A 57,671-nucleotide genomic window follows, 5' to 3' on the forward strand; every position below is an offset into this window, starting at 1 on the left:
GCCGCCAGCCCCCGCTGCGAGACATCCAGGATCCGCCTGACCCGACGCACCAGCCCCGGCACCTGCCCGGCGAACGGCCCCATCCACCACCACTCCCGCTCCGCCTCGGACCAGTTCACCATCGCATACCGCACCGGCCCACCCACCGGCCCACCCACCGGCCCACCCACCGGCCCACCCACCAGCCCATCCACCGGCCCATCCACCGGCTCGTCCCCGTTCGTGTCGCTCACGCCCACTCGCCCTCTCGATCCCCGGCCCCCGCCCGTCGCGGCGCCTCGTACCCCCATCCCACGCCCCACGACCGACACCCCGCACCCGCTCATCCACAACCACCCCATACACGCCCCCACCCCGGCACCTGTGGACACTTCACGGCCCACGCCACCCGCCCACACGCCCACACCCCCACACGCGCGCACGCCGACCCACCGCCACCCTTGCCCGTGAGTCCCCCACAGACTCACCGGCAAGCGCACACGACCCCAGACACGCGCAGCCCCTGAGTCCCCCAGGGACTCACGGGCAAGGGAGCGTCACGGGCAAGGGAGCGTCACGGGCGCCGGCCAGCCGACCGCTCGGCCTCCTGCTTGAGCGCAGCGAGTCCCTTGTCGAAGTCGGCACCGATCGCCTTGTCGAAGAAGAGCCTGCCTGCGAGGGACATGATCGCGCTGCGTGAGCCGGCCATCGTCCAGGTCACCTCGGTGTCGTCCCCGACCGTGGCGAGGGTGAAGGTCGTGACGTTGGTGGCCTTGAAGGGCTTCAGGAACTCGAGGTCGACCACGACGGCGGCGGGTGTCGAGGCGGTGATCCGCATCTCGCCCTCGCCGGCCTTCCTGTTGCCCGACCAGCGGTACGTCGACCCGACACCGTGGTCGGGGCCTGAGTACTCACGTCGGAGGTCGGGGTCCAGGCCCTCCCACGGCGACCACTTCTGCCACTCCCGGAAGTCGTCGATGAGCCCGTGCACCGCTGCTGCGTCCGCGTGGACGCGGGTGCTGCGCGAGAGCGAGAAGTCGGCCATGTGCGCGACGCTAGACCTTGGCCGCCCGGACGACGAGCACGTCGGGAAGGTCCTTGTGGATCTCACGCCAGGTCGCCCCCTCGTCCGGGGATGCCCAGACGCCGCCGTTGCGGCCACCGAAGTACAGGCCGGCCTCGTCGTGGTCGTCGGCGCACATCGCGTCGCGCATGACCGCGGTGTAGTAGCCGTCCGGGAGGACCCCCTCGCCCAGCGGCTCCCAGGAGGACCCCGCGTCGGTCGTGCGGTACACCCGGGCCTTGCCGTCCACGGGCCACCGGGCCTCGGCGCCGGTGATGGGGAAGTTGTACGCCGTGTCGGCGCGGTGCGGGTGGGCCACCATGGCGAACCCGAACTCCGTCGGGAGGCCGGGGGCGATGTCCTGCCACGATGCGCCGCCGTCGTCGGAGCGGTAGACCCCGCCGTGGTTCTGCAGGTAGAGGCGCTCGGGATCGACGGCGTCACGGGCGACCTTGTGCACGCACTGGCCGAACTCGGGGTAGTTGCGCTCCCCGGGGAAGAACTCGGCCTTCACGCCGGTGTTCGACGGCGACCAGCTCTCGCCGCCGTCGCTCGTGACGTAGACACCGCCGGTCGAGAGCGCAGCGAGCACCCGCGAGGGGTCTGACGGATGGGGCAGGATCGTGTGGAACGCCTGGCCGCCGAAGCCCTCGTTCCACTCCGGGCGGTGCGGGTGGTCCCAGAGCCCTCGCACGAGCGAGAAGGTCTCGCCCCTGTCGGTCGAGCGGAAGACCGCGCCGGGCTCGGTCCCGGCCCACACGACGTCGCTGCCGCCGTCGTCGGAGAGCCCGGGCTGGAGCTGCCAGACCCGGGCGAGCGTGGCGCCGGTGTCCTCGGGGAAGCGGAGGGCTCCGTTGGGCGTCTCGTCCCACGAGGCGCCGAGGTCGTCGGAGCGCCAGACCTGCGGACCGAGCCAGCTCGACGACGCGCCGGCGAGCAGGCGAGGAGTCGAACCCCGGGTGTCGATCATGACGGAGTAGACCTCCTCCATCGGGAAGTGCGGCCCCGTCCACTCCCACGACGACCGGGCCTCGTCGGAGGTCCCGAGCCACATGCCCTTGCGGGTTCCGACCATGAGCAGAGTGCGCGACATCGGGCCTCCCGGCGCTGGAGAGCGAGACTATTCCGATTAGGAACACTACTCTCGGTCCGAGATGAGTCAAGACATCCCGGTCACCGGCTACGCGATCCTCGGCCTCCTCACCTTCGGCGACGAGCTGACGGGGTACGAGATCAAGCAGCGCGCCGACGTCACGCTCCGCTTCTACTGGGTGTCGCCCGCGATGAGCCAGATCTACACCGAGCTGCGCCGCCTCGCCGACCACGGGCTGGTGCGTGCCGACTCCCGCGCCGACGGCGGACGGGACGTCACGACGTACGCCATCACCGCGGCCGGCGAGGACGCCCTGCGGAGCTGGATGGACGAGACCCCGGCGGGCTTCCCGGTCCTCAAGCACACCGTCCTGCTCCGCCTGCTGGTCGGACACGCGACCGAGCCGCAGCAGTCACGGCGGATGCTGCACGACTACCTCATCGAGCTCGACCAGGCCCTCCACGACCTCAGCGAGGTCCGCGAGTCGCTGCGCGGCGCGGACGGGCACGGCCAGCCGTTCCGGTTCCCCTCGCTGGTCGCGGACTGGGGGTTGGACCACTTCGCCGCCGAAGCACGGCACGCCCGCCGCGCACTGGAGAGCCTCGCCGAAACCGACAGCGAGACCGACAGCGAGACCGACAGCGAGACCGGCGGCGGGGGCGGACGCGCGGCTGAATAGGCTGAGGCGGTGACCACGCGAGCCAACCGGGACGTGCTCGGACCCGTCGGCCTGGTCCTCGTCGGCATCCTCTCGGTCCAGGTCGGTGCCGCGATCGCCAAGGGGCTCTTCGGCGAGATCTCGCCCACCGCGATGGTCTGGCTGCGACTGGCCACCAGTGCCCTCGTGCTGGCTGCCGTCGTCCGGCCGCGCCTGCGGGGCCGGACCCGTCACGACTGGCTGGTCGTCCTCGGCTTCGGAGCCAGTCTGGCCACGATGAACTGGGCCATCTACCAGTCCTTCTCCCGCATCCCGCTCGGCATCGCGGTCACCATCGAGTTCATCGGCCCCCTCGCGCTGGCCGTCCTGGGCTCGCGACGCGCCCGCGACCTGGTCTGGGTGGTGCTGGCGGGCGTCGGCGTCGCGCTCCTCGGTCTCCAGCGCACCGGTCTCGATCCCGTCGGCGTCCTGTACGCCCTGCTGGCCGGTGCGGCCTGGGCGGCGTACATCCTGCTCAGCGCGAGCACCGGGCGCCGCTGGGAGGGGTTCGACGGGCTCGCGGTGGCGAGCATCGTCGCCGCGTTCGCGATGACGACGCCGGCACTGCTGAGCGCGGGTACGTCGCTGTGGGACGGCCGCATCCTCCTCATCGGTGCACTCGTCGGCCTGCTCAGCTCGGTCATCCCCTACAGCTGCGAGCTCGTCGCACTGCGCAGTCTGCGGCCCGCTGTCTTCGGGATCCTGATGAGCCTCGAGCCCGCCGCGGCGGCGCTGGCCGCCATCGTCGTGCTGCAGGAACACCTCTCACCGGTGCAGTGGCTGGCCATCGCGTGCGTGGTCGCGGCCTCGATCGGAGCGACCCGGTCCGGCTCCGCCCCCGGCGAGCCGCCCGGCCGTCACGACGAGGACCGTTCGGCCGCACCCGGCACACTGGCGACATGACCGACGGGGAGACGAGCAGGGTCGACGTGAGATCGCGCCTGGTCCTCGGGTCGCTGGCCCTGGCGCTCGCCGTCTCCGGCTGCGCGGGCGACACCGCCGAGCCGATCCCGCGCGTGACCCAGCCGACCGACGTGCCCAGCCAGCCCACGCCCAGCGAGCCCACGAGCGAGCCGACCGACACCGGCGACGCGAACGGCGGCAACCGCGACCCGGAGGCGGTCGGCACGCTGGTCGAGGGCCTCGAGGTGCCGTGGGGCGTCGACTTCCTCCCCGACGGCTCCGCCGTGGTCACCGAACGCATCTCCGGGCGCGTCCTGAACATCACCGCGGACGGCCGGGTGGGCCGCCTCGGCACGGTCGACACCGCGGTCGCGCAGGGCGAGGCGGGCCTGCTCGGCGTCGCCGTGTCCCCTGACTTCGAGACGGACCGGACGGTGTTCCTCTACCTCACCACCGACACCGACAACCGCGTCGTGAGGGCCCGGCTCGAGGGCTCATCGCTCGGCTCGACCAGCGTCGTCCTCGACGGCATCCCGGCGGGCTTCATCCACGACGGCGGGCGCATCGCGTTCGGGCCGGACGGCCACCTGTACGTGACCACGGGCGAGACGGGCGACCCCGAGCTGGCCCAGGACCCCGACAGCCTGGCCGGGAAGATCCTCCGGATCACCGCGGACGGGGAGCCCGCTCCCGGCAACCCCGACCCCGACTCGCCCGTCTGGTCGCTCGGCCACCGCAACGTCCAGGGCCTCGCCTGGGACGACGAGGACCGGCTCTGGGCCTCCGAGTTCGGCGCCTCCGAGTGGGACGAGCTCAACCTCATCGAGAAGGGCGGCAACTACGGATGGCCCCGCGTCGAGGGCACGGGCGGCGGACAGGGGCTCATCGACCCCCAGGTGGTCTGGCCGGTGGAGCAGGCCTCGCCGAGCGGGCTGGCGTACGTCGACGGGCACCTCTGGATGGCGGGGCTCCGCGGCCAGCGGCTGTGGCGGATCCGGGTGTCGGCCGCCGGCAAGGCGTCCCAGCCGAAGGCGTACTTCACCGAGGACTACGGCCGGTTGCGCACCGTGGCCACGGCCCCCGACGGGCTGCTCTGGCTCACCACCTCGAACCGCGACGGCCGCGGCACCCCCGCTCCCGCGGACGACCGGATCATCCAGGTCCGACCGTGACCGGTGAGCCGGGGCGTACGACCGCGCGCCGGGCCGCACGGCGCAGGGTCGTGAGGATCGCCGGGCCGAGGACCACGATCGCGACGGCGGTCGTGATCGCGCGGCCGGTGTCCCAGCCACCGGTCGAGGTCAGCAGGGTGTAGACGAGGAAGCGGTGCGCGTTCTCGAGCACCGGCGCACCAGCGACGTACGCCAGCGAGCCCTCGTGCCCGGGCACCACGATGCCGAGGGCGAACGGCCAGGAGCTGAGGTTCATCAGCAGGCCGTAGAGGTAGGAGGCGACGACCGCGTACGCGGCCAGTATCGCGATCTCGGCACGGCCGCCGACCCGGCGAGGAAGCAGGCCCGCACCCATCCCCACCCACGCCGCGCAGATCATCTGGAAGGGCAGCCACGGTCCGACCCCCGCCGTGAGCAGGGCCGAGGCGAACAGAGACGTGCAGCCCAGCACGAAGCCGAACCCTGCCCCGAAGACGCGGCCCCCGAGGATCAGCAGGAAGAACACCAGCTCGATGCCGGCCGTGCCCGCGCCGAGGCCGCGCATCACCGCATTGATCGCGGAAAGCACACCGAGGACCGCCAGGACCCGGGAGTCCATGCCCCCCTCCCCCATCTCGGCGAGGACGACGACCATCACGAGCGGCAGCAGGGCGAGGAAGACGAAGGGGGGCTCCACGCGCTGGCCCGGCTGCGCCTCGAGCAGCAGCGGCCAGCACAGCATCATCAGCCCGGCCAGCGAGGCCAGGGCGAGCACCGCGGCGGTGCGCGGCCCGACGGGGAGGGCGGGGTTCACCGGGCGACCCCTCCCATGGCCGCAGCGACTTCCTCGACGACCAGCCAGGGCGCGCCGAGGACCTTGGTGACCTGCGGCGCGAAGGACGGCGACTCGGCGAGCACGCGACGCGGAGGTCCACTGGAGACGACCTCTCCCTCGGCCATCACCACGACCTCGTCCGCGACGTGCGCGGCGAACTCCACGTCGTGCGTGGCGAGCAGGACCGCGTGGTCGTCCGCCGCGAGGTCGGCGACGATCCGGGCGAGCTCGGCCTTGCCGGCGTAGTCCAGTCCGCGGGTCGGCTCGTCGAGGAGCACCACGGGGGGCCGCGCCGTGAGCACGACGGAGAGCGCGAGCGCCAGGCGCTGGCCCTCGGAGAGGTCGCGCGGGTGGACCGCGTCCTCGATGCCCGGAGCGAGCCGGTCGAGGAGGTCCCGGCAGGTGCCGGGTGCCGCCTCCGCGCCGAGGTCGGCCGCGGCGCACTCGTCGGCGACCGTCTCGAGGTAGAGCAGGTCCGCGGCGGTCTGCGGGACCAGCCCGACGTGCGTACGCCGCTGGGCGGGCGCGAGCTCCGCGGGGTCGCTCCCCGCGACGTCGATCGAGCCGGAGCGTCGCCGCCCGGATCCCTGGAGCGCCCAGATCAGGCTGGACTTGCCCGAACCGTTGCGGCCCATCAGCACGGTGGTGCGACCGGACGACAGGGTCAGGTCGACGTCCCGGACGGCGACGTGGCGACCATGCACGACGGTGACGCCGCGGGCCACGACCAGCGGTTCCGCCGCGGGCGCCGCAACCCGATCGTGGACAGCGGGGTCGCGGGCGGACAGCTCCGGGAGCGTACGCGCGTGCCGGCGGGCGTCGCGCACCGTGAGCGGGAGGGGCTGCCACCCGGCGAGCCGCCCGAGCTCGACCAGCGGCGGCGCGACGGGTGAGTCGGTAAGGACCGCGCGCGGATCGCCGACGCGGACACCGCCGTCGCCCGTGACGAGGCAGATCCGGTCGGCGAAGGGCACGACCCGCTCGAGCCGGTGCTCGGCCAGCAGGACGGTCAGGCCCAGGTCGTGCACGAGGCGCGTGATCGTCGCGAGGACGTCCTCCGCGGCCGTCGGGTCGAGCGCGGAGGTCGGCTCGTCGAGGACGAGCACCCGCGGGTGGGTGGTGAGCACCGCCCCGATCGCCACCCGCTGCTGCTGGCCGCCGGAGAGCGTACGCAGGTCCCGCGCACGCAGGTCGGCGATGCCGAGCAGGTCGAGGGTCTCCTCCACGCGGCGGCGCATCGTCTCGGGGGCGGTGCCGAGCTGCTCCATCCCGTAGGCGAGCTCCTCCTCGACGGTGTCGGCGACGAACCCCGCCAGTGGGTCCTGGCCGACGAAGCCGACGAGGTGGGCGCGCTCGCGAGGCGGCTGCTCCACGATGCTCTGCCCCTCGAGCAGCACGTCACCGGTCAGCACGCCGCCGGTGAAGCGGGGCACCAGCCCGGTCACCACGCCGAGGAGGGTCGACTTGCCCACGCCCGTACGGCCGGACACGAGCACCAGCTCGCCCTCGTCGAGGGTGAGGTCGACCCCGCTGAGCACGACCTCCTGGTCGTAGTGGAAGCCGATCCCGCGCAGCTCGATCATGCGACCGCCTCCCGTCGGACCGGGGCGCTCGCCGGGACCGGCGTCGCCACCGCGGGAAGGATGCCGATCACGCCGACCAGCAGTGCCAGCGGCGAGAGGTAGGGAGCCACGTCCACGCCCGGGTAGGCGACGACGACCTGCGCGTGGGCGACGTACCAGCCCAGCACCGCCACGACCAGGCCGGTGCCTGCGGTGACCAGCTCGGGTGCGCGCCACGGGTCGGGTCGGTAGCGGGTGCGCTGCACGCGACGTCCAGCGCTGACGAGGCCGAGCACCGCGACCACCACGCCCGCGCCCAGCATGGGCACGGCCAGCACCCGGGGCGCGGTGGGGTCGAGCCAGGCGTACGTGCCGACGCAGATGCCGGTGAGGGCCAGGAGGAGCAGCGACCCGGTCACCCAGCGCTCTCGAGGGGACGCGCCGCCGGAGCGGCCGTAGCCGCGGGTGTCCATGCCTGCGGCGAGCGCCAGGGACCGCTCGAGCGCGTCCTCGAGGACCGGCACGAGGAACCGTCGGAGCCGACCGACGCCCGTCGTGCTCCCGCCCCTGAGCGCCTGTGCGGCCCGTACGCGGCGGGCGCTGTCGGCCAGCTGCGGGAAGATCGTCACGGCCACCACCAGCGCGGTGCCGATCTCGTAGAGCGCCGGCGGGACCGAGGCGAGCAGTCGCTTGGGGTTGGCGAGGGAGTTGGCGGCACCGACGCACAGGATGACCGCCGCGAGCCGCAGCCCGTCGTACAGGCCGGCCAGCAGCGCCTCGCTGGTGACCGGGCCGAGCAGCCGGACCCCGGCCGCCCACGTGGGCAGGGGGATCTCGGGGAGGTCGAGGAGCACGTGGCCGACCTCCTGCCCGCCGAAGAGGATGCGGAACACCACCCGCAGCACGACGGTGAGCGCAGCGAGCAGGGCGTACAGGCGGAACGAGCGGCCGAACGGGTGACCGGACCGGCGAGCCATGACGACCAGCGTCACCGACCCCATCACCAGCACGAGCAGCAGCGGGTTGGTGGTCAGCGACGCAGCCGTGGCCAGGCCGACCGCCCAGGCCCACCAGGCCAGGGGGTGCAGGTCACGTGCCAGCCCGGGACGGGTCAGCGTCGAAGCCGTCACGGCGCGCCGGGCTCCCGCCGACGACGGGCCACGAGAGCGCTCGCCGCGACGGCGGCGCCCAAGGCGCCGACCGCTCCCCAGGTCACGGCCGCCGGGACCTTCGTCGGCCCGTCGGCGTCCGGCGAGCCCGCGGTCGGCGCGTCGCTTGCCCTTGAGTCTGCTGGAGACTCAAGGGGCTCGGCGGTGGGGTCGCCCCCGTCGCTGGGCCGTGAGTCTCCAGGAGACTCACGGTCGCCGGACCGCTTCTTCTCGCGCTCGCCCGAGCCCGCGGGTGACCTTGAGTCTCCTGGAGACTCACTGGCAAGGGGCGACTCGGACGGGGTGCCGGACGCCGACGCCGAGGGACTCGACGACGGGGACGCCCCGGGGCTGCTGCCGCTCGACGGCGACGGGCTCGGCTGGGAGCCGGCACCCGACCCGCTGCCCGAACCGCTGCCCGAGCCACCGCCGGACCCTCCGCTGCCCGAGGGCGAGGAGGAGGGCGAAGAGGTGGGTGAGGAGGACGGTGAGGCGGTCGGCGCGGAGGACGGCGACGACGTCGGCGACTGGGAGGCCGAGTTCACCGGCGGGGCGACGGAGGGAGGTGCGGCGTTGCCGCTGCCCTGCTTCCACGCCCAGCCGACCGAGCCGCCGGCCGGGACGGTCAGGGAGCCCGAGCTGTACGACGAGTAGGTCCACGATCCCGAGGTGCCGTCGGACCACCACAGTCCCCAGTACGCGTCGGCAGGCGAGGTGGTGACGCAGGGGTCGACCTCGGCCGTGGGCTGCCCGTTGACCCGGCAGACGAACCCGGGCTGGCGCTGGGCGTACGTGAGGCTCACGCCGACGGACCCGACGATCGCCGTGGCGGTCTTGCCGCCGCCGTCCGCGGCACAAGCCGTCGTCACTCCCCCGCCGAGCTCGCGGTAGTCCACGACGACGCTGACGCCACCGGCCGAGGTGCAGGTGGCCGCGGCAGCCGCGGGCACGACAGCGGTCGGTCCGAGGCCGAGCACCACGCCGCCGCCGACCAGGCTCACGGCCAGGGCGGCGAAGGTGGCGGCGAACGTGGCGGCGAACGAGGCGGCGACACGCCGGGTCCGGGCTCCCATGGAGGTCACCTCCGACGCAGCCAGAACTTCGTGGCGACGGGCTCGGCACCGCGGGCGGTCTGGGTGGCCACCACGCGGATCCGCTTCTTCCCGAGGACGGCACGCGCCGGCTTGGTGAGGGTCAGCGTGACGCGGGAGGTCCGGCCGGGCTGGACCGTGTACGCCGACTTCGCCACGACCAGCCTGGCCGAGGTGTCGTCGGCGCGCTCGACCTTGCCGACCGTGCGGACCTTGAGCTTCCCCGTGCAGGCCACGGCTGCGTCACAGGCGACCGCGACCTTGAAGCGGTTGTTCCTGCCGACCTTCTCGACCTTCGCCACCGCCAGGTCTCCGACGACGGGCGCCGGCGCCGGCGGGCCCGCGACGGTCGAGGTGGCCGACTGCGCACCGGACAGGGTGGTGACCGTGAAGGTGTGCGCGGCGGGCACGGTGGCGGGCAGGTCGAAGGACACCGCGAGGTCGCTGCCGGTGCCCGTGACCAGGCGCTTGGCGGTCCCGAAGGTCACGCAGCCGTGCTCCCCGGCGGCGAGACCGCGCACGAGCACGTCGACCTTGCTGCCCGCCGCGGCGGAGGTCGGAGCCGTGAGGCCGAGCGGGCCCGAGGCCGGAGGGGCCCAGCGCAGGACGGGCGCCGCCTGGAAGGTGGCACGGCGCCACACGCCGGTCTTCGCGCCCAGGCCGCTGGTGCGGGCGCTCGCGAGGTCCTCGGCGTTGTACGCGATCGCTCCCGTCGGCGCCTGGGTGGCGCAGGCGCCCGGATCGGCGGCCTGGACCCCGCGGGTCCAGGCGGCGGCCCTCGTGGCGGCGGCCGTACGGCCGGCCTCGCCGAGCGCCCAGCCCGCGAGGCCGGTGCTGTTGGCGTTCTTGCCAGGGGCGGAGGCGTCGCCGGCGAAGGAGCCGTCGGACAGCTGGACGGACTCGAGCCACTGCGTCGCGAGGCTGACGGCGCCGGCCACGCGGGCGGAACCGATCCCCGACTCACGCAGGGCGATGACCGCCAGCGCGGTGGTGTCGGCGCTGGGCACGTCGGCGCACGCGGTGGAGCCGAGGGTGAAGAGGAAGTACCCGGCAGGGCACTGCTGGGCCAGGAGCGCACCGGTGGCGGCCGCCGCCTCGTCCGACCCCGCCCGGGCGAGGGCCTCGACGGCGAAGGCCTGGCCGATGGTGTTGGCGTAGTTCCCGAAGCTGGACTCGTCGGCGATGACGCCGGTGGTGTCGTCGGTCAGGTCCTCGAGCTGCGCGACGAGGTCGATGCTGTCGTACGCCGTGCTGGCGTCGCGCCCGATGCGCCCGGCGAACGCCGCCGCCTTGGCCGTGGCGTTGGCGTAGCGGCCCGTGGTGCCGCCCTCGTCGGAGGCGGCATAGCCGTAGGGGAAGTCCGCGGAGGTGACGAGGGTGTCCGCGATGCTGTCGCCGACGAGGTCGGCCCGGGCGGTGTCACCCATCGCCTCGAAGGCGAGGCCCGCGTCGATGGTCAGGCCGATGTCGGCGAAGTCGCCGACGGCGATCCCGTCGGTGAGCTGCGTGGCGATCCAGTCCCCCGCGAGCCGGGTGGGGGGTGCAGGCGTGGCCGCAGCGGCCGGCTGGACGGCGAGGGTGGCGGCGACGAGGCCGGCGGTGAGCGTGACGGCGGCCAGCCCTGAGGTGAGCTTCATGATTTCCTCCCTCGCTGCGACAGCGAGGGAATCGGCAGGTGCCGGTCCGCCCCGCTGCATTCCTCGACAGCGATGGTGATCAAGACGCGTCGAGGCGGGTGTTCCGGCTCGCACGGGATGGCTCCCGTGCCCACGGTTGCGGGTCAGCGCCGGTTTCGGACCGGCTTTCCCCAGCTCGGGCGTGTGTGGTGCCGACCCGGGCGGGTGCGGCCTGCGAAGCGTAACCCTCGTACGCCCCCGGACGCACTCCGGCCCGGCGTCTCGGGACGCCGGGCCGGAGCGGTGGGACTGGTGGAGCTGATGGGTCAGTTGCGCACCCGCAGCGACGTACGCGCCTCGTCGTCCGAGGTCTTCACCAGGCCGACGCGGCGCTGGTTGCCCGCCGGCAGCTGGAGCTTGCGCACGATCTTGTCGCCGGTCTTCTTGCCCTTCACGCGCACGAAGTCGCCCTTGACCTGCATGCAGGCGCTCTCGCTCGGCGCGAGACCGAAGACACGGAACTGGACGCGGTCACCCGCGCGGGCCTCCTTGCGCACCGACACGATCCGCAGCTCGTCCTTGCTCGCCGGGGCGAACTGGAGGCCGAGGATCGCCTGCGCGGTGGCGCGGCGCCACTCGTCGCGGGCGGAGGCGGGGATGCCGCTGGTCTTGGCACCGGTGGCCCGGTCCTTGCGGAAGGCCACGGCTCCGGTGTCCTTGGTCAGCGCGGTGCGGCACTTGTACTTGTCGACCGGCTGGTTCTTGCGCACCCACAGCGCCGCCTTGAGCGCCGCGTCACGGTTCTTGAGCAGACCCATGGCGTAGCCGCCGAGGGCGGTCGTGTTGGTGTTGATCTGCGCTCCCTGGCCCGCGCTGCGGATCGCGCCGCTGTTGCGCTGGCGCGCGTCGAGCCACGTGTTGGCCTTGGCCAGCGCGGTCGTCACCGCCGCGCTCTTGTCGCCCGACTCGACCAGGTTGATCACCGCGAGCGCGGTGGCGTCCGGGTCGGCCTCGCTGCCGGCGGCACCGTCGGTGCACGCCTGGGCGGGCACGTCGGCCTTGGCGAAGTTGAGCCGGAACGCGCCCGACGCGCACTGCTGCTTGAGCAGGAAGTCGCGGGCCGCACCCGCCTCGGCGGACTTGGCGAGCGACAGGGCGCGCACGGCGTAGGACTGGCCCACCACGTTGGCGTAGTTGCCGAACTCGGACTTGTCGAAGATCCGTCCCGCGATGGCCGCGGCCTGCGGCTGGGCGGCCGGGTCGGCCGGCACGTCGGCGGTGCGCTCCTCGAGGCGGGTGATCAGGTTGATCCCGCCGTAGCTGGTCGGGTTCTTCTTCGCCGTGCGGGCGAAGGCGGCCGCCTTGGCCAGCGGACCGGCGTAGCTCTCCTTGGTCCCGTCGCCGACGTACTCGGCGATACGCGGCTCGAGGGCGTTGTTGATCGCCGTCACGGTCGCGCCCTGACGCGCGACGGTCGACACGGCCATGCCGGTGTCGATGGTGAGGCCGAAGTCCGGCCCGGAGGTGCCCATGATCAGGCCGTTGGTGAGCTCGTCGGCGATCCACTCCGCCGCGATCGTCGAGGGAGTGCTGTCCGTGGTGGCGGCTGCCTTGGCCGCGCGCAGCGCGGGCGACGGCTCCGCCGAGGCGGGCGGAGCGGCGAGGACGCCGACCCCCAGCGCCGCGGTCGACAGGGCGACGGCGGCCGTGCGGATGGGTCGAATGCGATGGTGCATGACTTCCTTCCCAGCTCGCCGGGGCGGTCATGACCGCATGCCGCGGCCGACCCCTTCCCCCGATGGTGCGAGCGTTGGTTGGTGATGTGACCAATGTGACGCGCTTGCACCCTAACAAGTTGTCTAGACAACCAGGTTTCTAGGCCAGCTTCTCCAGGATCAACTCCCGGACGCGACCGGCGTCGGCCTGCCCGCGCATCTCCTTCATCACCGCACCGATGAGCGCTCCGGCGGCGGCGTGCTTGCCGTCGCGGATCTTGTCGGCGACGTCGGGGTTCGCGGCGATCGCGTTGTCGACGGCCGCGCCGAGCGCGCCGTCGTCGGAGACGACCGCGAGGCCGCGCTTCTCCACGACCTCGTCGGGCGTGCCCTCACCGGCGAGGACGCCCTCGAAGACCTGGCGGGCCAGCTTGTCGTTGACGACCTTCTCGTCGACCAGCGCCTGGATGCGGGCGACGTCGGCGGGCGTGATCGGCAGGTCGACGAGGTCGACCCCGTCCTCGTTGCTGCGTCGCGCCAGCTCGCCGAGCCACCACTTGCGGGCGGCCTGCGGGGCGGCGCCCTCGGCGATCGTCTCCTCGACCAGCCCGAGCGCCCCGGCACCGACGGTGTCGCGCATCTCGAGGTCGCTGAAGCCCCACTCGGCCTGCAGCCGCGACCGGCGTACGGTCGGGTTCTCCGGCAGCGTGCCGCGCAGCTCCTCGACCCACTCGCGGCTCGGCGCCACGGGCACCAGGTCGGGCTCGGGGAAGTAGCGGTAGTCCTCCGCGTCGGACTTCACCCGGCCGCTCGTGGTGATCCCGGTGTCCTCGTGCCAGTGGCGGGTCTCCTGCAGGATCGTGCCGCCGCCGCTCAGGATGGCTGCGTGCCGCTGCATCTCGTAGCGCACCGCCCGCTCGACGGAGCGGAACGAGTTGACGTTCTTGGTCTCGGTGCGGGTGCCGAGGGTGCCGCTGCCCTTGGGCGAGAGCGACAGGTTGACGTCGGCGCGCAGGTTGCCCTGGTCCATCCGGGCCTCGGAGACGCCGAGCGCGACGATCAGCTCGCGCAGCTGGGCGACGTACGCCTTCGCGACCTCGGGCGCCTTCTCCCCCGCACCGAGGATCGGGCGGGTGACGATCTCGATGAGCGGGATGCCGGCGCGGTTGTAGTCGACCAGCGAGTGGTCCGCGCCGTGGATGCGACCGGTGGAGCCGCCGACGTGGAGCGACTTGCCGGTGTCCTCCTCCATGTGGGCCCGCTCGATCTCGACCCGGTAGGTCGTGCCCTCGACCTCGACGTCCATGAAGCCGTCGAAGCAGATCGGCTCGTCGTACTGCGACGTCTGGAAGTTCTTCGGCATGTCCGGGTAGAAGTAGTTCTTCCGGGCGAACCGGCACCACTCCGCGATCTCGCAGTTGAGCGCGAGGCCGATGCGGATGGCCGACTCGACGGCCTTGCCGTTGACGACCGGCATCGCGCCGGGCAGCCCCAGGCACGTCGGGCAGACCCCGGCGTTGGGCTCGCCGCCGAACACGGCCGGGCAGCCGCAGAACATCTTCGAGGCGGTGTTGAGCTCGACGTGGACCTCGAGGCCGAGGGCGGGGTCGTACGCCGCCAGCACGTCGTCGAACGGCATCAGGGCGGTGTCGGTCGTGGGGGCGGTCATCACTCGGTCTCCAGTCCGGGGGCGCGGTCGAGCAGCAGGCCACCCCACTGCTCGGCGTACATGGCCTCGAGGGCGGCGCCGACGCGGTAGACGCGGTCGTCGGCGAGCGCGGGCGCGAGCACCTGGAAGCCGCTGGGCAGCCCGTCCTCGTCGGCGAGGCCGTTGGGGACCGAGATCCCGGGCACGCCGGCGAGGTTGGCGGGGATGGTGGCGAGGTCGTTGAGGTACATCGCCATCGGGTCGTCGAGCTTCTCCCCGAGCCTGAACGCCGTGGTCGGGGCGGTCGGCGACACGAGGACGTCGACGGAGCCGAAGGCGGCGTCGAAGTCGCGGCTGATCAGCGTGCGGATCTTCTGGGCCTGGCCGTAGTAGGCGTCGTAGTAGCCGCTGGAGAGCGCGTAGGTGCCGAGGATGATGCGGCGCTTGACCTCGTCGCCGAAGCCGGCGTCGCGGGTGGCCCGCATCACCTCCTCCGCACTGGGGTCGCCGTCCGGCACCACGCGGAGGCCGAAGCGCATCGCGTCGAACTTCGCGAGGTTGCTGGACGCCTCGGCCGGGAGGATCAGGTAGTAGGCGGCGAGCGCGTGCACGAAGGACGGGCACGAGACCTCGACGACCTCGGCGCCGGCCTTGACCAGCAGGTCCACCGACTCCTGGAAGCGGGCCATCACGCCGGGCTGCCAGCCCTCTCCCGCGAGCTCGGTGATGACGCCGACCTTGACGCCGGTCATGTCGCCGGTCGAGCCGGCCCGGGCGGCCTCGGTGAACGAGGGCCACTCCTGGGCGATGGACGTGGAGTCGCGCGGGTCGTGCCCGCCGATGACGTCGTGCAGCATCGCCGCGTCGAGCACCGTGCGGGTGACCGGGCCGGCCTGGTCGAGGCTGTTGGCGAGGGCGACGAGGCCGTAGCGGGACACGCCGCCGTAGGTCGGCTTGACGCCGACCGTGCCGGTGACGGCGCCGGGCTGGCGGATGGAGCCGCCGGTGTCGGTGCCGATCGCGAGCGGGGCCTCGAAGGCAGCCACCGCGGCCGCGGAACCGCCGCCGGACCCGCCGGGGATCCGGTCGAGGTCCCACGGGTTGCGGGTCGGGCCGTAGGCGGAGTGCTCGGTGGAGGAGCCCATCGCGAACTCGTCCATGTTGGTCTTGCCGAGGATCGGCAGGCCGGCCTCGCGCAGGCGGGTCACGACGGTCGCGTCGTAGGGCGGGATCCAGCCCTCGAGGATCCTCGAGCCGCAGGTGGTCGGCAGCCCGCGCGTGGTGAGCACGTCCTTGACCGCGATCGGTACGCCGTCGAGCGGGCCGCGGGCCTCGCCCCGGGCGCGACGGGCGTCGGACTCGGCCGCGTCGGCGAGCGCGCCGTCGCGGTCGACGTGGAGGAAGGCGTGCACCGCGCCGTCGACCGCGTCGATGCGGTCGAGGTGGGCCTCGGTGAGCTCGGTGGAGGTGACCTCGCCGGCGGCGAGGCGCTCGGCGAGCGCAGCGGCGGTGCTGCGGACGATCTCGGTCATCAGGCCCCCTCGCCCAGGATCCGCGGGACGGAGAAGCGCTGCTCCTCCACCTCGGGGGCGCCAGCGAGCGCCTCCTCGGCCGTCAGGCCGGGCACCACGACGTCCTCGCGGAAGACGTTGGTCAACGGGATCGCGTGCGACGTGGGCGGCACGTCGTCGCCGGCGACGCCGGTGATGGAGGCGACGGAGTCGAGGATGACGCTCAGCTGGGGGGCCAGGTGGTCGAGCTCGGCGTCGGAGAGGTCGATGCGGGCGAGGGTGGCCAGGTGGGCCACCTCGTCGCGGGTGATCTCGGGCATGCGGGCAATCCTAGGTCCACACCACGCCAGGTCCCGACGCCGGTCGGGAGGCGGTCGGGAGCCAGTCGGGATCGGCGTCCGGATCCTCCCGGGCGGCCGGGATCGCCGCCTCGTGTGCCGGGACCAGGACCGGCCGGATCGTCGTCGTCATGGAGATCAAGGGGGCCGGGGCGGCCATCGTCGGGGTGCTGATGGCGCTGGGGGTCGCGAGCTGCGGGGCGCCCGCGGATCCCACCGTGCCGGCCGTGGGCACGAGCGCTGCGATCCCGCCGGTGGCAGCCTCCGAGGCCGACGATCCCGAGGAGGGGGAGGCGGCGGTGCCCGCTCCGCGAGGGTCGGAGGGCTGGCGCTCGCGCAGACCTGCGCTGGACGGCCGGCTGGCGGCGTACGCGACCCACGCCAGCGGGGTCCCGGGGACCCGGGTGGGGCTGAAGGTCTCCACGACCGAGGGCGGGTGGGAGGCGTCGGCCTTCCGCATCGGCGCCTACGCAGGGGGCAGCGGCGCGTTCGTCTGGGAGTCCGGCTTCCGGCTCGGGCGCGCCCAGCCCGCCCCTCGCCTGGAGCCGTACGCCACCCGCACGGTCGTCGCCGCCTGGACGCGCGACCTCACCGTCGACACGTCCGGGTGGGAGCCGGGGTTCTACGTCTTCCTGCTGCGCACCGACACCGGCTGGGACGTCCAGGTGCCCTACGTGGTGACGTCGCCGTCGGCGGAGGGGACCGTGGCACTGGTCGCGCCGGTGACGACCTGGCAGGCCTACAACCGGTGGGGCGGCTACAGCCTGTACGCCGGCCCGCCCGGCGACTCCCGCAGCCACGCCGTCAGCTTCGACCGCCCGTACGCCGCGACCACCGGCGCCAACGACTACCGCACCGCGGCGATCCCGATCGTGCTGCGCGCCGAGCGGTCCGGCGTCGCCCTGTCCTACTTCACCAACCTCGACCTCCACACGAGCGCCGGCGCGCTCGACGGTGCGCACGGCTACGTCTCGATGGGTCACGACGAGTACTGGACCAACACCATGCGCGACGCGGTGCTCGCTGCGCGGGACGCCGGCACGAACCTCGCGTTCCTGGGTGCCAACACCATGTACTGGCGGGTGCGCCTCGAGGACACCGCCGGCGGCCGCGCCCGCCGGATGGTCGGCTACCGCCACGACGCCCACCTCGACCCCCTGTACGCCGAGGGCTCGGTCGACGCCACCGCGTTGTTCCGGCAGTCGCCGGCGCCGCGGCCCGAGCACGACCTGCTGGGGATGCAGTACGAGTGCTACCCCGTCGACACCGACTACGTCATCGCGAGCCCGCGCTGGTGGGGGTTCCGCGGCACCGGCGTCCGCCACGGGCACCGGGTCCTCGGCCTGGTGGGGCCCGAGGCCGACCGGGTCTACCCGGACGCGCGCCTGCCACGCCCCCTCCAGGTGCTGGCCCACTCGCCGTACTCGTGCCGCGGGGTCATGACCTCCTCGCAGTCGGTCTACTACACGACGGGCTCGGGCGCCGGGGTGTTCAACGCCGGCACGCTGCGCTGGGGCTGCGCGATGGCCGAACGGTGCGAGCGCCCGCTGGGTGCCGGCACGGCGGCCTTCGTCCGGACCGTCACCACGACGCTCCTCACGGAGTTCGTCCGCGGGCCGGTCGGCGAGCGCCACCCGGCCATCGACAACGTCGACGACTTCGACCTCTCCACCACCAACAGCGTGTCGGCGAGTTGAAGCACAGTGAGCCGGGTTCGGCCATGATGAAGCGCATGGGCCACTGTCGAGACCTCGCGGCACTCGTCGCGACGGTCACCGTGCTGGCGGCGGCCGGGTGCTCGGGGGGCGGCCCGCCCGACGAGCCGGACCCGCCGCAGGCGCAGCAGGTCGCCCTGCGCGTGGAGTCCGTGACCGGCGCCGATCGCCTCGACGAGGACACCCGCACCGAGGTGGAGGGTGCGGTCGGCAAGGTGCTGTCGGCCTACGTCGTCGACGCCTTCCTCGGCACCTTCCCACGCGAGGAGTTCGTCCGCTCCTTCGAGTCCTTCACCAGCGACGCGGCCCGCGATGCCGCTCGCGACATCGACCGGCTCACGGCGGCGGGCGTCCCGGACGCCACTGCGATGCGGGCGACCGAGCTCGACGTGGGACTGTCGTTCCTCACCACGGGTCGCACCGTCCACGGCGCCACCGCGAAGGTCCACTTCACCTTCGAGGCGACCACGGAGGACGGCAGCACCCAGCCGCTCACCCTCGACGGGCGCTTCCTGCTGGTGGCCGAACCGGACGGGTGGTCGGTCTTCGGCTACGACGTCCGCTTCGACAACGGCGACGGCGTCCCCGTGGAGGCGGAGTCATGAGGGCCGCGCTGCGGACCGCACACCGGGTCGTCGTGCGGGCCGCCCTGCTCGGCGCCCTCGTCCTGGCCGTGCCCGACGGCGCGGTCCACCCGACCACGATCAGCCTGTCCACGATCGGCACCGCCAAGGCCGTCGACGCCGGCGGCGACGTGCTGTGGGTCCTCGCCCTCGGCTCGGAGGCCGCACCCGGGACCGACGTGCTGCAGGGTCGCACCGACGCCATCCAGCTCATCGGGGTGCACTGGGCCGGGCGACGCGCGGTGGCGATCGGCCTGCCCCGCGACCTCTACGTCGACCTGCCCGGGGGCCGCGGCCGGATCAGCCAGGCCCTCGAGCTCGGCGGCCCCGAGGGCGCGGCGCGGGAGGTCGAGGACCTGCTCGGCATCACGCCCGACCTCGTCCTGGTCGCCGGCTTCGACGGCTTCCTGTCGACGATGGGTGCCGTCGGCGACGTCGTGGTGGAGTCGCCGCTGGCCTTCACCACCGACGACGGCGGCGTCGAGGTCAGGAGGGGGCGCAACACGCTCGACGCCGAGCAGGCCCTGTCCTACGTCACCACCCGCGACACGCTGCCGCTGTCGAGCGACTACGAGCGGGTCGCCAACCACCAGCGCCTCCTGATCGGCCTGCTCCACCGGCTGAGGTCGGAGGAGGACGACGAGGGCTTCATGGAGGCGACCACGCTCGCCGCCCTGGCCGGGCTGGAGACCGACCTCTCCCCCGCCGCGGCCTACCGCATCATCCAGGCCCTCACGACCATCGCCCCGGAGCGCACCACCGGGTGCATCATCCGCGGCGAGCCCAGCGTCGAGTTCGGGGCCGACGTGCTGATCCCCGACGAGGCACAGGCCGCGGCCGTGGGCGCGGACGCGGCTGACGACGTACGCCTCCAGGGCGGGTGCCGCGACGGGAGCGGCTGAGGCCTATCCCAGTCCGGCCTCGCGGGCCTTGACGATCGCCTGGGCACGGTGGGCGACCTGCAGCTTGGTGAAGATGTTGCTGGCGTGGTTGCGCACGGTCTTGACCGACAGCCCGAGCTGCCGCGCGATCTCGCCGTTCTCCCGGCCCTCGGCGATGAGCCCCAGCACGACCCGCTCGCGCTCGGTGAGGTCCGGGAAGGCGTCGGCCACGGGCCTGCTGCGGACACCGGAGAAGTAGGCCATCACCCGGTCGGCGATCCCGGGCCCGAAGATCACCTCGCCGGCCCCGACGGCCTGCACGGCGCGGGTGATCTCGGCGCGTCGCGCCCCCTTGAGCAGGAACCCGCGGGCGCCCGCCCGCACGGCCGCGAACACCGACTCCTCGTCCTCCATCATGGTCAGCACCAGGATCCCGATGTGCGGCGAGGACGCCACGATCTGCGCCGTGGCGTCGATGCCGTTGACCCGGGGCATGTGCAGGTCCATCAGGACGACGTCGGGCTGCAGGTCCAGCGCGAGCGCGACCGCCATCGCGCCGTCGGCCGCGGAGCCCACGACCTCGACGGACGGCGTGGCCGCGAGGAGCGCGGCGAGCCCCTTGCGGAAGTCCTCGTGGTCGTCGGCGATCAGCACGCGGTGCGTGTCCATGCCCTCCCCCTCTCCCGTGCCGGCTTCGTGCCGGCCCTCCGCTCGGAGCCCGCATCAGTCGTCCGACGGTCCCGTGACCGGCAACCGTGCCCGGACGACGGTCCCACCGCCCGGACGGTCCACCGCCTCGAAGGAACCGCCGAGCTCCTCCGCGCGCTCACGCATCGAGGACAGGCCTACACCCGGTGACCGGTCCGCGGCCAGCCCCGACCCCGTGTCGGACACCTCGATCTCGAGGTCGTCGCCGGTGCGGCGCAGTCGTACGGCACAGCGGGACGCACCGCTGTGGCGGCGCGCGTTGGTCACGGCCTCGACGACGATGCGGTACGCCGCGACCTCCACCGCGGCGGGCAGCGGCTCCAGCCCGTCCTCGGCCTCCAGCGTCCACCGCATCCCGGCCGGCGCCGATCCGTGGGCGTGGTCCGCGGCCAGGTGCCGCAGCGCGGAGACCAGGCCGAGCTGGTCGAGCGCGGGCGGCCGCAGCCCCTCGACGAGGCGCCGCACCTCGCCGATGTCCCCCCGCGCCCGCTCGGCGAGGCGGGCGACGAGGTCGGCAGCCCGGTCGGGGTCGTCGCGGATCAGGTCCGTCGCGGCCTCCAGCCCCATGGCGAAGGTCGCCAGCGACGGTCCCAGTCCGTCGTGCAGGTCGCGTCGCAGGCGCCGTCGCTCCTCCTCGCGGGCGGCGACGAGCCGGCGGCGGGACAGCTGGAGCTCGCGGTTCGCGGTGACGGCCTGGACGAGGGCTCCGACCTGCGCGCCGACGTCCTCCAGCAGTCGCCGGTCGCCGGGACCGAAGGGGTCGTGCCCGGCGTCGACCTCGACGCGCAGGCGCCCGAGCGTCGTCCCGCCGACCGCCAGGTCAACGGTCGACGCGACCCCGACGGGGTCCCCGATGGAGGCGGCGATCGGCCCGGAGGTCGGGGTGGCGAACACGTCGACCGCGGCGAAGGACAGGTGCAGCCGCCGGGCGAGCAGCTCGAGCGCCTCCCGCAGCGCGTCCTCCGGGGCCGTGAGCGCGTCGAGCCGCCGCAGCTCGGAGACGACCCGGTCCGGGAACTCGCGGTCGCCGTAGACCCACCGCCGCACGACCCGTTGCACGGCGACACCGACGGGGAGGAGCAGCAGCGCGAGCAGCCCGCCCGCGAGCATCGACTCGACGGCGACGTCCGTCGCCAGGTCCACCGCACGGACCACGACGGCGAAGGCGGCGCCGACGACCACCAGGACCAGTGCCTGGACGAGGCTCCGTCGCACCCGCGGCTCGATCTCCTCCAGCCGGAAGCGGGCCGCCGCCGCGGCCACGCAGGCCAGGACCAGTCCACCGGCGAGCAGGACCAGCAGGTCCGCCCGCACGAGCGCGCGACCGGTCAGGAGCACGGGCGAGGGTCCGAGGACGAACCAGGCGCCGACGCCGGCGCCGCTGCCGAGCAGCGCCAGCCGGGTGGCGAGCACGTCGTCGCGGCGGCTGGCGCGCAGGTGGGCGAGCGTCGCTGCGACGAGCAGGACGGGGATCGCGGCCCACAGGGTCGGCGCAGCGATGCTCGACAGCACCTGGAGGCGGGCGGCGGGCGAGCCGGCCGCGTCGAGGCGCGGGTCCAGGATCGCGGCGTACGCCAGGAGCGGGGTCGCGACCAGCGCGGCCGTCACCCAGCGCTCGCGTCCCGACGGGCGGGTCGCCAGGGAGACGGCGAGCACCAGTGCCACGACCCCGAGCGCGGACATCGCCTCGCCGGCCGCCTGGGGCCAGGCCCCACTCCCGAGGTCGATGACGTCCGGCCCCCACGGGGTCGAGGTCACGGCCGCCGGCAGGAGCACCGCGGCGACCAGGAACGCGCGTGCCGAGCCGGCCGCGGGCCGCGACCAGAACACCGCCGAGCCGACGAGCAGCACGAGCACGGCGAGGAGGGGGACGAGTGGTGCCGCCCGCACCGCACCCAGCACCGGGTACGTGCCGAGCCTGACGTCGACCTGCTGGATCAGGTCCAGCCCGTCGCCGGCGCGGCGCACCTCGTAGCGCACCACGTCCCCGGTCTCGAGCGTCACCGCCCCGCGGCCCTCCACCCAGTCGGACAGCGACCGGCCGTCGACCGCCTGCACCTCGTCGCCGGGTCGCAGCGGCGTGTCACCGTACGTCGCGGCGACGCGGACCGTCTCGCCCCAGTGCACGCCGCCCGACGGCACCAGCCGCGAGGACAGGCTGGTGCCGTCGGAGGGGGTCGCCAGGAGCGCGAGGAGGGTCCAGCAGACCGGCACCGCCCACGCGGCCGCCAGCACGAGCAGCCTGCCTCCGCGCGACATGCAGGCATCGTGCCCCTCGCGCCGGGTGCGGGGGAAGCGGCGCGCGGAAGGGGGGTTCGCAGCCGCGAGCGAGGCACTACTGTCCCACCCACATCTGCGACGGGGGTTTGATGATGGGTGTGGTCCACGAGACCGCGATCGACGACGTACGCACGTTCTGGGTCGACTCAGGACGTCCGACCTTGGCCGCGACGCTGATGTTCCGCGTCGGCCTGGCCGACGAGACACTGGCGACGTCGGGGTGGCTGCACCTCCTGGAGCACCTCGCCCTCCACGGGTTGCCGCGCGGGACGCTCGCCGTCAACGGCTCGGTGGGGCCGATGCTCACCACCTTCTCGATGCACGGGCCGCCCGACCAGGTGGCGGCCGCGCTGTCCGAGGTCACCCGTCGGCTCGCGGACCCCGACCTGTCGGAGCTCGCTCGCGAGCGCCGGGTGCTGGCCGCCGAGGCTGCGACCCGGGGCGGACCGGTCCAGCGGGCGTTCGGCATGCGCTACGGAGGGCGCGGTCCGGGCCTCGCGTCGTACGACGACCTCGGCCTGGGCCGAGCGACACCCGAGCGTCTGGTCGACCTGTCCCGGCGGGCGTTCCCAGCCGCCAACGCGTCCCTCGCCCTCGACGGGCCACCCCCGGAGGCGATGGACCTGCGGCTCGGCGACGGCAGCCCGTGGGCGGTCACGCCCGCGACCCCGGTCGAGCGACCGCGTGCGGTCTACCCCGACGGAGCCGGTCTCGTCCTCTCCGGGGTCGTCGGCCGCTCGCTGCCGGGCACGCTGGTCGCCCCGGTCCTCGAGGACGCACTCCGCAAGCGGCTACGTGACCAGGAGGGCGCGGCCTACTCGCCGTACTCCGTCTACGAGGCCGTGGACGCCGAGCACGCACTGGTGATCGCGGGGTCGGACGTCAGCCCGACGACCGCGCCCGCCCTGCTGGGCCACGTGGTCGACCTGGTGGCCGGGCTGGCCGCGAACGGGCCCGACCCGGAATCGCTCGCCGACATCCTGGCCGCGATGCGGCAGGGCTTCACCGACCCCTACAGCGTCGGCTACCTGTCCCACCGGGCCGCCGCGCAGTCGCTGCGCGGGGGGCCCGTCGAGCAGCTCGACGACATCCTCGACGAGCTCGACACCGTGGACAGCGCTCGCGTCGGGACGGCGATCGTCGAGTTCGGCGAGAGCCTCATCGTGGGTGCGCCGCCAGGCACGACACCCCACCCGCGCCTGCGCGTCATCGAGCAACCCGAGTCCGGCGGCTCCGTGCGCGGCACCCGGAGCGTCAACTGGCCGGCCGAGTCGGTGCGCCTCGCGGTCCGCGACGACGCCCTCACCCTGGGCGATGCTCGCGGACACCTGCGCTATCCCGTCGACGAGGTGGCCGGCTACCTGGTCTGGGACTCGGGTGCCCGCGGGGTCATCCTGACCGACGGGTGGTCGCTCGTCGTACGCCCCGACAGCTGGACCGGCGGGGGCAAGGTCGTCGAGCGGCTCGACGCGCTCGTCAGCCCGGAGCTCCACCTGCCCCAGCCGAAGGAGACGGGCCCCGAGCCGATTGCCCGGGAACCGTTCGTACGGCGGTGGTGGCAGGGGCTGAACCGGTGGTTCGGCGGCCCCGTCGCATCCGTCATCGTGGTGCTCGTGGTGCTGTGGTGCCTCTACGGGTTCGGCCAGGGAGTCGCCGCCGGCGAGCTCCTGCTCGCCTGCGTGTTCCCCCTGATCGCGTTCGCGGCCATCTGGTTCTTCCACGTCCCGAGGAAGGCCTAGCTCCGCGAGTCAGCAGCTCGAGCGCTTCTCTGCGTTCTTGCAGGTGTCGTTGCCGCCGCGACCGCGCGCGATGTCGAACCCGTTGCCGCCGTCGAGGCGGTCGGGCTGGCGGGAGCCGGTCATCACGTCGGCGCCGCCGCGGCCGTAGATCATCGCGCGGTGGTCGGGGTGCGCGGTGATCACCTCGGAGTCGTTGCTGCCCTTGAAGATCGACAGGGCCCGCGCCGGCAGCACGATGTCGCTGAACCCGTTGATCTTGCCCTCGAGCGTGTAGGGCTGCAGGTCGCGGATCGTGGACTTCTTCAGCTGGTCGATGCGCACGGTCGGCTTCGCCAGGGGGTTGGCGTTGGGCAGCAGGCGGAGCTTGTCCTGCCCGCCGTGGCCCTTGGCCACGAAGCCGGACTCGAGCGGGATCGGGAAGGTGATCGTGTCGACGCCGCTGCCGCCGCGGAAGCTCTGGTGGCTCTCCGAGGTGGAGGTGAGCACGTCGCTGCCGCTCCCGCCGACGAAGGTGTCGATGCCGACCGAGCCGGTGACGGCGTCGTCGCCCGCGTCGCCGTAGAGGCGGTCGTTGCCGGCGACGCCGTCGCTGTCGCCGACGATGGTGTCGTCACCGCCCTGGCCGTAGAGGAGGTCGTCACCGCCGCGGCCGTGGATCACGTCGTCGGAGTTGGTGCCCTTGATCATGTCGCCCTGGGGCGAGCCGATGACCCGGATGCCCTCGCCGTAGCCGCTGATCGTGTCGGTGCCGTCGGCCGTGATCACCGACGTCGCGGCCGCGCGGAAGTCCACGACGACTGCGGCGGGTGCGTCGGCGTAGGACAGCCCGTCGATGACGACCCTGGTGCCCGCAGTGGCCGGACGGGGATCGAGGCCGAGGTCGATCGTGTCGTCGCCGGCCCCACCGGAGATGGTGTCGCCCTTCTTCACCACCCGCCCGAACTGGTCGATCCGCACCAGGTCCTCGTCGCCCCAGATCCGGTCGTTGCCGTCACCGCCGAGGATCGTGTCGGCGCCGTCGCCGCCGCAGATCACGTCGTTGCCGCCGATGCCGCGGATGGTGTCGTTGCCACCGCGCGCCGCGATGACGTCGCGCTGCGGGGTGCCGGTGATGGTGTTGGCCTTGTTGTTGCCGACGATCGTGGCCTTGAGCCCTCCGCAGGTCGGCGCGGCGGCGTGGGCCGTCGGCGCGAGCACGACGGGGGCGGCGAGGCCGGCGGTCGCGACGAGTGCGGGGACGAGTGAACGGGCGAGACGCATGCTGACTCCCAGGGATCGGTCTGTCCCGGTCTCCTAACCGGATCGTCCGCCTCCCAAACCCAGGAGCACACCCGGAGGTGCACGCCCTCAGCCGTCCAGCCCGGCCGGCCCCTTCTCGAGCAGGACGGTGAACTGCTCCTCGTCGAGCACCGGGACGCCGAGCTGCTCGGCCTTGTCTGCCTTGGAGCCGGCGTTCTCGCCGACGACGACGTAGTCGGTCTTCTTCGACACCGAGCCGGAGGCCTTGCCGCCGCGGCTGATGATGGCCTCCTTGACCGAGTCGCGGGTGTAGCCCTGCAGCGAGCCGGTGGCGACGATCGTGAGGCCCTCCAGGGTCCGCGGGACGGACTCGTCGCGCACGTCGGCCATCCTCACGCCCGCCGCCGCCCACTTGTCGAGGATCGCGGTGTGCCATCCCGACTCCTCGCCGTCGAGCCACTCGCGGACCGACGCCGCGATCGTGGGCCCGACCCCCTCGGTCGCCGCGAGCTCCTCCTCTGAGGCGGCACGGATCGCCTCGACCGAGCCGAACTCGGTGGCCAGCGCCCGGGCCGCCGTCGGGCCGACGTGGCGGATCGACAGCGCGACGAGCACCCGCCACAGCGGCACGTCGAGGCGCGTGGCGAGGTTGGCCAGCAGCCGCTCGCCGTTGGCGGACAGGACGCGGCCCTCGCCCTCGTCCTTCTTCGCGGCGCGGGTGAAGAGCTCGGTGCGCAGCAGCTTGTCGGCGTCGAGGTCGAACAGGTCGCCCTCGTTGTCGATCACGCCGGCGTCGAGCAGGGCGACGGCCGCCTCGGTGCCCAGCCCCTCGATGTCGAAGGCACCGCGGCCCGCCACGTGGAAGACACGGTCGAGCACCTGCAGGCGGCACTTCTCGTGGTTGGGGCAGCGCAGGTCCTTGTCGCCCTCCTTCTGCTGGACCAGCTCGGTGCCGCAGCCGCCGATCTCGGTCGGACACACCGTCGGCATCACCCACTCGGGCAGGCCCTCGGGACGCAGCGCCAGCACCGGCCCGAGGATCTCGGGGATGACGTCGCCCGCCTTGCGCAGGATCACCGTGTCGCCGGGACGCACGTCCTTGCGGCGCACCTCGTGGGCGTTGTGCAGCGTGGCGCGCTCGACCGTCGACCCGGCCACCTTGGTCGGGCGCATCACGCCGTAGGGAGTGACCCGGCCGGTGCGGCCGACGTTGACCCGGATGTCGAGGAGCTCGGTGTTGACCTCCTCGGGCGGGTACTTGAAGGCGATCGCCCAGCGGGGCGCGCGCGAGGTCGACCCGAGCTGGCGCTGCTCGGCGACCGAGTCGACCTTGACCACGACCCCGTCGATCTCGTAGGGGACGATCGAGTGCCGGTGCTCGCCGACGTGGGCGATCCACTCCTCGACCTCCGTCAGCGTGGGCACGACCCGCACCTGCTCGGAGACCGGCAGGCCCCACGCGCGGAGGGCGTCGTACGCCGCGCTCTGGGCGGTCGGCTCGAAGCCCTCGCGCGCCCCGATGCCGTGGCAGACCATCCCGAGGTCGCGCGTCGCGGTCACGCGGGGGTCCTTCTGCCGCAGGGAGCCCGCGGCGGCGTTGCGGGGGTTGGCGAACATCGGCTTGCCCGCCTCGACCATCGAGGCGTTGAGCCGCTCGAACGCGTCGCTGGGGAGGAACACCTCGCCGCGGACCTCGACCAGCGTGGGCACCGGGTGCTCGCTCGTGCCGGTGAGACGGTGCGGGACGGAGGCGATCGTCTTGACGTTGGGCGTGACGTCCTCGCCCGTGCGGCCGTCACCCCGGGTCAGCGCGCGCACCAGGCGCCCGTCCTCGTAGAGCAGGTTGATGGCGAGGCCGTCGACCTTGAGCTCGCAGAGCAGGGCGGGCGCCGCGACGCCCTCCCGCACGAGGCGGGCGTGCCACGCCTCGAGCTCGTGGAGGTCGAAGGCGTTGTCGAGGCTCTCCATGCGCTGGAGGTGGTCGACCGCGGTGAAGTCGGTCGAGACGGCGCCGCCCACCTTCTGCGTCGGCGAGTCCGGGGTGCGCAGCTCGGGGAACTGCTCCTCGAGCGCCTCGAGCTCGCGCAGCCGGGTGTCGAAGTCGGCGTCGGACAGCGTGGGGTCGTCGAGGACGTAGTAGCGCCAGCGGGCGTCCTCGACCTGCTCGCTCAGTTCCTGGTGGCGCTCGCGCGCCTCGGGCGTGGCGGTCGCGACGGCGGTCGCGACGGGCTCGGCGGCGGTCCGGTCGGGCGTGCTCATGGGCACAGTCTGCCGGTCGCCACCGACACGGTCGGCGAGCACCGGTCTGGACCGGATGGAACAGATCTGTTCCATCGGAATGAACCGGACCGGTCCCGCGTTGGTCGAAACGAAACCGTTCCGTTCCATTTCATCCGACCACCCCCCAGGAAGGACACCGTGACCCCGACCGAGACCGGCACCCGCCCCCGCGTGGAGGGCGAGCGCGAGCTGCAGATCCTCGAGGCGACCCTCGAGGTCCTCGACGAGGTCGGCTACGACCTGCTCACCATGGACGCCGTGGCGAGCCGCGCCAAGGCCTCGAAGGCCACGCTCTACCGCCGGTGGAAGGGCAAGCCGGAGCTCGTCGTGGCCGCGATCATGGCCCACAAGGGCGAGTCCGTCGTCCCCGACACCGGCACCCTGCGCGGCGACCTGATCGCGGCGTACTGCGGCCACGGCGGGCTGAACGACCCGATGACGCGGTCCGTGCTCAGCGCGGTCGTCACGGCCATGGGTCGCGACCCGGAGTTCGCCGAGGTCTACCGGCGCGACTTCATCGGCCCCAAGATCGCCTCCTCGCGGGCCATCTACGAGCGCGCCCGCGCTCGCGGCGAGGTCCACCCCGACGCCGACCTGGAGATGCTCGCGCCCTCGCTCGCCGGCATCGTCCTGCACCGCGCGTTCCTGCTCGGCGAGGCCGTCACGCCCGACCTCGTCGCGCGCGTCCTCGACGAGGTCGTCCTCCCGGCAGCAATGCACGGCCCGACCCATGAACACCGACCCACCACGACCGAAGGAACCCCATGACCGACCTCGCTCCGGCCGCCGCAGAGGTGACCCCCGAGCAACACAAGCGCCTGCGCTGGGCGCTGGTGCTCATCTCCCTCGCGCAGCTGATGGTGGTGCTCGACAGCACCATCGCCAACATCGCCCTCCCCTACATCGGCACCGACCTCGACATCGACCAGGCCAACCTGTCCTGGATCGTCACCGGCTACGCCCTCACCTTCGGCGGCTTCCTGCTGCTGGGAGGTCGGCTGGCCGACCTCTACGGCCGGCGGCTCGTCTTCATCATCGGCGTCCTCGTGTTCGCCGTCGCCTCGCTGGTGGGCGGCTTCGCCCAGAACGAGTTCATGCTCCTGTCCGCCCGCGCCCTGCAGGGGCTCGGCGCCGCGATGGCCTCCCCCGCCGCGCTCGCGCTGATCACGACCACCTTCCCGGCCGGGCGGGAGCGCAACCGCGCGTTCGCGGTGTACGCCGCGATGGCGGGCGTGGGTGCGGCCGTGGGCCTGATCCTCGGCGGCTGGCTCACCGGCCTCGACCCGATCCTGGGCCTGGAGGGCTGGCGCTACACCTTCCTCATCGTCGTGCCGATCGGCCTCGCGGCGGCCTTCTTCGCCCCGCGCTTCTTCGACGAGTCCGAGCGCCACACCGGCTGGCTCGACGTCCCGGGCGCCATCACGGGCACGGGCGGCCTGCTCGCCATCGTCTACGGGCTGTCCCGGGCCGGCGACGAGCGCTACGGCTGGAGCGACACGACCACCGTCGCCGGCCTCGTCATCGGCGTCGCGCTCCTCGGCCTCTTCCTGCTCGTGGAGTCCCGCGTCGAGCACCCGCTCATGCCGTTCCGGATCTTCCGCAGCAAGAACCGCGCCGCCGCGTTCGCCGTGATGATGATCGTCCCGGCCGCGATGTTCGCGATGTTCTTCTTCCTCTCGCTGCTCATCCAGCTGGTCGTCGGCTACAGCCCGCTGCAGACCGGCGTGGCCTTCCTGCCGTTCTCGATCGCGATGATCATCTCGGCCACCGCGGCGTCCCGGCTGATCAGCCACGTCGACCCGCGTCTCCTCTCCGGCATCGGCACCCTGCTCTCGGCCGTCGCGCTGTACGGCTTCAGCCGGATCACGGTCCCCGAGGACCCGTCCTCGATCCTGGCGACGCTGCCCGAGGCGCTCGGCGGCCAGGGCGTCGCCCTCGGCGCGGGAGTTAGCTACTGGACCGAGATCATGCCGTTCGTCGTGCTCATGGCGTTCGGGATGGGGCTCAACTTCGTGCCGCTGACCCTCGTCGCGGTGCACCACCTGCGCGCCCAGGACACCGGCATCGGGTCCGGCGTCCTCAACACCATGCAGCAGGTCGGCGGCGCGCTCGGCCTGGCCACCCTCAGCACGGTCTCGCTCCACTTCGCGCAGACGCGTGCCGACGAGATCGCGCCGGCGATCGCGTCCGCCGCCCCCGGCCTCGACGAGGCGGCGCTCGGCCAGCTCGCCTCGTTGGGGGCGTTCACCGAGGGCGCCACGATGGCGTTCTTCGTGGGCTCGCTGATGATGATCGCGGCGTCCGCCATCGTGTGGCTGTTCCTCGACGTCAAGCACGAGGAGCTCGCCACCGAGTCGGCCCCCGAGGGCGCGGGGGTCCACTGACACCCGACCTGACACCCGACCTGACGCCCGATCCGTTCCAGCCGCCGCTCCGAAGGAGAGTCGTGACCGACCCGCACCTCACCCGCCACGACACCGTCGACGGATCCGCCCGCGCGATCATCCTCGTGCTCCACGGCGGCAAGCCGCGTTCCACACAGTCCGTCGACGGGCGCAGCGCCTCGTGGCGTCGGGTCCTGTGGCTGCAGCGCGAGATCACCGACCGGGCCCACGCGGCGGGCGTGGGCGTGTGGTCGGCGCGCTACCGCACCCGCGGCTGGAACGGCGGGCGCGCGCCCCAGGCCGACGCCCGCTGGGCGCTCGAGCAGGTACGCGCCGAGCTGGGCGAGGCGCCCGTCGTGCTGCTGGGGCACTCGATGGGCGCGCGGGTGGCGGTGCACGTCGCCGACGACCCGTCGGTGGTCGGCGTGGTCGGGCTGGCACCGTGGTGGTCGGCCGAGGACCCGGTCGACACCCTGGCTGGTCGCAGCCTGGTGGCTGCCCACGGGCGCCGCGACCGGATCACCTCGTTCCGCGAGACCGCCCGCTACGTCGAGCGCGCCCGCACCGTCGCCGAGGATGCCGAGCTGCACGACATGGGGCCGCTCGGCCACTACATGCTCACGGGATCGCGGCGCTGGCACGACCTCGCCGTCGCCGCCTCGCTCGACGTGCTCGACGCGCACGTGCCGCACCCCGAGCGCTGAGTCGGCTCGGAGCAGGCGCTCCCAGCGGGCCGGGTCTGCGCGGGATGATCATCCGGACAGGGACGGCGCAGCGGATCCAGCAGCGCTCGGCTCACAGGCTGCGCGCGACGGTCGCCGACAGACGTACGGCGCGGGCGGCCCGCCACCCGGCTCAGCGGATGACGCGGAGCCGGGCTGTACGCGCCGCTCTCTCGCCCGCAGCGTTGGTCGCGACGGCGATGACCTTGTAGGCGCCCGGCTTCAGCCGTGCCGTCCTGGTCAGGCGGGTCGTCAGCCTGACGCGGGTGGTGCCGGCGTCGAGGCGGAGGGTCTTGCGCTGGGCGCGGGTGCCTGGCTTCTTGAAGCTCAGGACGACCTTGGCGGGCGCGGTGAGGGAGATGACGGCCCTGGTCGCGCGGGGGTGGTGGGTGGCGTAGATGGTGGTTCTCGTCAGCTTGAGACGAGTGATCTCGGGTGCCCGTGGTGCGGCGGTGATGGTCACGGCGCCTGCGGTGATGGTCACGGTGCCGGCGGTCGTGGAGATGGTGTTGCCGACGGCGTCGGTAGCCATGACCTTGACCGAGTAGGTGCCCACTGAGGCGTAGGCGTGGGTCACCGATCCTCCGGTGAGCGTGGCGCCGTCCCCGAAGTCCCAGGTGATGGTGGTCGGGTTGGACGAGGCGTCCACAGCGTCCGCTTCGAAGAGCAACGACTGGCCGACCGTTCCTGTGGCGGGGATGCTGATCGCACCGAGGAGTGGAGCATCGTGGTCGACGTCCCGGGCTTGGACGACCCAGTGAGCTCCGTCGAATCTAGACCAGACCGCGGTCGTGGTGCCGTCAGCGGCGGCGACGACCTGCGGTTCGAAGATGCTCTGGCCGGGAGCGGACAGGTTGGTGAGTGTCGTCCAGACGCCACCTGGTGAACGCGTGGCGGCCGCGAGGACGTAGTTGGCGCCGTCCCAGTGCATCCAGACGGCGGTGGTCGTGTCGGCGGCGGTGACGTCTGGGAAGTCGACGGGCAGGCCCGGACCGGACAGTGGGTCGGAAAGGATCGGGCCCACGGTCCAAGTGCCATCCTGGTTGCGGGTGGCGGCGCGGACGATCATGTTGGTTCGATCAGGGCCCTGCGTGCCCTGCCAGACGGCGGTGGTGGTGCCGTCGCTAGCGGCGGCTACATGGGGGTGCCAGGCGGAAGGCTGGGGCGCGGACAGGGCGACGGGCGCGGTCCACGCGCCTCCGGGGCCTCGCGTCGCGGTTTGGACCGTGCTCCCATAACCGTCCCGCCAAACCCAGACTGCGGTGGGGGCGCCGTCAGCGGCAACGGCGAGCTCAGGGGAGTGGACCTGCCGCCCGGGCTCGGAGATGTCGGCCGGGGGGGTCCACGTGCCGGCCGGGCTCCGGGTGGCTGCTTGGAGCTGTCCCACGGTTCCGTCGGAACGCACCCAGACGGCCGTGGTCGTGCCGTCGGGCGCGGCGGCGACCTGTGGGTCGTAGCCGTCCTGGCCGAGGGCGGACAAGTCAGTGGCTGCGGGCCAGGTGCCGTCCGGCGCGCGGGTGGTGGCCTGGACGATGGTGCTGGTCCCGTGGAGCACCCAGACGGCGGTCGTCGTGCCATCGCGGGCAGCGGCGACCTGCGGGGACAACGCGTGCTGCCCGGGGCCGGATAGGTCGGTGGGTGCGGTCCACGTGCCGCCGGGAAGACGCGTGGTCGCATAGACGGTGTTGTTGGTGGTCAGGAACTGGGAACTCTCCCAGACGACGGTGACGGTGCCATCGGCGGCTGCGGCCACCTGGGGGTGCCAAGCGTCCTGGCCGGGAGCGGACAAGTCGGTGGGCGTGGACCAGGGGCTGTCGGGCTTGCGAGTGCTCGCTTGGACCATCTGATTGGTTCCGTCAGAGCGTTGCCAGACGACGGTGACCGCCCCATTGGCGTCGACGGCCGCTCTCGCGTACGAGGCGTCCTGGCCGGGGGTCGACAGGTCACTGACGCCGGGCACCCAGGTCGGCACCCCCTGCGCGGACAGCCCCACGGGGACCACGGCCAGGGCAGCGGCCAGGACTGCCGCGAGGCAGAGGGCCACCAACGTGCCGAGCCGTCGTGCACCGGCCCGTCGTCCGCCGCGGTTCCCCCGCCGAGAGGTGGACAGGTCGTTCGTCGTCATCTCGGTTCACTCCATCCCAGGCAGGCTCACCGTGGGCCACAGCCCTCACTCCGAGCATCGCCAGCGCCCGGCAGACCCACCAGAGTCTTTGGGCCCTCGGCGGTCGCGCGGTGCATGCAGCCGAGCGGGGCGGTCGATCTCCCCGCGTTGGGGCCGCGCTGGGGCGACTGGTCAGAGGTGGCCGGCGACGGCAGAGCCGAGCCTGAGTGCGTCGCGACTCCAGCCCGGCGTCGCGCCCGCGAGCCCGCAGGTCGGCGTGATGACCAGTGAGTCGCCCACCGAGCCGGGGTCGAGCCCGAGCATGTCGAGCCAGCGCAGCACCCGCTCGGTCAGCCGGGCGTCGGTGGGCGCGGCTTCGGGGTCGGTCGACGGCACGATGCCGAGCGCCGCCGTACGCCCGGACTCGAGCACCTCCGCGAAGGTGTCGAGGTCCTCCGGGCCGAGCATCGACAGGTCCGCCGACAGCCCGGCGACCCCGGTGTCGACGATCAGCGACCACGGCGTCCGGGGCGCGCACGAGTGCACCCACGCCTCTCCCCCGGCCTCGGTGATCGCGGTGACCACCCACTCCAGGTGGGCCGAGGCCTCGGGGAGGTCGACGCTGCGGTGCCGGCCGTAGCCGCTCGCGGTGGGCACCTGACCGTCGACGACCGCAGCGAGGGCGGGCTCGTCGACCTGGACGATCCAGCGGTCGACCCCGCGGAGCCGGCGCTGCAGGTCGGCGAGGTGGAGCCGTACGCCCTCGGCCAGGGCCTGCGCCAGCTCCCGGCGGGCACCGTGGTCGCTGAGGAGCTTGTCGCCGCGGGGCTTCTCCACCGTGGCGGCCAGGGTCCACGGCCCGGCGACCTGCGTCTTGAACGCACCCGCGTAGTCCTGGGCCAGCTCCTCCACCGTGTCGAGGTCCTGGGCGAGCAGGGACCGTGCCCTGCGGTGGTCGACGCCGCTGACGTCGGTGAGCCGCCAGCCGGCCGGCTGCAGGTCCGCTGCCAGCCCGTCGAGCACCGCGAGGCCGCGTCCGGTCATCGACGCCCAGACCCCACGCCCCGGCACCTCCGGCACGTGCGGCAGGTCGGGAAGCTCGCCGAGGACGAGCCGGACCGCCTCGGCGTAGGACGCCTCGGTCGTGCCGGGCATCGAGCCCACGCCGGTCGCGGCGCTCACGTGCGATCACCCGCCTCGGCCAGCAGGCGCGCGGCGGCTCCGTCGACGGACCGGGTGGAGGCGCTGACCAGAGCCACCCCGACGCCGTGGTCACGGTCGATCCCGACGAACGAGCGGAAGCCGCCGGTGCCGCCGTTGTGCCACGTGACCGTGCGGCGCAGCAGCGGACCGGTCAGCCAGCCGGCGCCGATGCGCATCTTCCCGGCGAACGGTGCGACCGGCTCGAGCGCCTCGGCACCCGGGACCGTGCGGTCGAGCATGGCACGCAGCAGCACGGCCAGGTCGGCCGCCGAGGACCGCACTCCCCCGGCGGGGGCGATCGCGACGTTGGCCCACGGCTCGACCACGCGTCCGCGGCGGTTGCGTGGAGCGACCGCTCCCGGCCGCAGCTCGTCGGCGCCGGTGGGGACGTAGGTGTCGACCAGCCCGAGGGGCCCGGCGATGCGCGTCGAGACCAGGTCGGCGTACGGCGTCGCCGCGGCGGCGGCCACCGCGTGCCCGAGCAGCTGGAAGCCGAGGTTGGAGTAGGAGGGGTTGGTCCTGCCGGGCGTGACGCCCTCCAGCCGCGACAGGAGGCCCGGCAGGTCCTCGCGATAGGGGTTGCGGCCCGAGCGCCACAGCTGCCAGGTCCGGGTCAGCACGTCGGCGCCGCCGGCGAGCCGGGGCAGGCCGGAGGTGTGGGTGGCCAGGGCGGACAGCCGGATGCCGCCGAGGGCCGCAGGGAGCTCCAGGTGGTCGCCGAGGACCGCGTCCTCGGCCACCTCGCCGCGAGCGATCGCGTCGCGCCACAGCATCCCGGTGACGCCCTTGCTCACCGAGCCCAGCTCGACGTCGGCGTGCACCCCGGCCTCCCCCGCACCGACCGCATCGACCTCCTCGCCCGCCGGCGCCGCCAGAGCCACGACGTACGTCGCGTGCTGGGGCCCGAGGAGCTCGCCCACCTGCGTGGACAGGGTGCGCGCGGCGCTCACGCGGGCACCACCGCGCGGGTGGCCGAGATCGTGGCCGAGCCGACGACGCGGGTGCCGTCGTAGATCACGGCCGCCTGACCGGGCGCGATGCCTTCGGCGGGGTCGAGCAGGTCGATCTCGACGCGGTCGCCGGAGACCTCCACGACCGCGCGGTGCTCGGCACCGTGGGCGCGCAGCTGCACGGTGCCCTCAACCCGCTCGGGCACCGTGCCGCACCAGCGCGGCCGGATGCCCGACACGTGGTCGACCGCGAGCCGTTCGCGCGGACCGACGGTGACGGTGCCGCTGACCGGCTCGATGTCGAGGACGAAGCGCGGCTTGCCGTCGGCGGCCGGGACGCCGAGCCGGAGACCGCGGCGCTGGCCGATCGTGAAGCCGTAGGTGCCGGCGTGGCTGCCGACAGTCTCCCCCGTCGTGACGTCGACGATGTCGCCCGCGAGCTGTCGCGCCCGGTCGCTCCCCAGTCTCTCCGGGAGCTTCTCGCGCAGCCAGCCCGCGTTGTCGCCGTCGGCGACGAAGCAGATGTCGTGCGAGTCGGGCTTGTCGGCCACCAGCAGCCCGCGGGCCTCGGCCTCGCGGCGCACCGCCGGCTTGTCGGTGTCGCCCAGCGGGAACAGCGAGTGGCGCAGCTGCTGCTGGTCGAGCACCCCGAGGACGTAGGACTGGTCCTTGGCGTGGTCGGTCGCCCGGTGCATCTCGATCAGGCCGTCGGCCCCTGTGCGCAGCTGGGCGTAGTGGCCCGTCGCGACGGCGTCGAAGCCCAGCGCCAGCGCGCGGTCGAGGACCGCCGCGAACTTGATCTTCTCGTTGCAGCGCAGGCACGGGTTGGGCGTGCGCCCGGCGGCGTACTCGTCCATGAAGTCCTCGACCACGTCCTCGTGGAAGCGGTCGGAGAGGTCCCAAACGTAGAACGGGATGCCGATGACGTCGGCGGCGCGACGCGCGTCGTTGCTGTCCTCGATGGTGCAGCAGCCGCGTGCCCCGGAGCGGTAGGACGCCGGGTTGCGGCTCAGCGCGAGGTGCACGCCGGTCACCTCGTGACCCGCCTCGACGGCGCGTGCGGCGGCGACGGCGGAGTCCACCCCGCCGGACATCGCGGCGACGACCTTCATGCCGCCACCTCAGCGCGCCCGCGCGGCCCGGGCGCGCTCGACGACCGGACCGATCGCCTCGACGAGCCGGTCGACGTCGCCGGGGGTGGTGGTGTGGCCGAGCGAAAACCGCAGCGAGTGGCGGGCCTGGTCGTCGTCGCAGCCCATGGCGAGCAGGACGTGGGAGGGCTGGGGCACACCCGCGGAGCAGGCCGAGCCCGTGGAGCACTCGATGCCGCGGGCGTCGAGCAGCATCAGCAGGGAGTCGCCCTCGCAGCCGGGGAAGCCGATGTGCGCGTTGCCGGGCAGCCGCCGCGGACCGGACGGCGTGCCGTGGAGGTGGGCGTCGGGGACGACCTCGATGACGCGGCGCACGAGGTCGTCGCGCAGCGCGGCGACGCGCACGGCGTGCTCGTGCTGGTGCTTGACCGACTCCTCGACCGCGGCGGCGAGGCTGGCGATGGCCGGCACGTCGAGGGTGCCGCTGCGGATGTCGCGCTCCTGCCCGCCGCCGTGCACGAGGGCGCTCACGGCCACGTCGCGGCGTACGACGAGGGCGCCCACGCCGTACGGGCCCCCGACCTTGTGGCCGGTGAAGGTGAGGGCGTCCACGCCGGAGGCGGCGAAGTCGACGGGCACCTGGCCGAGCGCCTGCACGGCGTCGGTGTGCACCGGGATCGCGTGCTCGGCGGCGAGGGCGACGACCTCGTCGATCGGCTGCAGCGACCCGACCTCGTTGTTGGCCCACATCACCGAGATCAGCGCGACCGAGCCGGGGTCCCGCTCCACCGAGTCGCGGAGCGACCGGACGTCCAGCACGCCCTCGGACGTGACCGGGAGCAGCTCGACGTCGGCGCCGTCGCTCTGCGCGAGCCAGTGCAGCGGGTCGAGCACCGCGTGGTGCTCGATCGCGGTCGACAGGATGCGCGTACGCCGCGGGTCCTCCGCACGTCTCGACCAGAAGATGCCCTTGATGGCGAGGTTGTCGGACTCGGTGCCGCCAGAGGTGAAGACCACGTCCCCCGGACGGGCGCCGATGACGCCGGCGATCGTCTCGCGCGACTCCTCGACCACCCGACGGGCGCCGCGGCCCGAGGCGTGCAGCGAGCTGGCGTTGCCGACGCCCGTGAGCTGCCGGGTCATCGCCTCGACCGCGACCGGCAGCATGGGCGTGGTCGCGGCGTGGTCGAGGTAGACGAGCGGCTGCTTCATGACCTGCCAAGCCTACGGGGCGACCCTCGCGAACCCGGCCCGAGTGTCGTGCTGACCACCTAGGCTTCCCCCGTGCGCGCATCCCGGGCCTGGCTCGCCTGCCTCCTCCTGCTGCCGACGGCCGCCTGCCAGGGCGGTACGCCCGCTCCGGACGAGCCCAGCCACCCCGGCCTGCCGGAGCGCTCCGGACCGCCCGCGGGCATGGACGAGTCCCTCCGCGACGCCGCGCTCGAGCTCGTGGAGACACGCGAGCAGGCCCTGGTCGACGGTGACCGTGACGCCTTCCTGGCCACCATCGACCCCTCGGCGAAGGAGTTCGCCCGGACGCAGGCCCGGTGGTGGGACAACATCGCCCGGCTGCCGGCCACCGACCTGTCCCTCGAGCTCGGCGACGAGGGCGTCATGACGCGCGTCCACGGCGAGGGAGACCTGCAACTGCCGGTCGACTTCACGATGCGTCTCGACGGCTACGACGAGCACGCCGTGACCCAGCCGCTGATCTACACGTTCGTGGGCGACGAGGACGAGGTGCTGCTCACCAGCGACCGCAACCTCCAGAACGACGCGCTCACCGGCTGGCTCCCCGCCCCGTGGGACGTCGCCGCGATCACCGTCGAGGAGTCCGACGGCGTGCTCGGCGTCTTCGACGACGAGACGAAGGACGAGGCAGCCGAGCTGCAGGACGCCATCGTCGCGGCCCGCGACGCCATCGAGCCGCTCGTGCCCCCGTGGTCCGGGCGGGTCGTCGCCTACGACATCAGCGACGTCGACGCCATCGACAAGATGAGCTCGATGTCGATCGACCGGACTGCCGGTATCGCGTTCCCGGTCATGGCGCGGCCGGGAGGCAAGAAGGTCGCGGCCCACCGCTTCGCGGTCAATCCCGTCCACACCGACGGCGAGGAGTGGCGGGGCATCCTCTTCCGCCACGAGCTCGTGCACGTCGCGCTCGGGTCCTCCGACAACGGCAGCCCGCGCTGGTTGAGCGAGGGCGTGGCGGACTACGTCGCCTACTCAGCGGTCTACGACGTCGACCAGCGCCGCCGTGGCCTCGCCCAGCAGCTCGGGTCGATGGCACCGCGGAGCCTGCCGACGGGGCGCGACTTCTACCAAGGTCGGTCCCGGCTCAACTACGCGCTCGCCCACCTCGCCTGCGACTACCTCGCCAGCACGCGCGGCGACGACGTTCTCTGGGACCTGATGGACAGCTTCCGCCACAGGGGCGCCCCGTTCCCCGCCGACGTCGAGGCCCGCGTCCGTGCGGAGCTCGGCATGTCGACGGAGGAGATCGTGACCGACGCGCTCGCCTGGGCCCGGTCTGCCTGACTCACGTCATCCGCTCGAGCCAGTCGTGGCCCGGGTACAACCGGCGTACGGCGTCACGCAGCCAGGCCTGCTGCTCCGCACCGAGCAGCGGCCACGTCACGGCCAGGTCCCGGTCGTCCTTGGGGCGGTGCAGCACGGCCTTGTAGAGCAGGGTGATCTCAGGTCGCAGGTAGCGGACCCCGTCCTCGGACACCCACGTGACGTCGTCGAGCGGGGCGACGTGGTCGGGGTCGCGCTTGCTCGTCCACAGGCCGTCGCGGTCCGGCGTGATCGGCAGGTCGATCACCCACGGGTCGGCGGCGCTGCGCCGCACCCACACCTGGCTGTGCACGTCGAGCACCTCGGGGTGGCGGTCGTCGAACGGGCGCAGCGTGCCCCCGTGGTTGCTCCAGAGGTTCCACTCCTCGCCGACGTGCTCACGGAAGGCGTCGAGGTCGCAGGCCAGGACCGAGAGGTCGACGTCCTCGTGCTCGCGCGGCACTCCGGTGAACGCCTCGATCGACCAGCCGCCGACGATCCACCACGGCCGGGTGAAGCCGGCCATGAAGGCCGTGAGGCCCGCGGGGTCGAGCGGTGCCCAGTCGCCGTACCACCGGAAGAACCGCTCGTCCTCCGCGATCTCGGCCGGGCTGCGGTGCAACGGTTCCCGTGCGACGTCCATGGCCTGACGCTAGCGGCGCGCGTGGCAGGGTGTCCGCGTGCACGAGCCCCTCGGATACGACTGCCCCTTCTGCCGCCTCCAGGAAGGGGTCCACGACGAGCACAACCAACCGACGGACGTCGTCGCGGTCACCGACCTGGCCTATGCGCGCATCTCCCCGAAGTGGTGGCCGGCCAACGACGGTGCCGCGCTGGTGATCCCGCGCGGGCACCACGAGAACCTCTACGCCATCCCCGACGACTCGGGGCACGCGGTGTGGGACCTCACCAGGCGCGTCGCGGTCGCGATGCGGGCGGCCTACGGCTGCGACGGGATCTCCACGCGCCAGCACAACGAGCCCTCCGGCAACCAGGACGTGTGGCACCTCCACGTCCACGTGTTCCCGCGGTGGGCCGACGACCGGCTCTACGAGCAGCACCGCAGCACCCGGTGGGTGTCGGCCGGGGAGCGCAGGCCGTACGCCGACCGGCTGGCCGCCGGGCTCGGCCTCGCGCGCACGTTCGGCTGAGGCAGGATCTCGCCATGGACTTCCACCAGATGCAGGACCGCGCCCGGACCGTGCGTGCCAGGTACGCCGAGGTCGAGGCCTCGGCCTACGGCCGGTCGTGGACGACCGAGGAGATCATGCTCGGCTTCCTCGGCGACGTCGGCGACCTCGCCAAGCTCGTCCAGGGCAAGGCGGGAGTCCGCCCCCGCGAGGACCTCGACGAGGCGCTCGCCCACGAGCTCGCCGACTGCCTGTGGTCCGTCCTGACCCTGGCCGACGCCTACGACGTCGACCTGGCGGGCGCGTTCACCAGCACGATGGACGAGCTCGACGCGGTGCTCGCGGAGGACTGAGCCGGCTCGCTACAGCAGGACCAGGTCGTCGCGGTGGATGATCTCGCGCTCGTACGCCGCGCCGAGGGCCGCCTTGAGCTCCCGGGTCGAGCGGCCGAGGAGCGCCGGCAGCTCGTCGGCGTCGAAGTTCACCAGCCCTCGCGCCACCGCGACGCCGGCCGGGTCGAGGAGGTCGACGGCGTCGCCGGCGACGAAGCTGCCGTCGACGGCGGTCACCCCCGCGGCGAGCAGCGAGGCCCGGCGCTCGACCACGGCCCGTACGGCTCCGGCGTCCAGCGTCAGCGTGCCCTGCCCCGAGGTCGCGTGGGCCAGCCACAGCAGCCGCGTCGGGCGGCGCTTGCCGGTCGCCTCGAACAGCGTCCCGACCTCCGCACCGGCCAGCGCGGCCGCGGCCTGCTCCGCAGACGTCAGCACCACGTCGATGCCGGCGCCGGTCGCGATGCGGGCGGCCTCGACCTTCGTCGTCATGCCGCCGGTGCCGACGCCGGCGGCGCCGGCGGACCCGATGGTCACCGACGCGAGGTCCTCCTCGGAGCGGACGAGCGCGACGAGGCTCGAACCGGGCCGCGACGGCGGTCCGTCGTAGAGGCCGTCGACGTCGGAGAGCAGCACGAGCAGGTCGGCGTGCACGAGGTGCGCGACGAGGGCGGCGAGGCGGTCGTTGTCGCCGAAGCGGATCTCTGAGGTCGCGACGGTGTCGTTCTCGTTGACGATCGGCACGACCCCGAGCTCGAGCAGCTTGGCGAAGGTCTGGTGGGCGTTGCGGTAGTGGGCCCGCCGGGTGACGTCGTCGAGGGTGAGCAGCACCTGCCCGGTGACGATGCCGTGCCGGGCGAACTCCTCCTGGTAGCGGTGCGCGAGCAGCCCCTGCCCCACGGACGCCGCCGCCTGCTGGGCGGCGAGGCCGCGCGGTCGGGCGGTGAGCCCGAGCGGCGCCAGTCCGGCGGCGATGGCCCCGGACGACACGAGGACGACCTCGGACCCTCCGTCGCGAGCGGCTGCCAGGACCTCGACGAGCTGGCGCACGCGCGCGGGGTCGATGCCGCCGGCGGCCGTGGTCAGCGAGGACGAGCCGACCTTGACCACGACGCGTCGTGCGGCCGCCACCAGGGCCGAGCGGTCAGTCGTCACTGCCGTCCCAGTCGGGGTCGTCCTTGGTGCCGATCTCGTAGGACATCGGCCCGACGCCGGAGCTGCCGGAGCTGCGGTTGGGGCCCTTCTTGCGGCGCTCCTCGTCGAGGCGGCGGGCGACGTCGGCGCGGGCCTCCTCCTCGCTCTTGGTCTCCATCGCCTCGGCGATGTCGCGGCGCCGGTCACGGGCCGGCCGGTTCTCCCGGAGCCGCTCGTCCTCGCCGCGGCGACCCAGCATCTCGGCGCCGGCCTCGATGCTGGGCTTGAAGTCGAAGACGACCGAGTTGTTCTCGGGACCGATGATGACGGCGTCGCCCTCCTGGGCGCCCATCTGGGCGAGCTTGATCTCGACACCGAGCCGGTTGAGGCGGTCGGCGAGGAAGCCCACTGCCTCCTCGTTGCTGAAGTCGGTCTGGCGCACCCAGCGCTCGGGCTTGGTGCCGCGCACCCGCCAGCCGCGCTGTCCTGAGCCTGCCGAAGGGTCCTCGGTGGCGACGACCTCGAAGTCGTCCCCGCCGTCGACCGCCTTCGGGCGCAGCACGATCCGCTCTGCCTCGGTGGCCGGCGCGACCTCGCGGGACGCCACGACGATCTCGGCCATGGCGAAGGTGAGCTCGCGCAGTCCGGCACCGGACGCGGCGCTGACCTCGAAGACCTGCAGCCCGCGGTCGCGCAGCTCCTCGACCACCATGTCGGCGATCTCCTGGCCGTCCGGCACGTCGACCTTGTTGAGGGCGACCAGCCGGGGCCGGTCCTCCAGGCCGCCGTAGCGGGCGAGCTCGCCCTCGATGACCTCCAGGTCGTCGAGCGGGTTGCGACCGGGCTCGATGGACGCCGTGTCGATGACGTGGACCAGCGCCGCGCAGCGCTCGATGTGGCGCAGGAAGTCGTGCCCGAGGCCGCGTCCCTCCGCGGCGCCCTCGATCAGGCCGGGCACGTCGGCGACCACGAAGGTCGTCTCGCCCGCGGTGACCACGCCGAGGTTGGGGATCAGGGTGGTGAACGGGTAGTCGGCGATCTTGGGACGGGCCCGCGAGATCGCGGCGATCAGCGAGGACTTGCCGGCGCTGGGGAAGCCGACCAGGCCGATGTCGGCGACGACCTTCAGCTCGAGGCGTACGACCAGCTCGTCGCCCGGCTCGCCCAGCAGCGCGAAGCCGGGAGCCTTGCGCTTGGACGAGGCGAGGGCGGCGTTGCCGAGCCCGCCCCGCCCACCCTGGGCGATGACCATCGTGGTGCCGTGGCCGACGAGGTCGGCGAGCACGTTGCCGTCGGCGTCCTTGACGAGGGTGCCGTCGGGGACCGCCAGGACGAGGTCCTTGCCGTTGGCGCCGTTCTTGTGGTCACCGGCCCCCTGCCCGCCGTTGTCGGCACGCCGCTTGGGGCTGTGGTGGTAGTCGACGAGGGTCGTCACGCTGGTGTCGACCTGCAGGATGATCGACCCGCCGTGGCCGCCGTTGCCGCCGTCGGGCCCGCCGAGCGGCTTGAACTTCTCCCGCTTGACGGAGGCCACGCCGTTGCCACCTCGTCCGGCCGCGAGGTGCAGCGTGACCTGGTCGACGAACGTGGGGATGGCCATCAGATTCCTTGCATCGGTGGGTGAAAGCACGAAGGGCGCCCCCAGACAGGGACGCCCCTCGCAATAGAGCTCAGTGCAGAAGTGCTCGGTGTCGCGTCGTCACTCGCCGGGGACGATGTTGACGACCTTGCGGCCACGGCGGGTGCCGAACTCGACGGCGCCGGCCTGCAGGGCGAACAGGGTGTCGTCGCCGCCGCGACCCACGCCGGTGCCCGGGTGGAAGTGCGTGCCACGCTGGCGGACGATGATCTCGCCGGCGCCGACGACCTGGCCGCCGAAGCGCTTCACGCCGAGGCGCTGCGCGTTGGAGTCACGACCGTTCTTGGTGCTCGCGGCACCCTTCTTGTGAGCCATTGTTCAGTCCTTCTGAAGAGACTTGGTCGACCTCGAGCGGAGCGCTCAGAGGGAGATGTCGGTGACCTTGACCTGGGTGTACTTCTGGCGGTGACCCTGGCGCTTCTTGTAGCCGGTCTTGTTCTTGTACTTCTGGATGATGATCTTCGGGCCCTTGGTGCGGCCGGTGACCTCGACGGTCACGCTCGCCTTGTCGAGGCCGGTCGCGGTCACCTTGTCACCGTCGACCACCATCACCACGGGAAGGGTGAGGGTGTCGCCGGCGGCGGCCATCGCGTCGATCTCGATGACGTCGCCCACGGCAACCTTCTGCTGCTTGCTGCCACTGCGCACGACTGCGTACACGGCGAGTCACTCTCCTCGATACGGACTTCAGGTAGAAAACTTGCGGGACTGCGCACGACACCGCCTGGTGGGGCGACTACGCCGCGTGGCGGGCGCGCAGAATCGGTGCGTCGAACACCGAGGGTCAAGACTACGGGATCGGGTGCCGACCGGGCAAAACGAGGTCGGCCACCCCGGGTCTGGTCCTCAACGCTTGCGCGAGCCCCTCTTCTTGATCGGGACGTGCTCGACGACCGGCGCCTCGGAAGCAGGCTCCGATGCGGGCTCGCCCGACGGCTCCGCCTCCTGCTCGACTGCGGCGGTCCCCGGCTCGACCAGGCCCGAGTCGGGCACGGTGCCGACACCGGCGGGCGGGCCGGCCGGGCGGCTGGCGGAGCGACGGCGCGTACGCGTCACGACCCGCGGCTTCTCGGGCTCGGCAGGAGCCTTCTCAGCAGCCTCCACGGCGGGGACCTCCACGACGGGAGCCTCCTCGACGGGAGCCTCCTCGACGGGAGCCTCCTCGACGGGAGCCTCCTCAGCGGGAGCGTCCTCAGCGGGAGCCTCCACCACGGGCGGCTCCGGCTCGGGAGCACCCTCGCTGACCGTCGGCTCGTCGGTCGGCTCGTCGGTCGGCTCGTCGGCCGGCTCGTCGGCCGGCTTCTCGTGGCGCGCCATGGCGGCCACGTCCTTCGGTGACGGAGCGTGGTGGGGCTCGGGGGCCATCCCGTTGGCGCCGCCGTTGCCGCTCGCGCTGCCGTCGTTGGAGCTGCCGGCGTCGTCGCCGGACGAGCCGCGGCGGCCGCGCCGGCGGCTGCCGCGCCGGCCCTCTCCCCCGTCGTCGGAGGACTTGGCGTTGGGGTCGACCGGCTGGTCCTTGATCACGACGCCGCGACCGTGGCAGTGCTCGCAGTTCTCGCTGAACGCCTCGACCAGGCCCGTGCCGATGCGCTTGCGCGTCATCTGCACCAGGCCGAGCGAGGTGACCTCGGCGACCTGGTGGCGGGTGCGGTCGCGGCCGAGGCACTCGACGAGGCGTCGCACGACGAGGTCGCGGTTGGACTCGAGGACCATGTCGATGAAGTCGACGACGATGATGCCGCCGATGTCGCGCAGCCGGAGCTGGCGCACGATCTCCTCGGCCGCCTCGAGGTTGTTCTTGGTGACCGTCTCCTCCAGGTTGCCGCCCGAGCCGGTGAACTTGCCGGTGTTGACGTCGACGACGGTCATCGCCTCGGTGCGGTCGATGATGAGAGAGCCACCCGAGGGCAGCCAGACCTTGCGGTCGAGGCCCTTCTGGATCTGCTCGTCGATCCGGTACGTCGCGAAGACGTCGCCGCCGGTCGCGCCGCGCTCGAACTTCTCGACGCGCTCGACGAGGTCGGGCGCCACGGACTCCACGTAGCCGTGGACGGTGTCCCAGGCGTCGTCACCCTCGATGACGAGCTTGGAGAAGTCCTCGGTGAAGAGGTCGCGGACCACCTTGAGGGTGAGGTCCGGCTCCCCGTAGAGCAGCTGCGGGCCGGAGCCCTTGTTGGTGGCCTTCTTCTCGATGTCCTCCCAGCGTGCCTTGAGCCGCTCGACGTCGCGCGTCAGCTCCTCCTCGCTGGCACCCTCGGCGGCCGTACGGACGATGACGCCGGCGGTGTCGGGGACGATCTCCTTGAGGAGGGCCTTGAGTCGGCTGCGCTCGGTGTCGGGCAGCTTGCGGGAGATGCCGGAGGTGGTGCCGTCCGGGACGTAGACCAGGAACCGACCGGCGAGGCTGACCTGGCTGGTGAGGCGGGCGCCCTTGTGCCCGACGGGGTCCTTGGTGACCTGCACCAGGATCATCTGGCCGCTCGACAGCACCGACTCGATCTTGCGGGGCTGGCCCTCCTTGTGGCCCAGCGACTGCCAGTTGACCTCACCCGCGTAGAGCACGGCGTTGCGGCCCTTGCCGATGTCGATGAACGCCGCCTCCATGGACGGCAGCACGTTCTGGACGCGGCCGAGGTAGACGTTGCCGATGAGCGAGGTCTGCGACTCGCGGGCGACGTAGTGCTCGACGAGCACCTTGTCCTCGAGCACGCCGATCTGGATCAGGTCCTCGCGCTGGCGGATCACCATGACCCGCTCGACGGACTCGCGGCGGGCCAGGAACTCGGCCTCGCTCACGATCGGCGCGCGGCGGCGACCGGCCTCGCGGCCCTCGCGGCGCCGCTGCTTCTTCGCCTCGAGGCGCGTGGACCCCTGGACCGAGGTGATCTGGTCCTCCGCGGAGCGCCCCTTGCGCACGCGGGTCACGGTGTTGGGGTCGTCGGCGTCGGACGAGCTCTCCTCGCCCGCACGCCGGCGGCGCCGACGACGCCGGGAGGTCCCTTCGCCGTTGGCCTCGCCGTTCCCTTCGGAGGAGCTGCCGTCGGGCGTGCCGGAATCACCCTCGGCCTCGGACTCCTCCCCGGAGTCGGACGGGGCGCTCTCCGCGCCCTGCTCGGAACCGTCGGCGCCGGACTCCGACCCCTTGCGGCGACGCCGGCCGCCGCGACGACGGCGACGCCTCGCGGGGCCACCCTCGCCGTCGGTGTCGTCCTCCGGCTCGGAGTCGGCGTCGGTCTCGGTGTCGGTCTCGGCGTCGGCGCCCGTCTCGCCGGCGTCCGCTGCGGCGGTCTCCTCGGCGGACTGCTCGGCGGACTGCTCGGCGGTCTCGGCGGTCTCCTCGGTGACCTCGTCCTCGGCGAGCCCCTCGGCCGCCACGGCGTCGTCGTCCGGCGCTGCTGCTCCGCGGCCACCGGCCTTCTTGGCGGCAGCCCTCTTGCCTGCGGTCTTCTTGGCGGCGGCCTTCTTGCTCGCGCCGCCCCTCGTCCTCGCGGTCGTGGCCGGAACGACCTCGTCACCGGCCACGTCCACCGCAGCCGACTCGGGCGCAGCCGACTCGGGCGCAGCCGACTCGGGCGCTGCCGCCTCGTCCTCAGCCGGCGCCGTCTCGACCGGCACCGGCGTCGGCTTCTTGCGGGTCCGGCGGGTCGTCGTGGTCACGACCGGGGCCTGGAACAGCACGGCGTGGGCTGCGGCGTCAGCGGTGGCATCAGCGGTGGCGTCAGCGGTGGCGTCAGCGGCGGAGTCCTCGACGGCCTGCTCGGCGGTCGCCTTGGCAGCGGTCTTCTTCGCCGGGGCCTTCCTCGCGGCGGTCTTGCGCGCGGCGGCCTTCTTCGCCGGGGCGGCAGGCTCGACGGGAGCATCGGCCGTGGCGTCGGCGGTCGGCGTGGTGTCAGACGCGGGCGTGGCGTCGGTCCCGGACGCAGCGGCGGCCTTCTTGGCGGCGGACCCGCGCGGGGCGGCCTTCCTGGCCGCGGCCTTCTTCGCGGGCGCCTTCTTCGCGGGTGCGACCGGCTCGCCGGCTCCCGACTCGGTCACATCGGCAGCGTCAGCGGGCGCCTCCGGCGCGGCGGCCGCCTTCTTCGCGGGGGCCTTGCGCGTACGTCGGGTCACGACGGGAGCGGCGGGCGCCTCCGGGAGTGCCGCCGAGGTGTCTGCCCCCGACTCGCTGCGCTCGGGCTGGTCGTCGGTCTGGTCTTCACTGAGCATGTGGTGCTCCTCGGGCACCGTGGCGGTGCCGATACGGCGTCCACCGCTCTCGAGTGACGATCCCGGGGACGCAAAGCTTCTGTGGCGGCGACACCCTCCGCGTGTGCGTCTCCGAGCAGCTGATCCGTCACCTGCCGCGGTCGCCGGGCCACCGTCGAGTCGCTGTCACCGACTCATGTGGCCGCGTCGCGGTCCGGTGACGTCCACCCACCCGGGGTGCCGGACACTGGCGTGGCCGGCGAGAACGTCGTCGGCTCGACGGGATCCCGGCGGGAGCCGGGGCGTCGAACGTGGCGAGTATCGCACACCGCCGCAGCGCCGGCCCTATGCGCGAGTCGCCAGCGGGTCGCCCACCTCGCCCGAGGCGCTGAGCGGGCCCTGGGCCGTACGGGTCATGAGCGGCGCCTCGCCGGCCGGCAGTCCCGCGACGGCCTCGAGGCCGCGAAGCACGTCGTCGGGGCGTACGGCCGGGGTCCCGTGCCGCAGCACCACGTCGAGAGACGTACGCCCTCCGGCCACCGCGTCCTCGGGGAGGACCACCAGCGACACGACCGCGCCGCGGGCGTCGAACTCGCGCAGGCCCTTCTTCGTCATCCGCTCCACCAGCGCCTCGTCGGCGGCGAGGAAACGCGCGACGGCGTCGGTCGTGGCGCCGCGGTCGGCCGCGAGGTCGATGCGCCACCGGCTGCCCTCGAGGAGGTCGGCCAGCGACCCGCCCGGGGACTCGACGACCTCGAGCACGTCGAGACCGGGCGGCAGCGCCTCGTCGAGCATCGCGTGGACCTCGGCCGGGACGACGACCTCGGCGAGCGCCAGCTCGAGGTACTCCGCCTCGCTCGCCGAGCCCGTCGGCGCGGCGCCGGCGTAGGAGATGCGGGGGTGGGGGTTGAAGCCCGAGGAGTACGCCATCGGGATGCGCGCGCGGAAGACGGCGCGCTCGAAGGCCCGGCTGAAGTCACGGTGGCTGGTGAAGCGGAGCCGACCGCGCTTGGCGTAGCGCACACGCAGGCGCTGGACGGGCGGGGCCTGCTGCTCGGGCTGCTGCTGGGGCACGGGCGTCAAGGGTAGTCGTCGGACGGGTTAGCCTGCGGGCCGGGCAGGACCGGCGACGCCGCGGCGTCGTACACACACGCAGGACACGTACGCACGACAGGAGCGGGGGCGCAGTGCGCAGGACGACGAGCCACGCCCGGACGCGGCCGGACCGCGGGAGCAGGCGGGCGACCGTGCTGCTCGCGCTGGTGCTGGGTGCGCTGGCCATCGGCCTCTTCGTGCGGGCCGGCGAGGGCATGCCGATGAGCGCGATCGACGAGCACGTGCACCTCGACACCCACGTCCGGGTCCACGACGGCGAGTACCCGCACCGCGGGTCGCTCATGACCATGGACCTGGTGCGCGAGTGGGCGTGCGGCGTCGGCCACGAGGCCGGGGCCGCGATGGCGCCGTGCGACCACCCCGACCTCGGCCCGGTCTCCCTGCCGTCGGGCGTCCACACGACCGGCTACATCCACTACCCGACCTACTTCGTCGTCGGCGAGGCCTACCGGGCCGTCGAGGAGTCCGTGGCGGACCCGGACTCCTGGGTCGACACCTACCGGCGCTACGCGGCGCTCGTGACGGTCGCCGGACTGCTGGCCTGCCTCGCCGCCGCGTGGGCGCTGGGCCTGCGCGGCGCCGGTCTCGTCGCCGGGACGCTGCTGCCGTCGGCCTCGGCCGGCATCCTCCTCTACGGCACGATCGCCAACCCGCAGGCCGCCGCGGTCCTGGCGGGCGCCCTCATCGGCTGGGCCGGCATCCGCTGGATGCGCACGGGCCGGGGGTTCTGGTGGCTCGCGGCAGCGACGGTGCTCGCGTCCGCGGTGGCGGTGACCCACACGCTGCCGGCCGGAGCGTTCATGCTCGCGATCATCGTCGCGCTGCTGCTGCAGCGCGCCGGGTGGAGCGTGGCCGGCGACTGGCGTCCGCGGTGGTGGCAGCTCGGTGTGCTCACGCTCGTCGTCGTGGCGCCCGTCCTCGCCTACGGACGGTGGATCTCGTCGCGCGCGACCATCTCCAACGCCGAGCTCTACTCGTTCGTGGCGCTCGACTCCTGGCGGACCGTGGCGTCCGGAGCCCTGGAGGAGCTGTTCAGCATCCACAGCCCGTGGTACGTCACCGGCTCCCTCGGCATCGGCGAGGACGGACTGCTGGTCCAGCGCTTCCTGCGGGCGAGCGTCAACGGCCTGCCCCTGTGGGTGACCATCGCCGTCTTCGCCGTCCTGGCGGTCGCGTCCGTGCGCGTGGTCAAGCGGGTGGCCGCCACCCGGGCGGAGGAACCGCGCGTCCTGCAGCCCATGCAGCTGCTCACCGCCTGCACGCTCGCGGGCGTCCTCGTCTACCCGGTCCTGCTGCGCACCAGCAACGCCCTCAACGTCGGCTTCGACTTCCCCGTCGTGGCCCGCTACTCGATCGGCTTCGCGCCGCTGCTCGCGTGGCTCGTGCTGGTCGCGGTGCAGGACCGGCCGCTCCTCACGCGGGGCCTCGCCGTCCTCGCGACCGCCACCTGCCTCGGTCTCGGACTGGCGACCTGGTGAGGCCCGTGACCCGCGAGCCCTCCCTCCGCAGCCGTGCCGCGTCCTGGTTCGGCGTCGGCGTGCTCGTCGCCGGCCTGCTCCTCACCCTGGTGACGACCTGGCGCCTGGCCGGGGAGGGCAAGCCGCTCTCCCCCGTCGACGAGATCGCCCACGCCGACACGGCCTTCAAGGTGCACCGGGGCACCTACCCCTACCGCGGGGCCGACGTCGGCCAGCCGCTCGTCGACACGTGGACCTGCTACTCGGGGCACCAGACCATCGCGTGGCAGGCCACGTGCGGCTCCGCGAAGGCCGTGCCGCGCCGCCTGCCGCAGCCCACCGGCTCGCGCACCACGGGATACATCCACTACCCGACCTATTTCGTGGCCGGCGAGGGCTTCCGCCGTGCCCACGACGCGGTCGCCGGCGAAGCCGGGTGGGAGATCGACACCTACCGCCGGTTCGCCGCCGTCGTCGCCGTCCTCGGCATGGCGCTCTGCGCGTACGTCGCCAGGCGCCTGGGACTGGGGCCCGCGGGGCAGGTGGCGGCCGCGTTCATCCCCGTCGCAGCCCCGTCGGTGCTCGTCTACTCCACGATGGTCAACCCGATGTCCGCAGCCGTGGTGTGCGGGGCGCTGGTCGCCGGCGCCGGCCTCCGCTGGCTGCTCACCGGGAGGGGGTTCGGCTGGGTCGCGGCCGCCACCGCGGTCAGCGCCGCCGTCGCGGTCACGGCGTCGTTGCCCGCCGGGGTGCTGCTCGTCGCGGTCCTGCTCGGCCTCGTGCTCCGGCTGCGCGGCCGGCGGCTCAACACGCCGTGGGACCCCCGCTGGTGGCACGCCGCGGTGCTCGCCGGGCTGCTCGTCGTCCCCATCCTCGCCTTCGGCGCCGTCATCGACGCGCGCGCGACGATCGACGACGCCACCCTGTACGCCCCGTACGCCCGCGCCGGCTGGGACCAGGTCGCGCTCGGCGTCTGGGCGGAGATCTTCGCCTCCCACCTGCCGTGGGTCGAGGACGGCAGCCTCGTGCGCCCCGAGCTGGGGACCGTGCGCACCTACGTCCGGGCGGCCGGGATCGGCATGCCCCTGCTCGTCACCGCGATGGTCGCCGGCGGCCTGATCGCCGCGGCGACGGGGGTCCTGCGCCGGCTCGACCCACCGCGACCCCCCGCAGTGGCCGGGCCAGACGGGAAGCCCGACCGGGAGCCCGTACGCGTCCTCCAGCTGGCCGCCGTGTCGGCGCTGCTGGGCCTGCTGGCCTACCCGCCGCTGCTGCGCCTGCTCAACGCGATCAACGTGGGCATCGACTACCCGGTCGTCTCCCGCTACTCGATCTCCCTCGCCCCGTTCTTCGTGCTGGTGGTCCTCCTGCTCGCGCGCGACCACCCGTGGTTCGCCCGGGTGCTCGCGTCGGTCGGGACGGTCGCCGTCGTGGCCTGGTGCGTCAGCGCCTGGTGAGGGCCCGTGTTTTCCGTCTAGACCGTGGCGCCGTCTAGGTTGTGACGGTCACACCACACGATGCGCAGGCCCTCTCGGGCCGTGATCCGGAAGGTCCCTCCATGCTCGCCACCCGTCAGGTCGCCCTCGGACAGCCCACCGTCGGCGAGGAGGAGATCGAGGCGCTCCGCGAGGTGTTCGCCAGCGGCTGGCTGTCCGGCGCAGGCCCGACGTGCGTCGCCTTCGAGGGCGAGCTCGCCGCCGCGACCGGCACCGCCCACGCGCTCGCGACCTCCAACTGCGGCTCGTCGCTCCACCTCGCGCTCCAGGTGCTCGGCGCGGGCCCCGGCGACGAGGTGATCGTCGCCGACTACACCTTCCCCGCCACCGGCCACTCGGTCATGTGGACCGGCGCCACGCCGCGCTTCGCTGACGTCCGCCCCGACATCGGGACCATCGACGTCGACGCCGCGGCCGCCCTGGTCAACGAACGCACCGTGGGCATCATCGCCGTCGACATGGTCGGCCAGCCGGCCGACTACGACGAGCTCGCCGCGCTCTGCCGCAGCCGCGGGCTGTGGCTGATGGAGGACGCCGCCTGCTCGGCCGGCGCGACCTACAAGGGCCGCCCGGCGGGCAGCCTGGCCGACCTGGCCGCGTTCAGCTTCCACGGCCGCAAGGGCATCACCGCCGGTGAGGGCGGCGCGCTGGTCGGCGACGACGCCACGCGGATGGACCTGGCCCGCAAGCTGCACACCTACGGCATCGCCCCCGCCGTCAGCCGCGAAGGCTCCTCGGCGCTCGCCGTGCCGTCCTTCGACATGGCGGGCTACAACTACCGGATGTCCGACGTGCAGGCGGCCATGATGCGGGTCCAGCTCACCCGGCTCCCGGCCCTCGTCGCCGCGCGCACCTCCGCCGCGGACGGTTACGCCGAGCGCCTCGGCGACGTCGAGGGCATCGCCCTTCCGGTCGTCGCGGAGGACCGCACCCACCCCTACCAGTCCTACCTCGTGACCACCGACGACTCGGTGGACCGGGACGCCGTCGTCATGGCGCTGCGCGAGCGCGGCGTCGGCAGCAACTTCGGCACGTACGCCTCCCACCTCCAGCCCGTCTACGGCACCCAGGACGTGTGCCCGGTGTCGGCGCGCCTGTTCACCACGCAGTTCGCGCTGCCGATGCACGCCAACCTGGTGGCCGACGACCTCGACTACGTCGCCGAGCAGCTGCGCGCCGTGCTCGCCGACCCGGCCGTACGCCGCTGAGGCGCGGAAGCAGCAGGCACGTGGGCAACAGCAACCGGATCCACCCCACCGCGGTCGTCGGCCCGGAGGTCACCCTCGGCGAGAACAACGTCGTCGGCCCCTTCTGCGTCCTCCAGGGCAGGGTCAGCCTGGGCGACGACAACTACCTCGCCTCGCACGTCGTGGTCGGCGGCGCCGCCGAGGTGCGCGGCCACGACATGACCGCGTCGTGGGAGGAGCCGTTCGACGGCAACCCCGTCGTCATCGGCTCGCGCAACGTCTTCAAGGAGATGGTGACCATCAGCGGCGGCTGGGCCCACGAGACCGCGGTGGGCGACGACGGGTTCTTCATGACCAAGGCCCACGTCAACCACGACGGCCGGATCGGCGACGAGGTGACCGTCTCCGCCATGGTCGTGACCGCCGGCCACGTCACCGTCGGCGACGGCGCCAACCTCGGCCTCGGCACCGTCGTGCACCAGCGCCTGACCGTGCCCGAGGGCTCGATGATCGGCATGCAGTCCGCCGTGACACGACAGCTGCCGCCCTTCGTCGTGAGCATGGGCGTCCCCGCCCGCGCGGCGCGGCTCAACACCTACCGGCTCGACCGCCTCGGCGTGCCGGCCGACCAGCACGAGCCGCTCGCTGCCGTCGTCCTGCACGGCTCGCGCGACACCGCCGGCCTCCAGGACCCGCTCCGGGCCCCCGTCGAGGCGTGGCTGTCGCGCCTCGAGGCCCACTGACCACCTCTGACCGCACCGACTGCACCGTCCGTACCCGAAAGGCTCCACATGTCCGCCGAGTCCCTCCCGTTCATCCCGCCCGCCAAGCCGATCGTCGGCGACGACGAGCGCGCCGCCGTGGACCGCGTGATGCGCTCCGGCATGATCGCCCAGGGCCCCGAGGTCGCTGCGTTCGAGCAGGAGTTCGGCGCCGCGGTGGCGGGCGGGCGTACGACGGTGGCCGTCAACTCCGGCACCTCGGCCCTGCACCTGGGCCTGCTGGCCGCCGGCATCGGGCCGGGCGACGAGGTCATCGTGCCGTCGTTCACCTTCGCCGCGACCGCCAACTCGGTGGCGCTGACCGGTGCGACGCCGGTCTTCGCCGACGTCGAGCCCGACTACTTCTGCCTCGACGCCGACAGCGTCCGCGCGGCCGTCACGGACCGCACCGCGGCGATCATGCCCGTGCACCTCTACGGCCACCCGGCCGACGTCGACGCGCTGCGCGCCGTCGCCGACGAGCACGGCCTGCGCCTGTTCGAGGACGCCGCCCAGGCCCACCTCGCCACGTGGAAGGGCGCCCAGGTCGGCAGCTTCGGCGACTTCGCGATGTTCAGCCTCTACCCCACCAAGAACATGACCTCGGGCGAGGGCGGCATGGTCTCCTGCGCCACCGAGGAGATCGCGCGCATGGTGCGCCTGCTGCGCAACCAGGGCATGGAGCGCCAGTACGCCAACGAGGTCGTCGGCTTCAACGCCCGCATGACCGACATCCACGCCGCCATCGGCCGCGTGCAGCTGACCAAGGTCGAGGGCTGGACCAAGGTCCGCCAGGAGAACGCCGCCTACCTCGACGCCCACCTCGAGGGCGTCGTGGTCCCGCCGGTCGCCGACGACGCGACGCACGTCTACCACCAGTACACGATCAAGGTCGACGGCGACGAGCGCGACCGCATCGTCACTGCCATGCGCGAGGAGCACCAGGTCGGCTCGGGCGTCTACTACCCGATCCCCAACCACCAGCTCGCCTCGCTCACCCGCTACGCCGAGGGCCTCGAGCTGCCGGTCACCCAGCAGGTGGCGCGCGAGGTCATCTCCCTGCCGGTCCACCCCTCGCTCGACGAGGCCGCCCTCGAGCGCATCGTCACCGCGGTCAACACGACCGTGCGCGCCGGCGCCTGAGCGCCCCTGCGACGACAGCGGGGAGTCCCGGCTCGCCCTGGGCAGGCCGGGGCTCCCCGATCAGTGCTCAGCCCCGGTCGCGCAGGGCGTAGACGTACTGGGTGCCGCCGTTCCAGGTGAAGGTGCGCAGCGGCCGGACGCAGCGGCCCGGGATCTCCAGGGTCGCGACGACGTAGCCGACGTCGAGGTCGCTCTCGGCGAGCCAGCACGGGTGGGCGTGGATGACGATGACGTCCGGGGCCGCCTCCTCCACCCAGGGCGCGTCGCGCTCGCCGTCGAAGGCGACGTAGAGGTAGCTCGCCCCGCGGTTCCACACGTTCTCGTACTCGTGGTCGGGGTCGACCTTCTCCCACTCGGACACGATCGGGCCGGTGACCTGGTTGCCGGTGAGGGTGGGCGCGCCGTTGGCGATGAGGAGCGCGTTGGCGGCCATCGAGTTGGTCGCGATGAGCGTGCCGTCGGCCTCCGCGCGCTGGGTGAGCGCGCGGGCGGCGTCGGCCGCCGGGCTGGTGCGCAGGTCGCCCACCCCTCGTACGACGGGGTTGGCGTCGATGCCGGCGGCCAGGCACACCACCGCGGTGCCCACGACCGGCCACGAGCGCGACGGCCAGCGGGTCACGGCGTAGGCCACGGCCGACACGCCCAGCACGGCCGCCCAGACCTGCCAGGTGGCGAGGTCGGGCAGCGCCCGGCGCGCGTCGGAGGCGCCGTAGGCGGTCACCACGCCGGTCGTGACGGCGGCGGCGACGGCGAGGCGTGAGGAGTCCCCGGTGAGGCGGGAGACCAGCAGGACCAGCAGCAGCGTCGCCGGGAAGCCGACGGTCTGCGCCGCGCGCACCGGCAGCACCGAGCTGAGCAGCGGGATGTGCTCGCCGAGCGGGCCCCAGTCGAACATCGCCCAGGCGCTCCAGAGGGCGGTGGCCGCGGCGAGGGTGGCGATCGCACCCCGCTGGGCCGTGGTGGCGCCCGCCCACGCGCGCCGCCACACCACCAGCGCCCAGAAGGCGCACACGAGGAAGCCGGAGGAGATCTCGCTCTGGTTGAGCAGGGTCGGAGCGGCCCCGTCCTCCATCTCGAACAGCGCCGGCCCGCCGACGAGCTGGACGGGCATCTGGGCCGCGCCGGTGACGCGCCGCAGTCCGGGGTAGACGGTGTTGAGCTCGGCCGACAGCGACGCGGCGTTCTCGACCAGCGTGCCGGCGAGCACGGCCAGCGAGACGAGGGCGCCCGCGCCGACGGTCAGCAGGGCCTGCCGTCGCGTGACCCGGTCCGCGACGAGGTAGACCCCGGTGGCGATGACGAGGGGCACGCCCAGGGTGAGCGACCACGGCACGTAGTAGGTCACCAGTCGGGCGAGCAGGATGCCCGCGAGCCCGGCCTGGAGCACGGCGGTCACCCGGTGCCCGGCGACCATCCGGTCGCGCGCGAGCCACAGCACGTAGCTGCCCGCGGCGGCGAAGGCCATGATCCGCACCGGCATGAAGGACCACCACAGCGAGGCCGGGGCGAGGAAGACGAGCACGACCCCCAGCCAGGACAGGGGCCGTGAGGCACCCATCCGACGCAGCAGCGGTGGGAGCGCGAGCACGAGGAGGAGCCAGGACCACGCCCGGAAGGCCGAGAACAGCATCTCGTCGGGCAGCCACGGCCCCAGGCGCAGCAGGTTGCCCTCGTGGAACAGGACCGACTCCACGACCTGTCCGGAGGAGATCTGGTAGATCAGGTCGGGGTCCTGCGAGAGCGACGGGGCCGTCGACGTGCCGTGCGCGAGCACCGACAGGTCGATGGGTGCCTGCGTCAGCCACTCGTCGCTGCGGATGGGGAGCGACGTGCCCCACTGGTCGGCACCCTCGCCGGTGCCCTCGACCGAGAGCAGGCCGAGGGAGGAGGTCGACAGGCTGCCGAGCACGATGACGGCGTACGCCAGCAGCGGCAGCAGCACCTCGAGGCGGTCGGGCCAGCTGCCGGAGATCCGCCAGGACCGTCGCCCCACGTCGGGGGCCGGTGACCGGGGCGACTCCGGCGACTCGGCCGACGGCTCCGGTGACTCCGGCGACTCCGGCGACTCCGACACCGCTGGCTCCGGCGACGTGGTCTCGATGACGGCCTCCCCGTGTCTGGTTCCGAGCGGCGGTCAGGCTACTCCATGGCGTACGCCGCACCTCCCCCGGCGGGCCGCGGCCGGATTGGGAGCACGACGCCGAGGATCGTTATGGTGGACCGGTTTGTCGGCGCAATCGATCGGGGTCCCTACGTGCGCATCGTCGTGGTGAACAACTTCTACCCGCCGCGGGTGGGAGGCAGCGCTCACCTCAGTGACGCCCTGGCGCGCGGCTACGCCGCCCGGGGCCACGAGGTCCTCGTGGTGACGGCGGCCTACCAGGACGCCCCCGCCGAGGAGTGGCGCGACGGCGTGCGGGTCGTGCGTTTCCCCGCCTTCGTGCTCCCGGAGAGCCGGCTGGCGGTGTCCTTCGACATCTCCTTCGCCACCCGCCCCTCGCTGCGCCGCCGGCTCGCCGCACTGCTCGACGAGTTCCGGCCCGACGTCATCCACCAGCACGGCCAGTTCATGGACCTCACCTGGGCCACCGGCGCCTACGCGCGGCGTCGCGACATCCCCGTGCTGCTGAGCATCCACACGCGCCTCGAGAACCCCGCGGCCACCTACCGGCACGCGTTCCGCTTCCTCGACGCCACCCTCGTCGCGCCCCGCCTGCGTCGCTCCCGGCCCTCGCTCGTGGTCATGGACTCCTACATGGACGACTACATCAAGGAGCGCTACCGCGGCCGCTACCGCGACCTCGTCGCGATCCCCGTGGGCGTCGACCCGGTCTGGGTCCGCTCCGGCGACGCAGCGCGCGGTCGCGAGCTCGCCGGCGTGGGTCCCGACGCCCCGATCATCCTGTCGGTCGGGCACGTCATCCCCGTGCGCGACCGGCTCGGCCTGGTCGAGGCGCTGCCGGCGGTGCTCGCCCGGCACCCCGACGCCCGCCTCGTCGTCGTGGGCCGCGTCTACTACGACCTGTTCCAGAAGCGTGCCGAGGAGCTCGGCGTGGCCCACGCCGTGCACAGCCTGGGCGCGGTCCCCAAGGCCGACATCCCGCACCTGCTGGCCGCCGCCACCGTCGAGAGCCACGAGCAGGGCCTCGGCCTGGGCACCGCGACCCTCGAGTCGATGGCCGCAGGCACCCCGGTGGTCGCATGGGGCCGCATCGACAACTTCCCCGGCATCCCGATGATCGACGGCGACGACATCTTCATGTGCGACG

48 protein-coding genes (1 of these 48 running past the window's edge) are annotated in these 57,671 nt (G+C 73.2%); 20 read left to right on the plus strand and 28 right to left on the minus strand.

Translation table 11 applies throughout. The features are described from left to right. From IEZ24_RS21850 to IEZ24_RS18515, 3 genes are all read right to left on the minus strand, one after another. On the minus strand, positions 1–233 hold a 233-nt coding region (locus IEZ24_RS21850), incomplete at its 3' end, for a hypothetical protein (RefSeq protein WP_224745544.1). Positions 234–553: 320 nt separating this feature from the next. Then, complete coding sequence (locus IEZ24_RS18510) at positions 554–1,024, minus strand: SRPBCC family protein (protein WP_129456595.1); 471 nt, start codon at positions 1,022–1,024, stop codon at positions 554–556. Positions 1,025–1,034: 10 nt separating this feature from the next. Then, positions 1,035–2,135 (minus strand): WD40/YVTN/BNR-like repeat-containing protein, encoded by a 1,101-nt coding sequence (locus IEZ24_RS18515; RefSeq protein WP_129456594.1) that lies wholly within the window; start codon positions 2,133–2,135, stop codon positions 1,035–1,037. A 61-nt stretch (positions 2,136–2,196) separates the two neighbouring features. Here IEZ24_RS18515 and IEZ24_RS18520 point away from each other — a divergent pair, with 61 nt between their 5' ends. Genes IEZ24_RS18520 through IEZ24_RS18530 form a run of 3 tightly spaced genes read left to right on the plus strand, consistent with a single transcriptional unit; the run spans position 2,197 to position 4,907 of the window. Then, positions 2,197–2,814 carry a PadR family transcriptional regulator gene (locus IEZ24_RS18520; RefSeq protein WP_129456593.1) on the plus strand — a complete coding sequence of 206 codons (618 nt, stop codon included), beginning with the start codon at positions 2,197–2,199 and terminating at the stop codon, positions 2,812–2,814. Positions 2,815–2,823: 9 nt separating this feature from the next. Further along, positions 2,824–3,735 carry an EamA family transporter gene (locus IEZ24_RS18525; protein WP_242498586.1) on the plus strand — a complete coding sequence of 304 codons (912 nt, stop codon included), beginning with the start codon at positions 2,824–2,826 and terminating at the stop codon, positions 3,733–3,735. Beyond that, positions 3,732–4,907 (plus strand): PQQ-dependent sugar dehydrogenase, encoded by a 1,176-nt coding sequence (locus IEZ24_RS18530; RefSeq protein ID WP_129456592.1) that lies wholly within the window; start codon positions 3,732–3,734, stop codon positions 4,905–4,907. Before IEZ24_RS18525 ends, IEZ24_RS18530 begins: the two co-directional genes overlap by 4 nt. Here the strand turns inward: IEZ24_RS18530 and IEZ24_RS18535 are convergent. From IEZ24_RS18535 to IEZ24_RS18545, 3 genes are read right to left on the minus strand one after another with little or no spacing between them, the layout of a single operon-like run. Then, positions 4,888–5,700 (minus strand): ECF transporter S component, encoded by an 813-nt coding sequence (locus IEZ24_RS18535; protein WP_242498585.1) that lies wholly within the window; start codon positions 5,698–5,700, stop codon positions 4,888–4,890. The two genes, IEZ24_RS18530 and IEZ24_RS18535, sit on opposite strands and share 20 nt — an antisense overlap. Next, positions 5,697–7,304 carry an ABC transporter ATP-binding protein gene (locus IEZ24_RS18540; protein WP_129456591.1) on the minus strand — a complete coding sequence of 536 codons (1,608 nt, stop codon included), beginning with the start codon at positions 7,302–7,304 and terminating at the stop codon, positions 5,697–5,699. The genes IEZ24_RS18535 and IEZ24_RS18540 overlap by 4 nt, the downstream gene beginning before the upstream one ends. After that, a complete protein-coding gene (locus tag IEZ24_RS18545; RefSeq protein ID WP_242498584.1) occupies positions 7,301–8,413 on the minus strand; it encodes an energy-coupling factor transporter transmembrane component T family protein in 1,113 nt (370 codons plus the stop codon). Before IEZ24_RS18545 ends, IEZ24_RS18540 begins: the two co-directional genes overlap by 4 nt. 321 nt (positions 8,414–8,734) lie before the next feature. Here IEZ24_RS18545 and IEZ24_RS18550 point away from each other — a divergent pair, with 321 nt between their 5' ends. Further along, positions 8,735–9,085, plus strand: coding sequence for a hypothetical protein (locus IEZ24_RS18550; protein WP_129456590.1), 351 nt, complete (start codon positions 8,735–8,737; stop codon positions 9,083–9,085). A gap of 424 nt (positions 9,086–9,509) precedes the next feature. Here the strand turns inward: IEZ24_RS18550 and IEZ24_RS18555 are convergent, their stop codons facing one another. The 5 genes from IEZ24_RS18555 to gatC form a co-directional block, all read right to left on the minus strand. After that, positions 9,510–11,159, minus strand: coding sequence for a prenyltransferase/squalene oxidase repeat-containing protein (locus IEZ24_RS18555; RefSeq protein WP_129456589.1), 1,650 nt, complete (start codon positions 11,157–11,159; stop codon positions 9,510–9,512). A 305-nt stretch (positions 11,160–11,464) separates the two neighbouring features. Further along, positions 11,465–12,874 carry a prenyltransferase/squalene oxidase repeat-containing protein gene (locus IEZ24_RS18560; RefSeq protein ID WP_129456588.1) on the minus strand — a complete coding sequence of 470 codons (1,410 nt, stop codon included), beginning with the start codon at positions 12,872–12,874 and terminating at the stop codon, positions 11,465–11,467. Positions 12,875–13,013: 139 nt separating this feature from the next. Then, positions 13,014–14,522, minus strand: a complete 1,509-nt coding sequence (gene gatB, locus IEZ24_RS18565; protein ID WP_129456587.1) for an Asp-tRNA(Asn)/Glu-tRNA(Gln) amidotransferase subunit GatB — start codon at positions 14,520–14,522, stop codon at positions 13,014–13,016. Beyond that, positions 14,522–16,033 carry an Asp-tRNA(Asn)/Glu-tRNA(Gln) amidotransferase subunit GatA gene (gatA, locus tag IEZ24_RS18570; RefSeq protein WP_129456586.1) on the minus strand — a complete coding sequence of 504 codons (1,512 nt, stop codon included), beginning with the start codon at positions 16,031–16,033 and terminating at the stop codon, positions 14,522–14,524. Before gatA ends, gatB begins: the two co-directional genes overlap by 1 nt. Continuing rightward, a complete protein-coding gene (gene gatC / locus IEZ24_RS18575) occupies positions 16,033–16,332 on the minus strand; it encodes an Asp-tRNA(Asn)/Glu-tRNA(Gln) amidotransferase subunit GatC (RefSeq protein ID WP_129456585.1) in 300 nt (99 codons plus the stop codon). Before gatC ends, gatA begins: the two co-directional genes overlap by 1 nt. Positions 16,333–16,481: 149 nt before the next feature. Between gatC and IEZ24_RS18580 the strand changes: the two genes are divergently transcribed. From IEZ24_RS18580 to IEZ24_RS18590, 3 genes are read left to right on the plus strand one after another with little or no spacing between them, the layout of a single operon-like run. Then, positions 16,482–18,047 (plus strand): N,N-dimethylformamidase beta subunit family domain-containing protein, encoded by a 1,566-nt coding sequence (locus IEZ24_RS18580; protein ID WP_129456584.1) that lies wholly within the window; start codon positions 16,482–16,484, stop codon positions 18,045–18,047. Positions 18,048–18,082: 35 nt separating this feature from the next. After that, positions 18,083–18,670: a hypothetical protein gene (locus tag IEZ24_RS18585; RefSeq protein WP_129456583.1), complete on the plus strand. Its 588-nt coding sequence runs from the start codon at positions 18,083–18,085 to the stop codon at positions 18,668–18,670. Then, positions 18,667–19,590 (plus strand): LCP family protein, encoded by a 924-nt coding sequence (locus tag IEZ24_RS18590; RefSeq protein ID WP_129456582.1) that lies wholly within the window; start codon positions 18,667–18,669, stop codon positions 19,588–19,590. Before IEZ24_RS18585 ends, IEZ24_RS18590 begins: the two co-directional genes overlap by 4 nt. A gap of 3 nt (positions 19,591–19,593) precedes the next feature. Here IEZ24_RS18590 and IEZ24_RS18595 read toward each other — a convergent pair whose 3' ends face one another. Both IEZ24_RS18595 and IEZ24_RS18600 read right to left on the minus strand, forming a co-directional pair. Then, a complete protein-coding gene (locus tag IEZ24_RS18595) occupies positions 19,594–20,238 on the minus strand; it encodes a response regulator (protein ID WP_129456581.1) in 645 nt (214 codons plus the stop codon). Positions 20,239–20,292: 54 nt separating this feature from the next. Continuing rightward, positions 20,293–22,536, minus strand: coding sequence for a histidine kinase (locus tag IEZ24_RS18600; protein ID WP_129456580.1), 2,244 nt, complete (start codon positions 22,534–22,536; stop codon positions 20,293–20,295). 113 nt (positions 22,537–22,649) lie between these two features. Between IEZ24_RS18600 and IEZ24_RS18605 the strand changes: the two genes are divergently transcribed. Beyond that, positions 22,650–24,296, plus strand: a complete 1,647-nt coding sequence (locus tag IEZ24_RS18605) for a peptidase M16 family protein (RefSeq protein ID WP_129456579.1) — start codon at positions 22,650–22,652, stop codon at positions 24,294–24,296. A 9-nt stretch (positions 24,297–24,305) separates the two neighbouring features. Here the strand turns inward: IEZ24_RS18605 and IEZ24_RS18610 are convergent, their stop codons facing one another. Both IEZ24_RS18610 and ligA read right to left on the minus strand, forming a co-directional pair. Then, a complete protein-coding gene (locus IEZ24_RS18610; protein WP_129456578.1) occupies positions 24,306–25,556 on the minus strand; it encodes a calcium-binding protein in 1,251 nt (416 codons plus the stop codon). Between the two features lie 87 nt (positions 25,557–25,643). Further along, a complete protein-coding gene (gene ligA, locus IEZ24_RS18615; protein WP_224745545.1) occupies positions 25,644–27,794 on the minus strand; it encodes an NAD-dependent DNA ligase LigA in 2,151 nt (716 codons plus the stop codon). A 159-nt stretch (positions 27,795–27,953) separates the two neighbouring features. On the opposite strand from ligA, the gene IEZ24_RS18620 reads away from it, so the two are divergent. The 3 genes from IEZ24_RS18620 to IEZ24_RS18630 all read left to right on the plus strand — a co-directional run bounded on the left by IEZ24_RS18620 (position 27,954) and on the right by IEZ24_RS18630 (position 30,903). Further along, positions 27,954–28,583: a TetR/AcrR family transcriptional regulator gene (locus IEZ24_RS18620; protein ID WP_242498583.1), complete on the plus strand. Its 630-nt coding sequence runs from the start codon at positions 27,954–27,956 to the stop codon at positions 28,581–28,583. Next, positions 28,580–30,199 carry an MFS transporter gene (locus IEZ24_RS18625; protein ID WP_129456576.1) on the plus strand — a complete coding sequence of 540 codons (1,620 nt, stop codon included), beginning with the start codon at positions 28,580–28,582 and terminating at the stop codon, positions 30,197–30,199. The genes IEZ24_RS18620 and IEZ24_RS18625 overlap by 4 nt, the downstream gene beginning before the upstream one ends. A 62-nt stretch (positions 30,200–30,261) precedes the next feature. Then, on the plus strand, positions 30,262–30,903 hold the full coding sequence (locus IEZ24_RS18630; RefSeq protein WP_129456575.1) for an alpha/beta hydrolase: 642 nt from the start codon (positions 30,262–30,264) through the stop codon (positions 30,901–30,903). A gap of 151 nt (positions 30,904–31,054) precedes the next feature. Here the strand turns inward: IEZ24_RS18630 and IEZ24_RS22465 are convergent, their stop codons facing one another. From IEZ24_RS22465 to IEZ24_RS18655, 5 genes are all read right to left on the minus strand, one after another. After that, positions 31,055–32,674, minus strand: a complete 1,620-nt coding sequence (locus IEZ24_RS22465) for a PKD domain-containing protein (RefSeq protein ID WP_165356184.1) — start codon at positions 32,672–32,674, stop codon at positions 31,055–31,057. Positions 32,675–33,217: 543 nt separating this feature from the next. Continuing rightward, positions 33,218–34,207: a methionine synthase gene (locus IEZ24_RS18640; RefSeq protein ID WP_242498582.1), complete on the minus strand. Its 990-nt coding sequence runs from the start codon at positions 34,205–34,207 to the stop codon at positions 33,218–33,220. Continuing rightward, positions 34,204–35,178 carry a serine hydrolase domain-containing protein gene (locus IEZ24_RS18645; protein WP_129456573.1) on the minus strand — a complete coding sequence of 325 codons (975 nt, stop codon included), beginning with the start codon at positions 35,176–35,178 and terminating at the stop codon, positions 34,204–34,206. The genes IEZ24_RS18640 and IEZ24_RS18645 overlap by 4 nt, the downstream gene beginning before the upstream one ends. Further along, entirely contained in the window at positions 35,175–36,290 is a 1,116-nt protein-coding gene (gene mnmA / locus IEZ24_RS18650; protein ID WP_129456572.1) for a tRNA 2-thiouridine(34) synthase MnmA, read from the minus strand. The genes IEZ24_RS18645 and mnmA overlap by 4 nt, the downstream gene beginning before the upstream one ends. A gap of 9 nt (positions 36,291–36,299) precedes the next feature. Further along, positions 36,300–37,481 carry a cysteine desulfurase family protein gene (locus IEZ24_RS18655; RefSeq protein WP_129456571.1) on the minus strand — a complete coding sequence of 394 codons (1,182 nt, stop codon included), beginning with the start codon at positions 37,479–37,481 and terminating at the stop codon, positions 36,300–36,302. Between the two features lie 72 nt (positions 37,482–37,553). Here IEZ24_RS18655 and IEZ24_RS18660 point away from each other — a divergent pair, with 72 nt between their 5' ends. Then, entirely contained in the window at positions 37,554–38,807 is a 1,254-nt protein-coding gene (locus IEZ24_RS18660) for a hypothetical protein (protein ID WP_129456570.1), read from the plus strand. 1 nt (position 38,808) lies between these two features. Here the strand turns inward: IEZ24_RS18660 and IEZ24_RS18665 are convergent, their stop codons facing one another. Then, positions 38,809–39,468 (minus strand): nucleotidyltransferase domain-containing protein, encoded by a 660-nt coding sequence (locus IEZ24_RS18665; RefSeq protein ID WP_129456569.1) that lies wholly within the window; start codon positions 39,466–39,468, stop codon positions 38,809–38,811. A gap of 37 nt (positions 39,469–39,505) precedes the next feature. Here IEZ24_RS18665 and IEZ24_RS18670 point away from each other — a divergent pair, with 37 nt between their 5' ends. Next, a complete protein-coding gene (locus tag IEZ24_RS18670) occupies positions 39,506–39,976 on the plus strand; it encodes an HIT family protein (RefSeq protein ID WP_129456568.1) in 471 nt (156 codons plus the stop codon). Positions 39,977–39,990: 14 nt separating this feature from the next. Next, positions 39,991–40,308, plus strand: coding sequence for a nucleoside triphosphate pyrophosphohydrolase family protein (locus IEZ24_RS18675; RefSeq protein WP_207206911.1), 318 nt, complete (start codon positions 39,991–39,993; stop codon positions 40,306–40,308). Between the two features lie 9 nt (positions 40,309–40,317). On the opposite strand, the gene proB is transcribed toward IEZ24_RS18675, so the two are convergent. The 6 genes from proB to IEZ24_RS18705 form a co-directional block, all read right to left on the minus strand. Next, the gene (proB, locus tag IEZ24_RS18680; protein WP_242498581.1) at positions 40,318–41,439 is read right to left on the minus strand and encodes a glutamate 5-kinase; all 1,122 of its coding nucleotides are present in this window, start codon (positions 41,437–41,439) and stop codon (positions 40,318–40,320) included. Next, entirely contained in the window at positions 41,429–43,018 is a 1,590-nt protein-coding gene (obgE, locus tag IEZ24_RS18685; protein WP_129456567.1) for a GTPase ObgE, read from the minus strand. Before obgE ends, proB begins: the two co-directional genes overlap by 11 nt. A gap of 99 nt (positions 43,019–43,117) precedes the next feature. Further along, positions 43,118–43,372, minus strand: a complete 255-nt coding sequence (gene rpmA, locus IEZ24_RS18690) for a 50S ribosomal protein L27 (RefSeq protein ID WP_056602771.1) — start codon at positions 43,370–43,372, stop codon at positions 43,118–43,120. A 45-nt stretch (positions 43,373–43,417) separates the two neighbouring features. Continuing rightward, positions 43,418–43,717: a 50S ribosomal protein L21 gene (gene rplU, locus IEZ24_RS18695; protein WP_056908626.1), complete on the minus strand. Its 300-nt coding sequence runs from the start codon at positions 43,715–43,717 to the stop codon at positions 43,418–43,420. A gap of 186 nt (positions 43,718–43,903) precedes the next feature. Next, positions 43,904–47,263: an Rne/Rng family ribonuclease gene (locus IEZ24_RS18700; RefSeq protein WP_129456566.1), complete on the minus strand. Its 3,360-nt coding sequence runs from the start codon at positions 47,261–47,263 to the stop codon at positions 43,904–43,906. Between the two features lie 324 nt (positions 47,264–47,587). Beyond that, a complete protein-coding gene (locus IEZ24_RS18705) occupies positions 47,588–48,325 on the minus strand; it encodes a TIGR03936 family radical SAM-associated protein (protein WP_129456565.1) in 738 nt (245 codons plus the stop codon). A 104-nt stretch (positions 48,326–48,429) separates the two neighbouring features. Here IEZ24_RS18705 and IEZ24_RS18710 point away from each other — a divergent pair, with 104 nt between their 5' ends. From IEZ24_RS18710 to IEZ24_RS18730, 5 genes are all read left to right on the plus strand, one after another. Then, complete coding sequence (locus IEZ24_RS18710) at positions 48,430–49,836, plus strand: HPP family protein (RefSeq protein WP_129456564.1); 1,407 nt, start codon at positions 48,430–48,432, stop codon at positions 49,834–49,836. A gap of 5 nt (positions 49,837–49,841) precedes the next feature. Beyond that, positions 49,842–51,272 (plus strand): glycosyltransferase family 39 protein, encoded by a 1,431-nt coding sequence (locus IEZ24_RS18715; RefSeq protein ID WP_129456563.1) that lies wholly within the window; start codon positions 49,842–49,844, stop codon positions 51,270–51,272. A gap of 101 nt (positions 51,273–51,373) precedes the next feature. Beyond that, complete coding sequence (locus tag IEZ24_RS18720) at positions 51,374–52,519, plus strand: DegT/DnrJ/EryC1/StrS family aminotransferase (protein WP_129456562.1); 1,146 nt, start codon at positions 51,374–51,376, stop codon at positions 52,517–52,519. Positions 52,520–52,539: 20 nt separating this feature from the next. After that, a complete protein-coding gene (locus IEZ24_RS18725; protein ID WP_165356182.1) occupies positions 52,540–53,241 on the plus strand; it encodes an LbetaH domain-containing protein in 702 nt (233 codons plus the stop codon). A 48-nt stretch (positions 53,242–53,289) separates the two neighbouring features. Then, a complete protein-coding gene (locus IEZ24_RS18730) occupies positions 53,290–54,402 on the plus strand; it encodes a DegT/DnrJ/EryC1/StrS family aminotransferase (protein WP_129456560.1) in 1,113 nt (370 codons plus the stop codon). A gap of 67 nt (positions 54,403–54,469) precedes the next feature. On the opposite strand, the gene IEZ24_RS18735 is transcribed toward IEZ24_RS18730, so the two are convergent. After that, a complete protein-coding gene (locus IEZ24_RS18735) occupies positions 54,470–56,476 on the minus strand; it encodes a DUF7657 domain-containing protein (RefSeq protein WP_165356181.1) in 2,007 nt (668 codons plus the stop codon). Between the two features lie 180 nt (positions 56,477–56,656). Between IEZ24_RS18735 and IEZ24_RS18740 the strand changes: the two genes are divergently transcribed. After that, positions 56,657–57,671, plus strand: the 5' portion of a protein-coding gene (locus IEZ24_RS18740; protein ID WP_129456557.1) for a glycosyltransferase family 4 protein. It continues 188 nt past the right edge of the window; 1,015 of the gene's 1,203 nt are visible here — the first part of the coding sequence; its start codon is at positions 56,657–56,659; its stop codon lies off the right edge, out of view.

The sequence above is a fragment of the Nocardioides ganghwensis genome, from assembly GCF_014779655.1.
GTDB classification, from domain to species: Bacteria; Actinomycetota; Actinomycetes; order Propionibacteriales; family Nocardioidaceae; genus Nocardioides; species Nocardioides ganghwensis.

What these genes read in the sequence shown, in the direction of transcription:
- ligA (WP_224745545.1), bottom strand. Translation starts at nt 27,794, where the DNA reads ATGAGCACGCCCGACCGGACCGCCGCCGAGCCCGTCGCGACCGCCGTC.
- IEZ24_RS18530 (WP_129456592.1), top strand. Translation starts at nt 3,732, where the DNA reads ATGACCGACGGGGAGACGAGCAGGGTCGACGTGAGATCGCGCCTGGTC.
- IEZ24_RS18600 (WP_129456580.1), bottom strand. Translation starts at nt 22,536, where the DNA reads ATGTCGCGCGGAGGCAGGCTGCTCGTGCTGGCGGCCGCGTGGGCGGTG.
- IEZ24_RS18515 (WP_129456594.1), bottom strand. Translation starts at nt 2,135, where the DNA reads ATGTCGCGCACTCTGCTCATGGTCGGAACCCGCAAGGGCATGTGGCTC.
- IEZ24_RS18540 (WP_129456591.1), bottom strand. Translation starts at nt 7,304, where the DNA reads ATGATCGAGCTGCGCGGGATCGGCTTCCACTACGACCAGGAGGTCGTG.
- IEZ24_RS18665 (WP_129456569.1), bottom strand. Translation starts at nt 39,468, where the DNA reads ATGGACGTCGCACGGGAACCGTTGCACCGCAGCCCGGCCGAGATCGCG.
- IEZ24_RS18675 (WP_207206911.1), top strand. Translation starts at nt 39,991, where the DNA reads ATGGACTTCCACCAGATGCAGGACCGCGCCCGGACCGTGCGTGCCAGG.
- IEZ24_RS18585 (WP_129456583.1), top strand. Translation starts at nt 18,083, where the DNA reads ATGGGCCACTGTCGAGACCTCGCGGCACTCGTCGCGACGGTCACCGTG.
- IEZ24_RS18510 (WP_129456595.1), bottom strand. Translation starts at nt 1,024, where the DNA reads ATGGCCGACTTCTCGCTCTCGCGCAGCACCCGCGTCCACGCGGACGCA.
- IEZ24_RS18700 (WP_129456566.1), bottom strand. Translation starts at nt 47,263, where the DNA reads ATGCTCAGTGAAGACCAGACCGACGACCAGCCCGAGCGCAGCGAGTCG.
- gatA (WP_129456586.1), bottom strand. Translation starts at nt 16,033, where the DNA reads ATGACCGAGATCGTCCGCAGCACCGCCGCTGCGCTCGCCGAGCGCCTC.
- IEZ24_RS18610 (WP_129456578.1), bottom strand. Translation starts at nt 25,556, where the DNA reads ATGCGTCTCGCCCGTTCACTCGTCCCCGCACTCGTCGCGACCGCCGGC.
- IEZ24_RS18720 (WP_129456562.1), top strand. Translation starts at nt 51,374, where the DNA reads ATGCTCGCCACCCGTCAGGTCGCCCTCGGACAGCCCACCGTCGGCGAG.
- IEZ24_RS18580 (WP_129456584.1), top strand. Translation starts at nt 16,482, where the DNA reads ATGGAGATCAAGGGGGCCGGGGCGGCCATCGTCGGGGTGCTGATGGCG.
- obgE (WP_129456567.1), bottom strand. Translation starts at nt 43,018, where the DNA reads ATGGCCATCCCCACGTTCGTCGACCAGGTCACGCTGCACCTCGCGGCC.
- rpmA (WP_056602771.1), bottom strand. Translation starts at nt 43,372, where the DNA reads ATGGCTCACAAGAAGGGTGCCGCGAGCACCAAGAACGGTCGTGACTCC.
- gatC (WP_129456585.1), bottom strand. Translation starts at nt 16,332, where the DNA reads ATGCCCGAGATCACCCGCGACGAGGTGGCCCACCTGGCCACCCTCGCC.
- IEZ24_RS18520 (WP_129456593.1), top strand. Translation starts at nt 2,197, where the DNA reads ATGAGTCAAGACATCCCGGTCACCGGCTACGCGATCCTCGGCCTCCTC.
- IEZ24_RS18595 (WP_129456581.1), bottom strand. Translation starts at nt 20,238, where the DNA reads ATGGACACGCACCGCGTGCTGATCGCCGACGACCACGAGGACTTCCGC.
- IEZ24_RS18625 (WP_129456576.1), top strand. Translation starts at nt 28,580, where the DNA reads ATGACCGACCTCGCTCCGGCCGCCGCAGAGGTGACCCCCGAGCAACAC.
- IEZ24_RS18555 (WP_129456589.1), bottom strand. Translation starts at nt 11,159, where the DNA reads ATGAAGCTCACCTCAGGGCTGGCCGCCGTCACGCTCACCGCCGGCCTC.
- IEZ24_RS18655 (WP_129456571.1), bottom strand. Translation starts at nt 37,481, where the DNA reads ATGAAGCAGCCGCTCGTCTACCTCGACCACGCCGCGACCACGCCCATG.
- mnmA (WP_129456572.1), bottom strand. Translation starts at nt 36,290, where the DNA reads ATGAAGGTCGTCGCCGCGATGTCCGGCGGGGTGGACTCCGCCGTCGCC.
- IEZ24_RS18730 (WP_129456560.1), top strand. Translation starts at nt 53,290, where the DNA reads ATGTCCGCCGAGTCCCTCCCGTTCATCCCGCCCGCCAAGCCGATCGTC.
- IEZ24_RS18605 (WP_129456579.1), top strand. Translation starts at nt 22,650, where the DNA reads ATGGGTGTGGTCCACGAGACCGCGATCGACGACGTACGCACGTTCTGG.
- IEZ24_RS18590 (WP_129456582.1), top strand. Translation starts at nt 18,667, where the DNA reads ATGAGGGCCGCGCTGCGGACCGCACACCGGGTCGTCGTGCGGGCCGCC.
- gatB (WP_129456587.1), bottom strand. Translation starts at nt 14,522, where the DNA reads ATGACCGCCCCCACGACCGACACCGCCCTGATGCCGTTCGACGACGTG.
- IEZ24_RS18560 (WP_129456588.1), bottom strand. Translation starts at nt 12,874, where the DNA reads ATGCACCATCGCATTCGACCCATCCGCACGGCCGCCGTCGCCCTGTCG.